56 protein-coding genes, 1 tRNA gene and 2 pseudogenes (2 of these 59 only partly in view) are annotated in these 56,725 nt (G+C 60.3%); 25 read left to right on the forward strand and 34 right to left on the reverse strand.

The features are described 5' to 3' along the window. The 3 genes from NVV72_04670 to NVV72_04680 form a co-directional block, all read right to left on the reverse strand. A protein-coding gene (locus tag NVV72_04670; protein MCR6658656.1) for a response regulator transcription factor crosses the window boundary here: on the reverse strand, positions 1 to 571 show its 5' portion. Its footprint begins 131 nt before the window's first position; only the first 571 of its 702 coding nucleotides appear in the window; its start codon is at positions 569 to 571; the stop codon falls past the left edge of the window. A 447-nt stretch (positions 572 to 1,018) separates the two neighbouring features. Further along, on the reverse strand, positions 1,019 to 1,327 hold the full coding sequence (locus tag NVV72_04675; GenBank protein ID MCR6658657.1) for a hypothetical protein: 309 nt from the start codon (positions 1,325 to 1,327) through the stop codon (positions 1,019 to 1,021). Positions 1,328 to 1,391: 64 nt separating this feature from the next. Beyond that, positions 1,392 to 3,353 (reverse strand): DUF2075 domain-containing protein, encoded by a 1,962-nt coding sequence (locus NVV72_04680; protein ID MCR6658658.1) that lies wholly within the window; start codon positions 3,351 to 3,353, stop codon positions 1,392 to 1,394. 108 nt (positions 3,354 to 3,461) lie between these two features. On the opposite strand from NVV72_04680, the gene NVV72_04685 reads away from it, so the two are divergent. After that, entirely contained in the window at positions 3,462 to 4,352 is an 891-nt protein-coding gene (locus NVV72_04685; GenBank protein ID MCR6658659.1) for a hypothetical protein, read from the forward strand. Here the strand turns inward: NVV72_04685 and NVV72_04690 are convergent. Continuing rightward, entirely contained in the window at positions 4,336 to 5,034 is a 699-nt protein-coding gene (locus NVV72_04690; protein ID MCR6658660.1) for an alpha/beta hydrolase, read from the reverse strand. The genes NVV72_04685 and NVV72_04690 overlap by 17 nt on opposite strands. Positions 5,035 to 5,200: 166 nt before the next feature. On the opposite strand from NVV72_04690, the gene fliI reads away from it, so the two are divergent. The 3 genes from fliI (at position 5,201) to NVV72_04705 (ending at position 8,064) form a co-directional block, all read left to right on the forward strand. Next, positions 5,201 to 6,532 carry a flagellar protein export ATPase FliI gene (gene fliI / locus NVV72_04695; protein MCR6658661.1) on the forward strand — a complete coding sequence of 444 codons (1,332 nt, stop codon included), beginning with the start codon at positions 5,201 to 5,203 and terminating at the stop codon, positions 6,530 to 6,532. A gap of 62 nt (positions 6,533 to 6,594) precedes the next feature. Then, the gene (locus NVV72_04700; protein MCR6658662.1) at positions 6,595 to 7,008 is read left to right on the forward strand and encodes a flagellar export protein FliJ; all 414 of its coding nucleotides are present in this window, start codon (positions 6,595 to 6,597) and stop codon (positions 7,006 to 7,008) included. A gap of 3 nt (positions 7,009 to 7,011) precedes the next feature. Continuing rightward, on the forward strand, positions 7,012 to 8,064 hold the full coding sequence (locus NVV72_04705) for an endo-1,4-beta-xylanase (GenBank protein MCR6658663.1): 1,053 nt from the start codon (positions 7,012 to 7,014) through the stop codon (positions 8,062 to 8,064). A gap of 188 nt (positions 8,065 to 8,252) precedes the next feature. Here NVV72_04705 and NVV72_04710 read toward each other — a convergent pair whose 3' ends face one another. The 15 genes and pseudogenes from NVV72_04710 to NVV72_04780 form a co-directional block, all read right to left on the reverse strand. Further along, on the reverse strand, positions 8,253 to 8,762 hold the full coding sequence (locus NVV72_04710; GenBank protein ID MCR6658664.1) for a DUF4282 domain-containing protein: 510 nt from the start codon (positions 8,760 to 8,762) through the stop codon (positions 8,253 to 8,255). A gap of 86 nt (positions 8,763 to 8,848) precedes the next feature. Further along, positions 8,849 to 9,322, reverse strand: a complete 474-nt coding sequence (locus NVV72_04715; protein MCR6658665.1) for a DUF4262 domain-containing protein — start codon at positions 9,320 to 9,322, stop codon at positions 8,849 to 8,851. A gap of 8 nt (positions 9,323 to 9,330) precedes the next feature. Continuing rightward, entirely contained in the window at positions 9,331 to 9,834 is a 504-nt protein-coding gene (locus NVV72_04720; protein MCR6658666.1) for a DUF4262 domain-containing protein, read from the reverse strand. Continuing rightward, complete coding sequence (locus NVV72_04725; protein MCR6658667.1) at positions 9,834 to 9,974, reverse strand: hypothetical protein; 141 nt, start codon at positions 9,972 to 9,974, stop codon at positions 9,834 to 9,836. The genes NVV72_04720 and NVV72_04725 overlap by 1 nt, the downstream gene beginning before the upstream one ends. A gap of 3 nt (positions 9,975 to 9,977) precedes the next feature. Continuing rightward, positions 9,978 to 10,430 carry a hypothetical protein gene (locus NVV72_04730; GenBank protein MCR6658668.1) on the reverse strand — a complete coding sequence of 151 codons (453 nt, stop codon included), beginning with the start codon at positions 10,428 to 10,430 and terminating at the stop codon, positions 9,978 to 9,980. Between the two features lie 58 nt (positions 10,431 to 10,488). After that, a pseudogene (flhA, locus tag NVV72_04735) lies at positions 10,489 to 12,505 on the reverse strand (flagellar biosynthesis protein FlhA). A gap of 210 nt (positions 12,506 to 12,715) precedes the next feature. Then, positions 12,716 to 14,182, reverse strand: a complete 1,467-nt coding sequence (locus tag NVV72_04740; GenBank protein MCR6658669.1) for an AAA family ATPase — start codon at positions 14,180 to 14,182, stop codon at positions 12,716 to 12,718. Positions 14,183 to 14,418: 236 nt separating this feature from the next. After that, the gene (locus NVV72_04745; protein ID MCR6658670.1) at positions 14,419 to 15,789 is read right to left on the reverse strand and encodes a sigma-54 dependent transcriptional regulator; all 1,371 of its coding nucleotides are present in this window, start codon (positions 15,787 to 15,789) and stop codon (positions 14,419 to 14,421) included. Then, positions 15,786 to 16,115 carry a flagellar motor switch protein FliN gene (gene fliN / locus NVV72_04750; GenBank protein ID MCR6658671.1) on the reverse strand — a complete coding sequence of 110 codons (330 nt, stop codon included), beginning with the start codon at positions 16,113 to 16,115 and terminating at the stop codon, positions 15,786 to 15,788. The genes NVV72_04745 and fliN overlap by 4 nt, the downstream gene beginning before the upstream one ends. 10 nt (positions 16,116 to 16,125) lie before the next feature. Next, entirely contained in the window at positions 16,126 to 16,371 is a 246-nt protein-coding gene (locus NVV72_04755) for a hypothetical protein (GenBank protein MCR6658672.1), read from the reverse strand. Further along, positions 16,343 to 16,765 (reverse strand): hypothetical protein, encoded by a 423-nt coding sequence (locus tag NVV72_04760; protein MCR6658673.1) that lies wholly within the window; start codon positions 16,763 to 16,765, stop codon positions 16,343 to 16,345. Before NVV72_04760 ends, NVV72_04755 begins: the two co-directional genes overlap by 29 nt. A gap of 96 nt (positions 16,766 to 16,861) precedes the next feature. Further along, entirely contained in the window at positions 16,862 to 17,893 is a 1,032-nt protein-coding gene (gene fliG / locus NVV72_04765) for a flagellar motor switch protein FliG (protein MCR6658674.1), read from the reverse strand. Between the two features lie 3 nt (positions 17,894 to 17,896). Next, positions 17,897 to 19,573, reverse strand: coding sequence for a flagellar M-ring protein FliF (gene fliF, locus NVV72_04770; protein ID MCR6658675.1), 1,677 nt, complete (start codon positions 19,571 to 19,573; stop codon positions 17,897 to 17,899). A gap of 260 nt (positions 19,574 to 19,833) precedes the next feature. Further along, positions 19,834 to 20,133: a hypothetical protein gene (locus NVV72_04775; protein ID MCR6658676.1), complete on the reverse strand. Its 300-nt coding sequence runs from the start codon at positions 20,131 to 20,133 to the stop codon at positions 19,834 to 19,836. After that, positions 20,133 to 20,570 carry a hypothetical protein gene (locus tag NVV72_04780; protein MCR6658677.1) on the reverse strand — a complete coding sequence of 146 codons (438 nt, stop codon included), beginning with the start codon at positions 20,568 to 20,570 and terminating at the stop codon, positions 20,133 to 20,135. Before NVV72_04780 ends, NVV72_04775 begins: the two co-directional genes overlap by 1 nt. Before the next feature lie 168 nt (positions 20,571 to 20,738). On the opposite strand from NVV72_04780, the gene NVV72_04785 reads away from it, so the two are divergent. Both NVV72_04785 and NVV72_04790 read left to right on the forward strand, forming a co-directional pair. Further along, positions 20,739 to 21,638 carry an AraC family transcriptional regulator gene (locus tag NVV72_04785; GenBank protein MCR6658678.1) on the forward strand — a complete coding sequence of 300 codons (900 nt, stop codon included), beginning with the start codon at positions 20,739 to 20,741 and terminating at the stop codon, positions 21,636 to 21,638. A gap of 119 nt (positions 21,639 to 21,757) precedes the next feature. Beyond that, the gene (locus NVV72_04790) at positions 21,758 to 22,861 is read left to right on the forward strand and encodes an acyltransferase (GenBank protein MCR6658679.1); all 1,104 of its coding nucleotides are present in this window, start codon (positions 21,758 to 21,760) and stop codon (positions 22,859 to 22,861) included. Positions 22,862 to 22,863: 2 nt separating this feature from the next. Here NVV72_04790 and NVV72_04795 read toward each other — a convergent pair whose 3' ends face one another. Further along, on the reverse strand, positions 22,864 to 23,496 hold the full coding sequence (locus NVV72_04795) for a hypothetical protein (protein ID MCR6658680.1): 633 nt from the start codon (positions 23,494 to 23,496) through the stop codon (positions 22,864 to 22,866). A gap of 317 nt (positions 23,497 to 23,813) precedes the next feature. Between NVV72_04795 and NVV72_04800 the strand changes: the two genes are divergently transcribed. After that, complete coding sequence (locus tag NVV72_04800; protein ID MCR6658681.1) at positions 23,814 to 24,842, forward strand: aspartate-semialdehyde dehydrogenase; 1,029 nt, start codon at positions 23,814 to 23,816, stop codon at positions 24,840 to 24,842. 64 nt (positions 24,843 to 24,906) lie between these two features. Here NVV72_04800 and NVV72_04805 read toward each other — a convergent pair. The 4 genes and pseudogenes from NVV72_04805 to NVV72_04820 form a co-directional block, all read right to left on the reverse strand. Then, positions 24,907 to 25,189, reverse strand: a pseudogene (locus NVV72_04805) (DUF1153 domain-containing protein). A gap of 235 nt (positions 25,190 to 25,424) precedes the next feature. Next, on the reverse strand, positions 25,425 to 26,921 hold the full coding sequence (locus tag NVV72_04810) for a flagellar hook-basal body complex protein (GenBank protein ID MCR6658682.1): 1,497 nt from the start codon (positions 26,919 to 26,921) through the stop codon (positions 25,425 to 25,427). A gap of 40 nt (positions 26,922 to 26,961) precedes the next feature. Beyond that, on the reverse strand, positions 26,962 to 27,627 hold the full coding sequence (locus tag NVV72_04815; protein ID MCR6658683.1) for a flagellar hook assembly protein FlgD: 666 nt from the start codon (positions 27,625 to 27,627) through the stop codon (positions 26,962 to 26,964). 9 nt (positions 27,628 to 27,636) lie between these two features. After that, complete coding sequence (locus NVV72_04820; GenBank protein MCR6658684.1) at positions 27,637 to 29,811, reverse strand: flagellar hook-length control protein FliK; 2,175 nt, start codon at positions 29,809 to 29,811, stop codon at positions 27,637 to 27,639. Between the two features lie 511 nt (positions 29,812 to 30,322). On the opposite strand from NVV72_04820, the gene flgK reads away from it, so the two are divergent. Genes flgK through NVV72_04835 form a run of 3 tightly spaced genes read left to right on the forward strand, consistent with a single transcriptional unit; the run spans position 30,323 to position 33,424 of the window. Continuing rightward, a complete protein-coding gene (gene flgK / locus NVV72_04825; GenBank protein ID MCR6658685.1) occupies positions 30,323 to 32,488 on the forward strand; it encodes a flagellar hook-associated protein FlgK in 2,166 nt (721 codons plus the stop codon). A gap of 10 nt (positions 32,489 to 32,498) precedes the next feature. Further along, entirely contained in the window at positions 32,499 to 32,693 is a 195-nt protein-coding gene (locus NVV72_04830; GenBank protein MCR6658686.1) for a hypothetical protein, read from the forward strand. Beyond that, positions 32,690 to 33,424, forward strand: coding sequence for a flagellin (locus NVV72_04835; protein MCR6658687.1), 735 nt, complete (start codon positions 32,690 to 32,692; stop codon positions 33,422 to 33,424). Before NVV72_04830 ends, NVV72_04835 begins: the two co-directional genes overlap by 4 nt. Here the strand turns inward: NVV72_04835 and arsC are convergent. The 4 genes from arsC to NVV72_04855 are packed head-to-tail and all read right to left on the reverse strand — an operon-like array spanning position 33,408 to position 35,350. Then, on the reverse strand, positions 33,408 to 33,839 hold the full coding sequence (gene arsC / locus NVV72_04840) for an arsenate reductase (glutaredoxin) (protein ID MCR6658688.1): 432 nt from the start codon (positions 33,837 to 33,839) through the stop codon (positions 33,408 to 33,410). The genes NVV72_04835 and arsC overlap by 17 nt on opposite strands. Next, on the reverse strand, positions 33,836 to 34,510 hold the full coding sequence (locus tag NVV72_04845) for an aquaporin family protein (protein ID MCR6658689.1): 675 nt from the start codon (positions 34,508 to 34,510) through the stop codon (positions 33,836 to 33,838). Before NVV72_04845 ends, arsC begins: the two co-directional genes overlap by 4 nt. Then, positions 34,510 to 35,010: an arsenate reductase ArsC gene (locus NVV72_04850; GenBank protein ID MCR6658690.1), complete on the reverse strand. Its 501-nt coding sequence runs from the start codon at positions 35,008 to 35,010 to the stop codon at positions 34,510 to 34,512. The genes NVV72_04845 and NVV72_04850 overlap by 1 nt, the downstream gene beginning before the upstream one ends. Before the next feature lie 7 nt (positions 35,011 to 35,017). After that, complete coding sequence (locus NVV72_04855) at positions 35,018 to 35,350, reverse strand: helix-turn-helix domain-containing protein (GenBank protein MCR6658691.1); 333 nt, start codon at positions 35,348 to 35,350, stop codon at positions 35,018 to 35,020. A gap of 228 nt (positions 35,351 to 35,578) precedes the next feature. Between NVV72_04855 and NVV72_04860 the strand changes: the two genes are divergently transcribed. The 3 genes from NVV72_04860 (at position 35,579) to NVV72_04870 (ending at position 39,227) form a co-directional block, all read left to right on the forward strand. Then, positions 35,579 to 36,418, forward strand: a complete 840-nt coding sequence (locus tag NVV72_04860; GenBank protein ID MCR6658692.1) for a hypothetical protein — start codon at positions 35,579 to 35,581, stop codon at positions 36,416 to 36,418. 699 nt (positions 36,419 to 37,117) lie between these two features. Continuing rightward, the gene (gene mnmA / locus NVV72_04865) at positions 37,118 to 38,299 is read left to right on the forward strand and encodes a tRNA 2-thiouridine(34) synthase MnmA (GenBank protein ID MCR6658693.1); all 1,182 of its coding nucleotides are present in this window, start codon (positions 37,118 to 37,120) and stop codon (positions 38,297 to 38,299) included. A 154-nt stretch (positions 38,300 to 38,453) separates the two neighbouring features. Beyond that, a complete protein-coding gene (locus tag NVV72_04870; GenBank protein ID MCR6658694.1) occupies positions 38,454 to 39,227 on the forward strand; it encodes a hypothetical protein in 774 nt (257 codons plus the stop codon). A gap of 10 nt (positions 39,228 to 39,237) precedes the next feature. On the opposite strand, the gene NVV72_04875 is transcribed toward NVV72_04870, so the two are convergent. After that, positions 39,238 to 40,023 carry an ATP-binding cassette domain-containing protein gene (locus tag NVV72_04875; protein ID MCR6658695.1) on the reverse strand — a complete coding sequence of 262 codons (786 nt, stop codon included), beginning with the start codon at positions 40,021 to 40,023 and terminating at the stop codon, positions 39,238 to 39,240. Between the two features lie 154 nt (positions 40,024 to 40,177). On the opposite strand from NVV72_04875, the gene NVV72_04880 reads away from it, so the two are divergent. Further along, positions 40,178 to 42,235, forward strand: a complete 2,058-nt coding sequence (locus tag NVV72_04880; protein MCR6658696.1) for a TonB-dependent receptor — start codon at positions 40,178 to 40,180, stop codon at positions 42,233 to 42,235. 68 nt (positions 42,236 to 42,303) lie between these two features. On the opposite strand, the gene NVV72_04885 is transcribed toward NVV72_04880, so the two are convergent. Continuing rightward, positions 42,304 to 42,380: transfer RNA gene (locus tag NVV72_04885), tRNA-Met, on the reverse strand. Positions 42,381 to 42,461: 81 nt separating this feature from the next. Then, positions 42,462 to 43,496, reverse strand: coding sequence for a glycosyltransferase (locus tag NVV72_04890; GenBank protein ID MCR6658697.1), 1,035 nt, complete (start codon positions 43,494 to 43,496; stop codon positions 42,462 to 42,464). 216 nt (positions 43,497 to 43,712) lie between these two features. On the opposite strand from NVV72_04890, the gene NVV72_04895 reads away from it, so the two are divergent. Genes NVV72_04895 through NVV72_04910 form a run of 4 tightly spaced genes read left to right on the forward strand, consistent with a single transcriptional unit; the run spans position 43,713 to position 46,005 of the window. After that, the gene (locus NVV72_04895; GenBank protein ID MCR6658698.1) at positions 43,713 to 44,231 is read left to right on the forward strand and encodes an Lrp/AsnC family transcriptional regulator; all 519 of its coding nucleotides are present in this window, start codon (positions 43,713 to 43,715) and stop codon (positions 44,229 to 44,231) included. A gap of 29 nt (positions 44,232 to 44,260) precedes the next feature. Further along, positions 44,261 to 44,707: a hypothetical protein gene (locus NVV72_04900; GenBank protein ID MCR6658699.1), complete on the forward strand. Its 447-nt coding sequence runs from the start codon at positions 44,261 to 44,263 to the stop codon at positions 44,705 to 44,707. 22 nt (positions 44,708 to 44,729) lie between these two features. Next, positions 44,730 to 45,893 carry a tetratricopeptide repeat protein gene (locus NVV72_04905; GenBank protein MCR6658700.1) on the forward strand — a complete coding sequence of 388 codons (1,164 nt, stop codon included), beginning with the start codon at positions 44,730 to 44,732 and terminating at the stop codon, positions 45,891 to 45,893. Then, positions 45,883 to 46,005, forward strand: coding sequence for a hypothetical protein (locus tag NVV72_04910; GenBank protein ID MCR6658701.1), 123 nt, complete (start codon positions 45,883 to 45,885; stop codon positions 46,003 to 46,005). Before NVV72_04905 ends, NVV72_04910 begins: the two co-directional genes overlap by 11 nt. A gap of 33 nt (positions 46,006 to 46,038) precedes the next feature. On the opposite strand, the gene NVV72_04915 is transcribed toward NVV72_04910, so the two are convergent. Continuing rightward, positions 46,039 to 47,343 (reverse strand): alpha/beta hydrolase, encoded by a 1,305-nt coding sequence (locus NVV72_04915; protein ID MCR6658702.1) that lies wholly within the window; start codon positions 47,341 to 47,343, stop codon positions 46,039 to 46,041. A 35-nt stretch (positions 47,344 to 47,378) separates the two neighbouring features. Continuing rightward, complete coding sequence (locus NVV72_04920) at positions 47,379 to 48,749, reverse strand: amidohydrolase family protein (protein ID MCR6658703.1); 1,371 nt, start codon at positions 48,747 to 48,749, stop codon at positions 47,379 to 47,381. Between the two features lie 395 nt (positions 48,750 to 49,144). Here NVV72_04920 and NVV72_04925 point away from each other — a divergent pair, with 395 nt between their 5' ends. The 7 genes from NVV72_04925 to NVV72_04955 all read left to right on the forward strand — a co-directional run bounded on the left by NVV72_04925 (position 49,145) and on the right by NVV72_04955 (position 56,629). Next, positions 49,145 to 50,773, forward strand: coding sequence for an ATP-binding cassette domain-containing protein (locus NVV72_04925; protein ID MCR6658704.1), 1,629 nt, complete (start codon positions 49,145 to 49,147; stop codon positions 50,771 to 50,773). A 105-nt stretch (positions 50,774 to 50,878) separates the two neighbouring features. Further along, complete coding sequence (locus NVV72_04930; protein ID MCR6658705.1) at positions 50,879 to 53,272, forward strand: glycoside hydrolase family 95 protein; 2,394 nt, start codon at positions 50,879 to 50,881, stop codon at positions 53,270 to 53,272. Between the two features lie 416 nt (positions 53,273 to 53,688). Continuing rightward, positions 53,689 to 54,207 carry a hypothetical protein gene (locus tag NVV72_04935; GenBank protein MCR6658706.1) on the forward strand — a complete coding sequence of 173 codons (519 nt, stop codon included), beginning with the start codon at positions 53,689 to 53,691 and terminating at the stop codon, positions 54,205 to 54,207. Positions 54,208 to 54,403: 196 nt separating this feature from the next. Further along, positions 54,404 to 54,907 carry a helix-turn-helix transcriptional regulator gene (locus NVV72_04940; GenBank protein ID MCR6658707.1) on the forward strand — a complete coding sequence of 168 codons (504 nt, stop codon included), beginning with the start codon at positions 54,404 to 54,406 and terminating at the stop codon, positions 54,905 to 54,907. 137 nt (positions 54,908 to 55,044) lie between these two features. Continuing rightward, positions 55,045 to 55,566 carry a hypothetical protein gene (locus NVV72_04945; GenBank protein MCR6658708.1) on the forward strand — a complete coding sequence of 174 codons (522 nt, stop codon included), beginning with the start codon at positions 55,045 to 55,047 and terminating at the stop codon, positions 55,564 to 55,566. After that, a complete protein-coding gene (locus NVV72_04950) occupies positions 55,566 to 55,799 on the forward strand; it encodes a helix-turn-helix transcriptional regulator (GenBank protein MCR6658709.1) in 234 nt (77 codons plus the stop codon). The genes NVV72_04945 and NVV72_04950 overlap by 1 nt, the downstream gene beginning before the upstream one ends. Positions 55,800 to 55,801: 2 nt before the next feature. Beyond that, positions 55,802 to 56,629, forward strand: a complete 828-nt coding sequence (locus tag NVV72_04955) for an endonuclease/exonuclease/phosphatase family protein (GenBank protein MCR6658710.1) — start codon at positions 55,802 to 55,804, stop codon at positions 56,627 to 56,629. 38 nt (positions 56,630 to 56,667) lie between these two features. Here the strand turns inward: NVV72_04955 and NVV72_04960 are convergent, their stop codons facing one another. After that, positions 56,668 to 56,725 carry the end of a DUF883 C-terminal domain-containing protein gene (locus NVV72_04960; GenBank protein ID MCR6658711.1) on the reverse strand. 245 nt of this gene lie beyond the right edge of the window, so 58 of the gene's 303 nt are visible here — the last part of the coding sequence; its start codon lies off the right edge, out of view; its stop codon occupies positions 56,668 to 56,670.

Consider the following 56,725-nt stretch of genomic DNA (forward strand, 5'->3'; position numbering starts at 1 on the left):
CAATGATCTTCAGTTCGGGCTCGTCCATGCCGCCATAGAGGTGGTTGAGGAACATTTCCTTGGTGAGCGTCGTGCCCTTGCGCAGGGACAGCAACTCCAGCATTTCGTATTCCTTGCCGGTCAGGTGGACGCGGTTGCCGGAGACTTCAACGGTCTTGGCATCCAGGTTGACGACGATGTCGCCGGTGCGGATGACCGACTGGGCGTGGCCCTTGGAACGACGGACAACGGCGTGGATACGCGCGATCAGTTCGTCCTTGTGGAACGGCTTGGTCATGTAGTCGTCGGCGCCGGAACCCGTGGTCTTGACCTTGGTATCGATTTCCGAGGTGCCGGAAAGGATCATGATCGGCGTGTTGATCTTGCCGACGCGCAACTGGCGCAGCACTTCCGGGCCGGACATGTCTGGCAGGCTGAGATCGAGCAGGATCAGATCGTAATCATAGATCTTGCCGAGGTCGATGCCCTCTTCGCCGAGGTCGGTGGTATAGACGTTAAAGCCTTCCGACTTGAGCATCAGTTCGATGCTCTGAGCGGTCGCGCTGTCGTCTTCAATAAGTAGTACGCGCATATAAGCCCCTCCCGGCTCGTGGGTAACGAAAGCGGCACCCGCGACATGCGAATACCCGTTAACCTTCATGCTAAACAGGAAATCCCTTAAGATTCGTTAAGCTTAACAACTCGGGTTAGAAAACTCAGATTCAAGGGGTAAGGTGATTTGCGAATCGGGGGCAAGAGTCGGGAGTCAACGATTCTCTTTATGCACAGGATTTTTACCGGCATTTTCTCCGGGTGAGTCATTTGAATCACACAGTGAGAAAGGAAGTTTTGGCCAAAGGCCAAAACTTATGGAATCGAGACTAGATGTTTCGATTCCCCTGACGAACGCCCGAAGCCTTGCGAAGGGCAAATTGTTTCAGCAGGTAGCGGAAACAAATAAAGGCCCTAAACAACGCAAAAATCCTTAGCGCGCCGCCATTGCCAGCGCGCCCTCAAAACCAGCTCTTATGAAACCTGATTACGCTTCCTCGACCATATGGTGGAGGATATCGACATAGCGCAGGTCGTTCTTTTCCGAGGCCAGCGCCGCTTTCACCAGCTTGTGGCGGGCTTCCTTGGGCTCCAGGGTGCCGATATCCACCCGCTCGACGATACGCATCAGGTGAGCATTCAGATCGGCGGCGTCATGGTGGGAGGCGCCCTCGAAAAAGCGCGTCAGGGCCTCGCACGCCTGGCTGCGGTCCAGAACGCCGGACCGGAACATCTCAAGCACGCGGCCGATATTGATATCGAGCGCCTGCTGCGCCGCATCTTTCATAAAGAACATAGGAGCACTCCTGTTGGTCCCCCGCCTTCTCTGTAATGTAACACAACCGCGTTACACGGACTGATCAACTATTCGGGAGCTGCTTCAACCCGCAGCTTTCCAGATAGTCCCAGGTCTCATCATAAAACCGCTTTGGCCGGGTGGGATCGGCGTCATCGCCCTGGGGCACGAAGATCACCATGCCCTGGCGCGCGCGGGTCAGCAACACGCGGTAGGCGTTCTTCAGATAGAGCCGGCGGAAACCGTCATTGATCTTCTGCCACTTCGTGCCCTTGAAATTCCATGCCTGCCACTGGCCATCTATGTAGCGCCAGTCGGCATCCCAGCAAACACCGGTGAAGTCCAGTTCCAGCCCCTGCACGTCAAACTCGCTGGCGACCTCTTCCAGATAGAAGGACGAGCGCACATCCGACCGATCATTGAGGAACCAGTTGGCGGGATCGATCGCGGCCTTGATATGGATGCCTTCCGGTCGCAGACGCTGGGCACCGGACGAGGCCACCAGGCCATAACGTTCGGACCCGCGAGCGGTGTCGCGCAGCCACGCCTTGGCGGCCGCCAGATCGCGCGTCAGATGGATGGGGTAGTTTTCGAGCCGCGCATGGGCAATCCGCGCGGCCTCGGCATCACCATTAAGCAGGTGGGAAATGAAGTCCGACAGGGTTTCGGCGCGAAAGGAGCGCATCGAAACGCCTAAGTGCAGGTCATCATGCAGATGCACCTGCTCGCTTGCGATAAAGGCTTTGGCGTCGTTATTCAGATCGTAATCCGGCTGAACAATCTGCGCCGAGGCATGGACCTGCCAGTGCGGAAAACGGTCACGAATGGCCGCCATCCATTCGGAAAGCCCCGCCTCGCCGGTATTGATCTCCTGGCCGCCGCCCACCAGGCAGATGACCGTACACCAGTCATCGTGGCGATCCATGACGCTCAGCAGGAATTCCGGCTCGGACATGTCGAAATCAGGAATATTGCGCTTGGCCTGCATGAATTTCGACGCCTGCGCCTTCGTCCAGGCGCGCTGGGCCTCGTCGAACACCACCACATGATCGGAAGGCGGTAATGCGCTTCGGGTCGCATACTCGTCCCGAAATTCATGGATATTCTGGATAAACGCTTTCACCTTGCTTTCCGCAAACTTGACGGACACTTTTTCGCGCGCCGCCTGATCCCGCGCCAGGGCGGTCTGCAATACGGCGATAAGCGGCCCGTTGCCGGTCAGATAGGTCGTGTGCTCGGTCCTGTCCTCGCTGCGTTTGGTGGCAATATCCAGGCCGGCCAGGGTCTTGCCGGCGCCGGGTACGCCGGTGACAAAGCAGATGGCCTTGTGCTGAAAGGCTTTGGCTTCTGAAATGACTTGAGAGATCGCGGCCTCTGTCCGGGTGAGATTAACGGCATCGGCATCACGCCGGGTGATATCCTCGACATTGTGATTGGCATACAGCGCCTGCGCCGCCTGAATGATTGTCGGGGTCGGCCGATAGCCGCAGGCCGCCCATTCATCGACATTCAAATCGTTATGGATATGCTGCGCGCTTTTCATGCGGATAATGTCGGCCAGATCGATAACACTTGCCAGAACCGGGCGCGCCACCTGACCGAATGACAGTTCCAGTTGCACAGGATGTGCGCTGTTGGCCTTTGTCGGCACCAGGATGGGCACGATCGACAGGTCATGACTGCCGGCGTGGAAGTTCTTGAGATCAAGCGCATAGTCTTCGACCTGCTCAATCGCCTGAGGCGAAAACGCGTTGCTGCCGACCTTGAACTCAATGACGAAGATACAGTCACCAATGACCACGACGACATCGGCGCGCTTGCCCATGCGCGGAATGGCGAACTCAAAATAAATCGTGAAGGCAACAATCGCGTTCAGCGCATTGCGCATGATCAGTATCTGCTGCTGCCAGGCGCGTTTCTGGTTGTCTTCCAGGTCGAAGCTGTGTCGGAGCGCCAAGGCTCCGATAATATGTTCTTCGCTGTCGCTGAAGAATTTCGACCGGTCCGCGGTATAATAGGCGCGCATGGTTCCCCCTGCGCCGGTTAGACCAGGTGCAAACTGCGCGGTCAAGTTTCCCTTGCCAAATGACGGTCGCCCGCCAATATCTTACCCTAACAAAAACAGGGACAGGCGATGGAAACAACAGCAATACTCAATGGCTTTATCCGCCGTGATCTGGTGATCGACGGCCCGGTGCTGATCCGCGTCAATGGCCCGGCCGATGGTCCCATGCCTTGGGAAGCTGCGCCGCCGATTGCGATCCATGACGCCCGCGCCCTGCAAACCGGTGACCTGCCCGTAGATGCGTTTCTGGCCGCCAATGGCTTCGCGCTAACCGATCATGTCTCGCAGGTGGCGGACTGGGATTCCGGCGCATCGCAAGACCAGGAAAAGAACGATATCCTGCGTGTCTATATGCCGGAAATCGAAGCCCTGATCCGTGATCGCCTGTTGCCCGGCCGCAGGCTCGAAATCCGCCAGGGGCCTTATCTGGTGCGGCGCGGCCCCGGCAGCAATCCTTATGCGCAAGGTGTCCATCAGGATCACGGCCTGACGCCGGATGATTATATGGAAAGCCTCGAAGCCTTTTCGACGCCGGAATATGCGCAAAGCTGGCGGGCACGCTACGATCAGCCGGATGTCGCCGGCTACATGGTGCTCAATTTCTGGCGCACCGTCTATATGGACCAGCCCCTGCGTCACATGCCGCTGGCCATCTGCCATCCGGCCTCGGTGGCGCCGGATGATCTCGTGCCCGCCGCCCTGGTCGATTTCGCGCCTTCCGGCAAGAACACCAACCAGCTTTCGCTGCGCTATAATCCCGAACACCGCTGGCATTACTATCCGGACATGACGACTGGCGAGGTTCTGGTGTTCAAGATTTTCGAGCATTTCAAGGAGGCACCGGAGGCCGGACTTAAGACCGTCTTCCACACCGCTTTTGCCCACCCGGAAACACCGGCTGATGCCCCGGAACGGCAAAGCTGCGAACACCGGGTCGGGGTGTTTATCCTGAAAGACTGAGCCACTCGATCAGCGCGCGATTGACCGCTTCCGGCTGTTCGAGCGTCGATATGTGACCGCAGTCCGGCACGATAACGAGACGCGCACCAGGAATGGCGGCGGCCATTTCTTCGGCGCGATCGGGCGGGGTCAGCGGGTCTTTGTCGCCGACGAGGACGAGGGTGGGAATGGCAATCCCCGGCAGGTCCGGCCGCGAATCCAAGCGCGCGATAATGGCCGCCTGCTGGCGCGCCATGCCGTCAATCCCCACCACCAGCCCCATGCGGGTCTGGACATCGCGCAGATGTGCATTCCGCCGATGCGACGGATGCACCAGGGTCGTGAACATCTGCGCCAGGATGGTCCTGAAACTGGCCTTTTGGCTGAGGGCGATCAGCGCCCGGCGCTGGGTGGTCTGTTCCGGCGTATCGGGCCGCGCCGTGGTATCGAGCAGGGCCAGCCTGGTCACCCGTTCCGGCGCCTGGCGCAGGATTTCGAAGCAGATATAGCCACCCATCGAAATACCGGCCAGGGCGAAGCGCGGCGGCGCATCGGCCAGGATATGGGCGGCAATTTCCGGGAGGGTCTCGCCTTCGAGCGTCGAGGCCACGGTGACGGGTCCACAGGGCCAGAGCGCGGCTATCTGCGGCGCGAAGATTTCCGCCGTACACAGCAGACCGGGAACAAGAAGGATGGGGGTCATAGGCTGATCATGTGAGGAGCAGAATAAGAAAGCAAGATACCCCACCACCAACGCGCTCCGCGCGTCGGTCCCCCTCCCCATCAAAGATGGGGAGGTACAAGAAATAAAGCCTCTTACAAACTGCCTGTTAACCTTTCTTAAGCTCTCATTTACCATAATCGCCGCCATGCAAGATCTGGTCGAAGTGGTGAAAAATATCGATCCCCTGCGCATTTTCGGGCGCGTGGCGGTGGTCAACGGATTGCTGATCGAGGCGCGGGGCGGCCTCAGCTACATGCAGGTCGGCGCCCGCTGCGAAATCATCCGCCGGCATGATACCCCGCTGCCGGTCGAGGTTGTCGGTTTCCGCGAGGACCGCGCCCTGATGATGCCCTTCGGACCGGTCGAAGGCGTCACCCCCGGCGCCGAAATCCGCATCTCTTCCGAAGGTGCCAAGGTTTACCCCACCACCGCCTGGCTGGGCCGTATTGTCGACAGTTTCGGTAACGCCATCGACGAACATGGTCCCCTGCCGCAGGGCCCGGAAGGCTATCTCTTGAAGGCCGCCCCGCCAGCGGCGCACAAGCGCGCGCGCGTGGGCGAACGCCTCAATCTCGGCGTCCGCGCCATGGATGTCTTCACCACCTGCTGCCGCGGCCAGCGCCTGGGCGTCTTCGCCGGTTCCGGGGTCGGCAAGTCGGTGCTGCTCTCCATGCTGGCGCGCGAGGCGACCTGTGATGCCGTCGTCGTTGGGCTGATCGGCGAACGTGGCCGCGAAGTGCGTGAATTTATTGAAGAAACCCTGGGGCCAGAGGGGCTGAAGCGCGCCATCGTCGTGGTCGCCACCTCGGACGAGCCCGCCCTGAAACGCCGCCAGGCCGCCTATATGACGCTGGCCTTATCGGAGTTCCTGCGCGACCAGGGGCTGGAAGTGCTGTGCCTGATGGACTCGGTCACCCGCTTTGCCATGGCCCAGCGCGAAATCGGCCTGGCCACCGGCGAACCGCCGACGACCAAGGGCTATACCCCCACCTGTTTCGCCGAACTGCCCAAGCTGCTGGAACGCGCCGGCCCCGGCCCCATGCTTGATGACGGCACCCAGACGGGTCCGATCACCGGACTGTTCACTGTGCTGGTGGATGGCGACGACCACAATGAGCCGATCGCCGATGCCGTGCGCGGTATCCTGGACGGGCACATCGTCATGAGCCGGACCATTGCCGAACGCGGCCGTTTTCCCGCCATCGACGTGCTGAAATCGATCAGCCGGACCATGCCGGAATGCCAGTCGATCCCCGAACGCGAGGTGGTGCGGCAGGCGCGCAAGGTGATGTCCGCCTACTCGAATATGGAAGAACTGATCCGCATTGGCGCCTATCGTTCCGGCGCCGATCCCGATGTCGATCGGGCGATTATTCTTAACCCTGATATCGAACAATTTCTGCGTCAGGATAAGGATGATTACACACCTCTTGACGAGTCCTTTACCCTTTTGGCCGACATTCTTAGCAAGGGTTAACTTTTTGACCCGATACCGGTAGCCGCGCTGCCGGTAAAGCCAGTCAGTGCAAGGGGAATATCATGACCAAATGGGCCAAATCATTAATTCGTTTGTCCACTTTCGAGGTCGAAACCCTGCAAAAACGACTGGCCGAGGTGGTTACCCGCCGCACACACGCCGAAATGAAGCTGGCCACGCTCGATGCCGAATTCGAGCTGGAATGCGTGCGCGCCGCCGAAGACCCCATGCTGGCCCACAGCCTGACCGCCTACAAGCGCGGCTTCCAGTTCCGCCGCGATGCCGCCGCAACCGAACTCGACCTGATCACCCAGGAAGAAGACGGCGTGCGTGATTCGCTGGGCCTGGCGTTTGAAGACCTGAAGAAGTTCGAGCACGTCGCCGAAATCACCCATCTGAAGCGCGTCGCCAATGACAAGCGCGCCGAAAACGCCATGCTGGATGAGGTTTCGCTGCGCTTGAGCCGCCAGGCTTAATCTGTGAACCGGCGCGGCCTTCTGAGCGGACTGGCCGCGGCCGCGACAGCGTTTGGCCAAATTCCGGCGGTGGCGCAAACCTATGGCGCCGTCCCGCCGCTCAAATCCGTCACGCCATATCCGCTGGGCGTTTCCGCCAGCTACCGCAAGCTGTCCGATTCGGCCTGGACGAAGCTGGCCGCCACGCACTTTTCCCGTCTGACGCCCGAGTGGGAAATGAAGATGGAATATCTGCTGCGGGCGGACGGCAGCCTGCAATTTGACCGTGCCGACGCCCTGGCCGGCTTTGCACGCCGCAATGGCATGGGCCTGCACGGCCACGCCCTGATCTGGTATGCGCAGGACGGCGATTATTTCCAGAAACTGAAGGCGAAACCCGATGCCTTTCTGCTCGCCTATACCCGCTACATCCAGAACGTGATCGGCCATTTCACCGGCTTCATCAGGGGCTGGGATGTAGTCAATGAGCCGGTGTGGAATGATGGCCGGGGCCTAAGGCCCTGCCTGTGGCGGGAGGTGCTGGGCGATGACTATATCGGCTTGGCGCTGGAAGCGGCGCATCAGGCGGACCCTTCCGCCATCCTCTTCCTCAATGATTACAATCTCGAACTGACGCCGAAGAAACGCATCACTTTCTTGAAGCTGTGCGAAAAGCTGCTGAAAGAGGGCGCGCCATTATCCGGCATCGGCACCCAGACCCATATCGATTCCGGCATAGAACCGGGCCTGATCAAGGCAGCGATCCGCGATATCGCCTCGCTGGGCCTGATGGTGCATGTATCCGAGGTCGATATTTCCCTGCGCGAAGATCATCCGGTCACTCTCGCCGCCCCGCGCATCCATCAGGTAAGGGTGCTGAGCGAACTGCTGGACGCCTATCATGACGTGCCGGAGCGCCAGCGCTATGGCCTGACCCTGTGGGCTTTGCGCGATTCCGATTCGTGGCTGAATACGCCGCAGGGCGGCAAGGGGCTGCTGCCGGATGAGCCGGTGCTGTTCGATGGTCTCGGCCGGCCGAAGCCCTTGGCCCAGGCGTTTGTCAGCGCGATGAAGTGAGGCTAAGAGATGATCCTCCCCTGCGAAGCGGGGGAGGCGGCGCGGCTTGTCCGCGACGGAGGGGGCACTCCCCCTCACACCGCATAGCCCCCTCCGTCAGCAACACCAGCCCTGCGGGCTTTGCCCGCATGACTTGGGCGCTGACACCTCCCCCGCTTCGCCAAGAGGCTCGCAAGGGAGGATAAAGGTTACAAATCCTTGCGCTCGAAGCGCGGGCGAAAGAACGGGTCTTCGAGGATATTATCCTTCGAACCATTTTGGGCCGCGGGTTCGGCCACGGCCGCCACATCCGGCGCCGCCACGGGTTCCGGAGCCACAGGCGCCGCAGGCGCCACAAAGTTCTGGGGCGTCAGCTTTTCCTGGAACTGGCGCAGGTAACGCAGGTCTTCGGCGATATTCATCACCGCCATATAGAGTTCGCACACCGACCGCCAGGCCAGCACGGCGATCATGAAACCGAGGAAACCGACCACCAGCAGGCCGAACGACAGCAGCCAGCCCATGATCGAGGCGTCCTTGATGCCGGTGCCGACCATGATGCCCGCCCAGCCGAGCGCGCCGATAAACAAAAGGCCCAGTCCGCACCAGTAGACGATGTGGATGATCGGCCGCGTCAGCAACTGGTCAAACGTGAACAGGTTGAGCCAGATATCCCTGGGGCGCGTGGTGCCGAAAACCTGTCTGATGGTACGCTGCATTATGCCGAATTCCCCGCAAAGACGAATTTGTCTTCCGTCGCATTGTTAACGTCGTTTACGGCGAAATTGTCAAGACTTGTGATTGGTTAACCGCGGGCTGCCCATTTGCGGCCGGAGAGATCGGGCTGCGTTTCCGCCGGATCGAAACCCGGCTGCCAGGGCAGCAGGCCCCTGGAATCCGGCACCACCATTTGCAGGGCCTTGAACGTATAATCACCCCAGAACCAGACGCTCCAGCCGAGATAGCGGTCATACCAGCGCCGCTCGATGGGCTGGAAAAAGACCGGGCAATCCTCGAAAAAGCCGTCATAGGGCTTGCCGGGCCGCAGTTTTACCCCGGCGGCAATCTGGCGATAGGCTTCGGCCAGCAGGTCGCGCGCCACATGCGGGACTTGCGCGCACACCACGATCTCCGGCGCTTTCAGGCTCCAGCCCAAACCGGTGGTATAGGCGTGATGATCGTCCGGCGCATAGGACCAGCCGTGCAGGCGAATGGTGGCCAGCACATCGCGCGCGCCGGGCGGCAGATTGGGTTCGTGGCGTTCAAAGGCGTTGGGCATCAGGCTTATCAGTTCAGGATTTTTCCGCCCCAATGCCCTGCCGATAAATCCGGCTGAAGGTCAAGCAGATTTGGATTGAAGTTTGCTTCCCAGGGAAACTTGCCCAGTTTGTCCGGCCAGATCAATTGCCAGCAATCGAACTCATCCCCGGCGTAAAACCAGCGGCTCCATCCCAGATGATTATGGTATTGTGACTTGTCGACGACCTGAAAACAAATTTCAAATCCTTCCAGAAAATCGGCGTAGGGCTGGCCCGTTTCATAGCGTTTACCCGCCTTCAGATCGCGGTAGAAATTCCATAAAAGGCCGTGCGCCACCTGATCTCGCAAGCCAAAAACAATGATTTCTGGCACGCCGAGATTGACTTGAAAACCTGTCGTGAAATTGAATCCCGGCATCTCTTCGCTCGCCAGAATATGCGTGTTGAACCAGCCATGCTCGCGGATGGTGCTGACGAACTTTCGTTCGCTTTCATCCAGCTTACTCTCTTCGGCATCCAACGCAGACAGCATTACACCTGCTCCACCATCTTGAGCTTTACGTTCTGGTGGCTACCCGGCGCATAGGACCAGCCGTGCAGACGGATGGTGGCCAGCACATCGCGCGCACCAGGCGGCAGGTTAGGTTCGTGGCGGTCAAAGGCGTTGGGCATGGTTTAGAAGTGTATGACGTTGATCAACTTTTCCATATTGGCATCAAGCAATTCGGGACATCTAAAGAACAGACGAGCAATTGCATATTTTTTACCGGCAACACGGATATTATAAATACCATTTGAAATTGCTTTTATTTCAGTAATGCTTGAAATCGGAAAAGTCACCGCTTTCCATCGCCATAGAGTGATGTTGCCGTCACTCACCTGAATGGCAGGCGTGTTTGTGAACGCCATAATCAATAGCCGTAGAGTGACCAGGATTAGCCACACCCCGCCAATGACCAAAAGCACCCTTAAAGGAAATGCCCAAGGCTGAAACATCCATCTGTAGTAGGTATGGTCATCGACGGTGCTGAAAACAACACTCGCAACACCGCATATCCATAAGATTAGACATCCGACGAGCTTCCATCTGGAAAGATATCCGGTAAATTCGATATTCTCTGGAGTCATTGGCCATTTCAAAGTGTGTCCGTCACACTCATAACTCAGCTCTTGTAAGCGGTAAAGTTTACACCTGCCCGACCGTTTTGAGCTTCACCTTCGGGTGGATTTCGTTCTGGCTCATCACCACCGTATTGGCCCGGAAGCGTTCGATGATCGAGCGCACGAACGGCCGGATGGTGGGCGAGGTCAGGAGCACCGCCACCTCGCCGTTCATCGAGACACGTTCGAAGGTATCGCGCACGCCGCGGATGAAATCCTGCAAATGCGACGGCGCCATGGTCAGTTGCCGGTCCTCGCCCTGCCCCACCAGCGACGAAGCAAAGGCGTTTTCCCAGTCCGGCGAGAGGGTAACGATCGGCAGGCTGCCATCGTCCGAGCGATTGGCCCAGCACAGTTGCCGCGCCAGGCGCGACCGCACATGTTCGACCATCTGGGTGATCGACTTGGTGTGCGAGGCCGCCTCGCCCAACGCTTCGAGAATGGCCGGCAGGTCGCGGATCGACACGCGTTCCTTGAGCAGCGCCTGCAATACGCGTTGCAGCGTAGCGGTCGAAACCACCTGCGGGATCAGGTCGTCCACCAGCTTCTTTTCATCCGAAGGCAGGTCGCGCAGCAGCTTGGTCAGTTCCGAATAGCTGAGCAGATCGGCCATATTGTCCTTGAGGATTTCCGTCAGGTGGGTGGTGATGACGGTGGCCGGATCGACGATGGTGTAGCCGAGGAAGGTGGCTTCCTCGCGCAGGGCGTTATCGATCCAGGTGGCGGGCAGGCCAAAGGCCGGTTCCTTCATGTGCTCGCCGGGCAGTTCGACCTGGCGGCCGGTCGGGTCCATGGCCATCAGCGAACCGATGCGCACCTCGCCGGAACCGGCTTCCATTTCCTTGATGCGCACGCAATAGCCCTGAGACGGCAGGCGCATATTATCGAGGATGCGCACCGAAGGCATGATGAAGCCGTATTCCTGCGCCAGGGTGCGGCGCAGGGCCTTGATCTGGTCGGTCAGCTTGCGGCCGTCGAGATCGTTGATCAGGCCGAGCAGGCCCAGTGCCCAGCTCGATCTTGACATCGTCTATGGCCAGCGCCGCCGAGATCGGTTCTTCCTCAGGCGGCATGTTGGCGGCATTGATGGCATCGAGTTGCGCCTGGCTGGGCGGCGGCGGCTGGCGGCCGATGCGCCAGGCCAGGGCGCCGGTGGCCAGAGAAATGGCGCCGAAGAACACGATCGGCATTCCGGGGATCAGCCCCATGACGCCGGAAGCCGCCGAGACGACGCCCAGCGCCACGGGGTTCCTGGCCAGTTGCAGCACGATGGCCTTGTCGGCCGAGCCATCGACGCCGGCTTTCGAGACGAGGAAACCGGCGGCAATCGAAATGATCAGGGCCGGAATTTGCGTCACCAGGCCGTCGCCGATGGTCAGCAGCATGTAGGTTTTCGCGGCTTCACCGGCATCCATCTGGTGCTGGAAAATGCCGATCAGGATGCCGCCGACGATATTGACGACCGTGATGACAATGCCGGCCACGGCGTCGCCGCGCACGAACTTCGAGGCACCGTCCATGGCGCCGAAGAAGCCCGATTCCTGCTCGACCTCCTTGCGGCGGATCTTGGCCTCTTCCTGGTCGATCAGGCCGGAGGAGAGGTCGGCATCGATGGCCATCTGCTTGCCGGGCATCGAATCGAGGGTGAAGCGCGCCGCCACTTCGGCGATACGGCCCGAACCCTTGGTGATGACGACGAAATTGACCAGCACCAGGATGGCGAAGAGGATCGCCCCGATGATGAAATTGCCCTGGGTCATCAACATGCCGAAGGCGTGGATGACGGCACCGGCCGCTTCCGAACCATCCTGGCCATGGGTCAGGATAATGCGCATGGAGGTGATGTTGAGCGCCAGCCGGAACAGGGTCGTCACCAGCAGCACGGTCGGGAAGGATGAGAATTCCAGCGGCTTCTTGATGAAGAGGCCGGTCATCAGGATCAGGATGGCCGAGGTGATGGAGAGCGACAGCAGAATGTCGAGCACCCAGCTCGGCATGGGCACGATCAGGATCACGATGATCGAGATCACGCCGACGGCCATGATGACCTCGCCGCGCTTCAGCCAGCCGCCGATTTCGGAAGGCTTGAAGGGAATGGGGACGGGTGAGGCGACGGCCACGCGGTTCTCCGGGATACAAAACTTATCCGGCGGCCGGACTAGGCAAAAATTACCCGATCCGTGGTGAACGAATGGTTAATTTGCGTTAAAAGAGTCCCGCTCGATAGGACACCCTGTTAAAGAATAAAGCGGTTAGGAATAATCCGAAAGGCGATCTTCAACATACTGCTTAATTCGCAAATAATCGTTTTGCTTCAAGCACTTCTTAACCCATTCCGCACACATGGCGTGCCACAGAACATTGCCACCAATCATTAGGCGCTTTGCCGCCTCACCAATCCAATCATGATGATTGGTTAGAGTTAGGCTATTGTCACACGCATCAGATACGATGGATGTGTCCCGCATCAGCAATACCCATAAGTCACCCCACCTTTTTTCAGACAAATCTTCAAAGACGACTCTTTCTGGTGCATCTCCACCCGGCAACACACAACACCCTCTACCTTCTGCACAATCCCCATCAAGGAAGACACCTACTGGCCGTGGGAAACGCTTACCTTCAACCATTTGGCCGAGTTGATATCCCACAGATGCTGCCCCATACGTAGTGACCAATAATCTTGAGCAAAGATCACGGTCCCTTTGTGACAACATTTCAACTACGAGTGTTTTTGCTGCGTCATCTTCAACGTATATCTCGCATTCTGGGTGCTGCACATCATCCATATGACTTAGAGCAAACTCAGGGCTAACACCTATCATCGCCTGCCTTACCCCGTCCTGTTCAAATATTTGAAGGCGTGCTTCTTTGGGAAGTTCCTCAAGAATATACGGTGAATGAGTTGTTAGAATAATTTGTAACTCCCGTTCTCGGCAAACTGTAGCCAAGTCTCGAACTAAACGACGTTGCGCCCTTGGATGTAGCGATGACTCAATTTCATCGATAAGTATCAGTCCGTATTTGGGGAGATCAGCTTGAAGTAATTCAGCAATAGTTGTCTCGCCTTGCCCCTGATGATAACCGGAATATGAGGAATTTGTTCTCTTTAAAACAGGTATCGGCCGTTCAAGATCAACATTTGAGAGTGACATTTTAGCTTGATCATATTTATGACCCAAAATATTTGACAACCGGCTTAATCTTGCATCGTCAAAGCTCTCAAATGATGCCTCTATGTGGGGACTCTTGGCTATCTTTGCGTATCCAGTTCTACCGCCAATTGGAACAATTCTGCTCAGGTCCAAGAATTGGACAGGCCGTATCGGGCGCTCAGAGTTACCCTTCCATCGCTCTGTGTGCTTTCGTATGCTTCCTTCCTTCACATCCTTTCCTTCAGTATAACCGAAGCGAACAGACGCGTTAGTAATCTCATCCCAAAAAGTCTTTGGAAAAAAATCAGAAGCGTATTTCGTGCCTTTTTGCTTCACCGAACCAGTACTTTGTTGCCGCTGGTAAGATGCGGCACACGCCTGGATAATCGTGGATTTACCAGACCCATTTTCTCCCGAAATCGCCATGATAGGGAATGGGAAGCGAAGACGCTGACCTTGCCAACCGCGGATGTTATCAATTTCGACCCAATCAAGACGTTTGGGCCACGCGGTTTCATTTTGCCAGGCACGTTCCAGCCTGCGAACTTCTCTACTAAGCGCCATCGGAACTTCTCCGCTCGACCAATCGAGCGATTACAATACATATCGCCTGAAAAAAGTCAATTTTCCGCGCGATTTTCATGAAAATCGCGCGCACGCTAATTTGAAAGAGGTCGCCCGTGCGGTTCCACAGGAGGTGGCTTTTCCAAATTGAGGGGGGAAGCCCCCTCCGTCAGCGACACCAGCCCTAAAGGGCTTCGCGCTGCCACCTCCCCCGCTTCGCAGGGGAGGAGAGGTGTTTAAGCCGCGCTGGACCCCGATTGCGGGGCCGGGACGCTGAGGCCCGCTGCCGTATATTCGTTCAGCTTGTTGCGCAAAGTGCGGATGGAAATGCCGAGGATATTGGCGGCATGGGTCCGGTTGCCCAGGCAGTGCGACAGGGTATCGAGGATCAGCTTCTGTTCGACCTGGGCGACCGTCGAGCCGACAAAGGTGCGCGCGGCGCTTTGGGCGGCCTCGGCGGCGCGATTGACATAATCCATGCCGATCGGCGCCACCGGATTGAGCGGCTGGCCATCCGGCAAGCGGATGGCTTCGGCGTCGATTTCCGCGCCGGTCGAGAGCAGCACGGCGCGGTGCATGGCGTTTTCCAGCTCGCGCACATTGCCCGGCCACGGATGGGCCTGGAGCCGGCGTTTGGCCTCAAGCGAGATCGGCTTCAAAGGAATGGCATTGGCTTCGGAGTACTTCTTGGCGAAGTGTTCAGACAGCGCCAGAATGTCGGCCGGGCGTTCTCTCAACGGAGGAAGTGCCAGGTTGATGACGTTCAGGCGGTAGAGCAGATCCTCGCGGAAGGTGCCCTCTTTCACCGCCTGAGCCAGGTTGCGGTTGGAGGTCGCCAGCACGCGGATATTGACCGGCACCGGCTTGGCGCCGCCGACGCGATCAATGACGCGCTCCTGAAGCGCCCGCAGCAGCTTTGCCTGCAAACGCGTGTCCATTTCGGAGATTTCGTCGAGCAGCAGGGTGCCGCCGTCGGCCTCTTCGAACTTGCCGATGCGGCGGGCCATGGCGCCGGTAAAGGCGCCCTTCTCGTGGCCGAACAGTTCGGATTCCAGCAGGTTATCCGGAATGGCGGCGCAGTTGACCGAGATAAACGGCCGCGTCGCGCGCTTGCTCTTTTCATGCAGGTAGCGCGCCATCACTTCCTTACCGACGCCGCTTTCACCGGTAATCAGGATGGAGGCGTCGGACCCCGCCACCTGGTCGGCCAGTTTCAGCACAGCCTGCATGGAGGGATCGACCGTCACCAGCGGACGCGCATCGTCGGAAACCGCCGCCAGCACCGCCGCGATCAGTTCGGCATCGGGCGGCAAGGGGATGAATTCTTTTGCACCCTGGCTAATGGCGAAGGCGGCCTTGCGCGGGTCCGGATTGACGCCGCAGGCGACGACCGTGACGAAGATATGCTCGCGCTCATTGGCCTCGATCAGCGACTTGATATCAAGCTCGTAATCGACCATCAGCAGGTCCGCGCCCTGGCCTTTCAGCAGGGCGGCGGTGGCCTGGGTCGGCGTTTCGACATGCGCCACCTTGGCGCCGGTTTCCATGGCCATCTTGACCGCGACGGAGAGCTGGCCGCTCAGCTTGCCTACAACTAACAGTCTCATTGACCCGAATCCTCGCTCTTGATGATTTCCGTCATGGTCACACCCAGACGATCATCGACCACCACCACTTCGCCACGCGCGACCAGGCGGTTATTTACATAAATATCAATGGCTTCCCCGACCTTGCGATCGAGTTCCAGAACGCTGCCCTGCCCCAGCCGCAGAAGCTGGGAAACAGACATGTAGCTCTTGCCCAGCACGGCCGAGATATTGACCGGCACATCGAAGACCGGCGCCAGGTCGGCCGCCGACTTGTCGCCCTCGTCTTCCGGCCCCGGTCCGGGGATGCCGGTATCTTCAAAATCTTCCAGACCCAGATCGGCCATGACTTACTCCTTACTCATGGGTGCGGCTTTGGTGATATGCCTCGGCTTCGAGGGCTTCGTTCAGGGCGTGTTCGAGCGCCTCGAACACGGATTGCGGGTTATATTCGGCGCGGCCATCGCTCCACACCACCTCGAAGCCGCCTTTCGGCAGGGTCGGGTTGTCGCGGAACTGCACGGTGCCGGTGAAACCCGCCAGCATGACGGCCTCCTCGGCAGCGGCCTTGAGTTCATCGCTCGGATTGCTGGCGAAGAGCACCAGTGCGCGTGGCCGGCTCGATCTCCTGGCTCAGCGCATCGAGCGCGGCGGTCAGCGGCGCTTCGGGGAAACGCTCCAGCGCCTCGGCGGCGATTTTCTGCGCACAGACGAGCGCCAGGCGCACGGCGGCTTCCTTGTGGGCGTGGATGGCGTCGGTCAGGCCGCCCAAACCTTGCTGCGCGGCATCGGCCAGAGCCTGCAAAGCGGCGGACTGAGCCATCTGCGCGCGGGCCAGGGCCGAGTTTTCACCGGCGGCCTGAGCGGATTTGCGGATGTCCTCGACCTCTTCAGGCGTATAGAACTTCTTCTCGCGCGGCGGCGGGGCAGAGACGATGTGGCCGCCATCACCGAAGACGGTGCCGAATTCGAAACGCTTGTGAACGGGCTGGGTCATGATAAACACAAGCTCCTCTTAACAGGGCGCGACTGCGCCCCGGCGACGTTTCGCCGCCCCCGCGGAGCGTTGAGCGAAGCGAAAACAGCGTGAGCGCTAGTATATAAGCTCATCATCGCCTCCCTGACCGGCCAGCATGATTTCGCCCTTGGCGGCGAGATCCTTGGCAACCTGCACCATGGCCATCTGCGCGGCGTCGACATCCTTGAGGCGCACCGGCCCCATCGATTCCATGTCGTCGCGCATGATCTTGGCGGCGCGTTCCGACATGTTGGACATGAACATATCGCGCAAGCTGTCCGACGAGCCCTTGAGCGCCAGGGCCAGTTGATCCTTCTCCACCGCGCGCAACAGGGTCTGCACGCCGCCCGGATCGAGCTTGGAAAGGTCTTCGAAGACGAACATCAGCGCCCGGATGCGTTCGGCGGATTCGCGGTTGCGTTCTTCCAGGGCGGCCACGAAACGGCTCTCGGTCTGGCGGTCGAAATTGTTGAAAATCTCGGCCATCAGTTCATGCGAGTCGCGCTTGCTCGTCCGCGCCAGGTTGGACATGAATTCGATGCGCAGGGTCTGCTCGATCTTGTCGAGAATTTCGCGCTGCACCGGCTCCATGCGCAGCATCCGCTGCACGCATTCGAGCGCGAAATCCTCCGGCAGGGAAGAGAGCACGCGCGCGGCGTGATCGGCCTTGATCTTGGAGAGAACGACGGCGACGGTCTGCGGATATTCGTTCTTCAGATAGTTGGCCAGCACCGCCTCATTGACGTTGCCGAGCTTGTCCCACATGGTCCGGCCGGCCGGACCGCGGATTTCCTCCATCAGCGCCTCGACCTTGTCGGGCGGCAGGAAATTGGTCAGCAGGCGCTGGGTCTGCTCATACGACCCCATGATGGTGCCCGAATTGCTCATGCCGGAAACGAATTCGACCAGCAGATCCTCGACCACGTTCGATGTCACCGTGCCGAGCGACGACATGGCCTGGGAGATTTCCTTGATCTCTTCCTCATCGAGCGACTGCCACAGCGAGACATGCTCTTCGCCGAGCGCCAGCAGCACCACGGCCGCCTTTTCCACGCCGGAAAGCTTCCTGGGATCGTCAATGATATTCTTGCGTGCGCCGAGAGCCATCCCTTATCCCTCGTGCAGCCAGGAGCGCAGGATCGACACCGATTCTTCCGGATGGCGATCGACGAATTCCGACACCTTCTTGACCGAGGAGGCCCGCACCTGGCCTTCGATGCGCGCGATATCGATGCCCGATGCCTCGTTCACCGAAGGCACCATGCCGCCGCCGCTGATCTGCGGGAAACCGCCGTCGGTCGGACCGCCGAGGCCGGGCGCGCCGCCCGCGCCGGCGCCGGCCGGGGCCATGCCGGCCGGCAGTTGCCCATCCGGACCGGCCACCAGATAGTTGGTCGGTGCCGTGGTGATGTATTTGAGGAGCGGGCGCGCCACCAGGAACAGGGTCAGCAGGGCGACGACGAACAACACGGCCACTTCCAGGGCGCGCATGATGTCGTTCTTATCGAAATCGAACATTGACGCCTTGCCGCCGGTGCCGCCATTGACATCGACATCGCCGTGGCTGAAGCGGATATTGGCCACCTGAACCTGGTCGCCGCGCGTCTGGTCATAGCCGATGGCGGCCTTCACCAGGGTATCGATCTTCTGCATGTCTTCCGCCGAGCGCGCGGCATAGGCCGGCGGGGCCTTGCCATCCTTGGAAGGGGTCAGGGTGCCATCGACGACGACGGCAACGGCCAGCTTTTTGATCTCGCCGGGGGCCGTGACGGATGTCGTCTTGGTAGTCGAGATTTCGTAATTGGTGGTTTCCGATGTCTGGCCGCTCTGCTGGGTGGCGGTGGAGGTGCCCGGCTGCTGCGCCCCGCCGGGAATATTGGCCGAAGCCGTCACCGCACCATTGCTGTTCGGGTCGGTCGTGCTGTCCTTCGATTCGGAAGTAGTGGTCGAGCGGACGACCTGGCCATCGGGGTTATAATCGACCTTTTCCTGGGTGGTGGCGGTCTGGTCGAGATCGGCGGTGACGGTAACCCGCGCCGCGCCCGGCCCGACCACGCCCTCGACGATATCGGTGATACGCTTGCGCAGCTTGTCTTCCACCTCGTCGCGGTGCGCCGCGCCCGGGCCATTGGCCGATTCATCGCCGCCCGCCGCCAGCAGGTGATTGCGGTCATCGACGATGGTGACATCCGATGGTTTCAGGTTAGGGACGGCCGAGGCCACGAGATTGCGGATGGCGCCGACCTGTTCGGCATTGGGATTGCTGCCCGAAAGACCGAGCACGACAGTGGCCTTGGCCTGTTCCTGCGTTTCACTGAACAGTTCGCGCTTGGGCATGACCAGGTGAACGCGCGTCGAGGAGACGCCTTTCAATGTATTGATGGTGCGCGACAGTTCGCCTTCGAGCGCGCGCTGGTTATCGAGGTTCTGCACGAACTCGGTCTGGCCGAGCGTGGGGGCATTGTCGAAGATTTCATAGCCGACCGAGGCAGCGGTGGGCAGGCCCTTTGAGGCCAGCATCATGCGCGCCGTGGCCACCTTGTCGCGGTCGACCATGATGACGGAGCCATCGCCCTTGGCGGTATATTTGATCCCGGCCTGGTCGAGATTCTGCGTGATTTCGCCGGCTTCCTTGAGGTCGAGGTTCGAATAGAGCAGGGCCTGCGGCTGGGCGCTGACATGCAGGACGATGGCCGCCAGCACCGCGGCCACGCCGGCGGCGGCGCCCAGAATGGCCGTCAGCCGGCCGATACCGAACTTCTGTAAACCAGCAAAAAATGAGTCCACGCGCCAGACGCCCCATTACCAAACAGGCGGACAAACGCGTTCCCGACGCACCGACCACCGAACCAGGCAATAATTTCCCAGTGCGGGGTTAATTAGGCATTAATTTTTGATGGGGATTTTATGAATTTAATCAGCCCTGTGCGCGAAAAGGCTTATTCCGCAAGGCGCTTTGCTTTTCAAAACCGAATTAACTTTTTAACACGGGCACAGGCGCGGGGCGAGTGGCGGCCGTTCAAATTCACGTTATTGGCGAAGCGGCCTTACGCAACCGTGTGCCGGACCGGCGAAACACTCCACGAAACCGTCGCCTGGTCGATCAGCGCATGGACAGGTGAGTCGGCCAGTTCCGTCATCACGCCGCTGGCGGCCGCTTCGCCCGCCGCCACCGACGCCCAGATCAGTATGTCGAGGATGACGCCATCGCTGCGTTCGCAGATGCGCCGTGAACGGAAGCCGGGCTGCCGCCTGAGCCAGGCATCAACCCCGGCATTGGCGGCGATGAATTCGGCGCAGGTGCCGCGGGCCAGCCGGAAGCTGGTGATCTCAATGGCTTCGCTCATCACAGGCTCTCCGCAGTCATGACACCCGACAGGCCGCAGAAGGTCAATGCGTTCCGGATCAGGTCCGGCGATGCCTGCGCCTCCAACATCAGCAGCGCGCCGTCAAATTTCAGCAGGCCGAGGCAAGCCTTGATATCGGCATCGGCTTGCGTACACACAATCAGGTCCAACGCGCCTTCGAGCGCGCGGTGCGTCACCGGATCCAGCGTGGCGAAATAATGATCGGCGCCCATCCATAACCTATCGGTGGCCGATATGACCGGCGCCAGCACGCTGACCTCGGCGCCGGTGGCGCGGGCGATGCGGATGGCCATATGGGCCAGGCCATCCGTGCCATAGATGGCGACGCACTTGCCGGCCCCGGTCTGGCGGTGACGCAGGAGCGAATGGAAGACGTGAGGTCGGGCGGCCGCGCCGCAGGCGGTTAGGGAAGCCATGTCGTATTTCCGATGTTTGGTGATGGCCCAACATGCACCGGTCAGCGGTTGCGGTGGTATAGCAATCCTGCAAGCCTTATGCACAATCCTGCAAAAGGCGCGCATTCACCATTCCCTGCGGGCGCGGCTCTGCTATGGTCAGGGCTTCACAGAATACATGGTTTTCGCATGAGCCTGCCCTTTACGCCCTATCGTGAGCTTGCCGCGCTCATTGCCCGTTACGCCACGGCCGATGGCGAGATCATGACGCCCATAGACGGCCTGTTCCTTGGCCGCCGTTCCGGCCCGTCTGCGCCGATCCATAAGGGCCAGCACGCCTGTTTCGCCCTGGTGGCGCAGGGCGCCAAGAGCGTGACGGTCGGTTCGGAAACCCATCATTACAGCGTCGGTTCGTGCATCGTGATCTCGCTCGACCTGCCGGTGATTTCCTGCGTCACCGAGGCCAGTCCGGAGGTGCCGCAACTCGGCATGGGGATGCTGATCAATGGCGACCGCCTGCGCGAGGTCATCGCCCGCCTTCCTGTGCCTCATCCGACCTTCACCACCGCGCCGGTGCGCGGCGTCGGTGTCAATCAGGCGGCGCCTGAACTGCTCGATGCCGTCATCCGCCTGCTGCGGCTGCTCGATACGCCGGCAGATATCCCCGCCATGGCGCCGCTGATCGAGCAGGAAATCCTTTATCGCCTGCTGACCGGCCCGGATGGCCCGCGCCTGCTGAATATCGCGCGCGCCGATACGCCAGGCAACTGCATCGCCCGCGCTGTCGCCTGGCTGCGCGAACATTTTGCCCGCCCCCTGCGCATCGAAGACCTGGCCGGTGACTGCGGCATGAGCGTCTCCTCGCTGCACCACCATTTCAAGGCAGTGACGGCGCTGACGCCCGTGCAGTATCAGAAACAATTGCGCCTGCACGAGGCCCGGCGGCTGATGCTGGTGGAGGCTTGCGACGCCGGCACGGCCGGCCATCGCGTCGGATACCTGAGCCCTTCCCAGTTCAGCCGCGAATATAGCCGGCTCTACGGCTGCCCGCCGGCCCGCGATATCGAGACTCTGCGCGTGCGGGCCTAACCTACTGTTCTAACGGCCTCACTGCCTGTTGATAGCGCTCCCAAAACCCGTTATCGAGAGAGAAAGCCTGCGGCGGATTTTCCAATCCAGACTGAAAGGCGCCTATACAGTGAGGACAGATGACCACCGCCATATCGCCCGACACCACCGTCACCGGAAAAGCGCACTATGAGGTGCTTGATGGCCTGCGCGGCAGCGCCGCTGTTCTGGTCGTGCTGTTCCACATCATGGGCATGACGGTTTCCTGGGCCGATACCGGGCAATTGCTGCACCATGCCGCGCTTGCCGTCGATTTCTTCTTTGTCCTGTCCGGCTTCGTTGTCGCCTACGCCTATGATGACCGCTGGAAGACCATGTCGACCGGGCAGTTCATCCTGATCCGGCTGGTGCGCCTGCATCCGCTGGTGCTGCTGGGGGCGGTTCTGGGCCTGCTCAGTTTCGTCTTCGATCCCTTCGCCACCAACCAGAAGGCCATTCCGCTGGCCACCGTTTTGGTTGATTTCGCCCTGATCTGCCTGATGCTGCCGCACGCGCCCCTGCCCAACCGCTGGACGGATACCCACAGCCTGAACAGCCCTGCCTGGTCGCTCTTGCAGGAATATATCGGCAACCTGGTCTATGCCCTGGTGCTGCGCCGCCTCGGCACCAAAACACTGGGCCTGCTCGTCGTTCTAGCCGGTGCGCTGCTGGCCTGGTGCGCCTGGGACAAGAACACGCTCGATCTCGGCTCCTACTGGGAGACCCTGTGGCAGGGCACGGCGCGCATGGCCTTCTCCTTCATGATGGGCCTGTGGCTCTATCGCGTCCGCGATCGCTTTCCGAAGATCCGTCTCGGCTGGATCGCCGCGACGATCGTGCTCGTAGCCGTCTTCGCCATACCGCTGATGCCCAAAGAGTGGCCACACGCCAACGGTATCTACGAAGTTTCGATGGTGATCGTGGTCTTCCCGCTGCTGATCCTGTGCGGCGCCCATTCGCAGATCCCCGCACTGGAAATGGCGCTGTGCAAGTTCGCCGGGCGCATTTCCTACCCGATCTATATCCTGCACTACCCCTTCCTGCTGATCTATATGAACTTCGTCACCTTCACCAAACCGGACCTGCAAACCGCGCACATCGCCGGCGCGGCGGCCTTTGTGATCGTGGTCACCTTCGCCTGGTTGGCGGTGAAATTCTACGACGAGCCGATCCGCAAATGGCTGAAGCCCCTGACGCGGAAGTAAATTCAGTGAGCTGCGAAATCACCCGCGCGTGGATGATTTCGCAGCCACGTTTCCGCCAACTCGCGCTGCTCAGCGATTGCAGCGAGTACACAAACTCCCCAATCTGCATCTTCATATCCCCGACACAATGCCTCTGCCGCGGCTAAGTCGAGGAGGTCAATACGCGGATCGTGAATGTAAAACGCCGGCAATTCGTGCTGATTGTAGCTGACGGCACCAATAATCCACTCGCACAGTTGCGCGCGCGCCTTTTGGCATTCCGGGTCAAGTTCGAGCGCGCGCTGCAAATGATCCGCCGGAACATCACAGCGCAAAAGACCAAGCCAAAGATACGCCCCAGCCTGCGAGGGATCGTACGCCTTCCATTCCTTCAGCGTAGGAATTAAGAGACGCATAGTTAAGGGCTGCACCAAGGCATCCACGGGCATGTTCTCAAGCAGCCAAATTGTGAAACGAAGCCGCTCAGCGAAAGGCCACAAAAGGGCCTCATCGATAAATTCTGTAAGAGTGACAAGTGCTCTTTTACGAATGCCCTTACCGTGCTGCTCAAGGTAATCAGCAAATCTGCACCAGAGCGCCTCTAATCTGGCTTGATCTGCAAGTGCAGACATCTTGTTCAGGTCATTTTCCCACATGCTTGAAACGGTCCCGCCGTGCTTAAGAGACACTGCCTCAATCATGACAACCGATGCAATAGAAACGACTCATTTGAGTCCTTTATCAATATCATAAGCGCCTTTACGCGCCCGGCTTTTCCCTCTATAAGCGCCGCCATGTCCATGATGACCACCACAAAACCGACAATGACACCGACCCGTATGCGGGGCGGTCCTGTCGTGCTGGCGGTTTAACAGCAGACACTGGACTTTAGCCCCGCGAAAGCGCGGGGCGGTCTGTATTCCACACACCCAAACCTCGCGTTTCCGCCTTATTTTTCAAGGAGACGTGACTTATGAATTCCCAACCTAACATCGGTATTGTCGGCGCCAGCGGCCTGGTCGGCAGCATGATGCTGGCCCTGCTGGCAGAGCGCAATTTCCCCCTCGCCAGCTTGCGCCTGTTTGCCTCGGCACGTTCGGCCGGCAAGCGCGTGGCCTTCAAGGGCCAGGAGATCGTCATCGAGGACGCCGCGACGGCAGACTTTAGCGGGCTCGACATCGTCTTCTTCTCGGCGGGCGGCTCGACCTCAAAGGCTTTGGCGCCGAAGGTGGCCGCGGCCGGCGCTATCGTCATCGACAATTCCTCGGCCCGGCGCAGCGATCCCGACGTGCCGCTGGTCGTTTCCGAGGTCAATCCCGAAGCCCTGCGCCATATCCCGAAGGGCATCGTCGCCAACCCGAACTGCACCACCATGGCCGCCATGCCGGTGCTGAAGCCCCTGCATGACGCCGCCGGGTTGATCCGCCTCGTTGCCAGCACCTATCAGGCCGTCTCCGGCGGCGGCATCGAGGGCATCGAAATCCTGCGCGACCAGATTTTGACCGCCGGCAAGGATATCGAAAAGCTGGCGCATGATGGTTCGTCTGTCGATATGGGCGAGATCCTCAAGTGGGCCATGCCGATCGGCTTCAATGTCGTGCCGCTCAACTATGTGCTGGGCGAGGACGGCTATACCGAGGAAGAGCTGAAACTGCGCGACGAGAGCCGCAAGATCCTGGGCCTCCCCGACCTCAAGGTGGCCGCCACCTGCGTGCGCGTGCCGGTGTTTACCGGCCATTCGCTGTCGATCAATGTCGAGTTCGAGCGCCCCCTCTCCCCCGAAGCGGCGCTGGAATTGCTGCGCGAGGCGCCGGGCGTGGAAATCGCCGATGTACCAAACCCGCTGGCCGTTACCGGCCGCGATCCGGTCCAGGTCGGCCGCATCCGCCGCGACGCTTCAGCCGATAATGGCCTGGTGCTGTTCGTGGCCGGCGACAACCTGCGCAAGGGTGCCGCGCTCAACGCTGTGCAAATCGCCGAAGTCCTGCTGAAGCAGAGGTGACGCAAACGACAACAGCCACACCCGTCGCCGGGTGTGGCTGTCAAATCTCGTATACTAGCAAGAGCTAGCGGTAGCTCTGGATGCGCGTGGTGCGCAGGCCGGCCATGCCATGGGTCTCGATGGCCTTTTTGCCAACCCAGGAACTCTTCCGAGGTAATGTTGTAGCGCTCGCACGCCTCGTCGAAGGTCAGGAGACCGCCGCGCACGGCCGCCACCACCTCCGCCTTGCGGCGGATCACCCAGCGTTCCGTGCCGGCGGGCGGCAGGTCGTTGAGCGTCAGTTTTGCCCCGGTAGGACCAATCACGTATTTTTCGCCTTTGTTATCGCGGCGTTGCTCTTGAAGCATGGCGTTTTGCCTTTGTTACCATCACATGAGAGCATCCTACATGACCTCCTTAAATATCCGCTTAATTGCCATGGTAAATATGACGTAAAATTTGCGGTAAGGTATCGTTAATACTCTGTTTAGTATGTGTTAAGGCTTCACTTTCAAGATTAACGCGTATTAATCGTTTTTATACATATAAGTATAGAGTGAAAAAGAGCAGTTAAAATTTCAATAACCGCCCTTTTCAGTTCATTTAGCGCTTGATGCTCAGCAGTTCCTGAAGCATGTCATCGGCCGTGGTGACGATCTTCGAGGCGGCCGAATAGGCGCGCTGGGTGGTGATCAGGCCGGTGAATTCCTGCGCGATATCAACGGTCGAGGCTTCCAGGGTATCGGCATCGATACTGCCGGCACCATTGGTGCTCGGCACCTTCAGCGAATAGGCGCCGGAGTCGGTCGAGACCTTGTAGGCATTGCCGCTGACCCCTGTCAGGCCGTTGGGATTGAGGAAGGTGGCCAGGGCGATCTGGGCCAGGGTCTTGGTGTGGCCATTGTTATAGATGGCCGTCACCAGACCGTCCTTGCCGATCTCGACATTGGACAGAGAACCGAATTCCGTGCCGTCGGCCGTGATCGACTTGGTCGTGGTGTCGCTGGCGACCTGGGTAATGGTGCTGAGCCCCGAGGTGCCGAAACCCATATCGATGGACTGGCCGGCGGCCCCGACATTGGAATTCCAGTAGGCGCCATCCGCCGGCGGGGCGGCGGCATCCGCCGACGCGCCAATGGCAAAGCCGCCGTTCAGGATGGCCGGCAGGGTGCCGCCATAATCCGCCGGATCGGTGGACAGGGCGCCATTGGCATCGAAATAGAGTGATCCGATGTCGATCTGGTGCAGGCCGTTGTCCGCGCCGCCGACCGAGCTGGTGACATCGGGGGACGAGACTTCATAGTACCATTGCGTCTTGCCGGTCGTGGAATCGATATTCCCCTTCAGCAGGGAGATGGTGATCGTATGCTCCTGGCCCAGCGAATCCGAGATGCTGGCCGAGATGGTGGCGTCCGGCTTGGTGCCGGTATTCGAGGTCGAACTGTAGGTCGACATGGCCGTGGTGGCATCAAGCGTATTGTTGGTGATGGCGTCGGCATAGGTGCCGGTGCCGAACGTCGTCGAATCATTGGGATCAGGATTGACCGCCGTCGACACCGTGGTCTTCGAATTCAGGTTGGCGGTAAAGTTGACGTTCGTCGTGGCGGCCGGCTTGTTGGCCAGGTCACTGACATTGATCGGCGCCAGCAGGTTGGCATCGGTGGCCGAGGTGGTGATGGTGCCGGTGGAATCGGCCGGCCAGCCCTGCAGATAGAAGCCGCCGGAATTGACCAGGTTGCCCTCCGTATCGGTCGAGAACGTGCCGTCGCGCGTAAACAGCAGGGAACTGGAGGAACTCACCGTGCCGGCCTGATCGGAGACGACGAAGAAGCCCTGACCGTTGACGCCCAGGCTGTAACCGGAGGTGTCGCTGTTCAGTTCACCCTGGGTGGTATTGGTCTGGCGATTGACCGAGACCACGCCGCCCGACGTGTAGGAATGCTTGTTGCTGGTGCCGCTGACCAGGTCGGTAAAGCTCGTGGTGACGCGCTTGTATCCGGTCGTGTTCGAGTTGGCGATGTTGTTCGAGATGGTGGCAAGGGCCGTGGCGTTCGCGGCGAGCGCGGTAACCCCGGATTGCATGGCGCTGTTGATACTCATGTGTGGAACTCCCGGAAAACGGTGTGAAGCAGGGTTAAAATCAGGAAACGCTGGTGATGCTGTCGAGCGAAACGGATGAATTGCCGATCTTGAGGACGGTGCTGCCGTTCTCTGTCTGGGCGGAAGTGACGATGCCGGTCAGGCCGGCCGAGGCATCGACGGCGCCGGACGCATCGGCGGCGGAGACGCTGAGCGTGTACTTGCCGGCGCCGACCGCATTGCCGGAACTGTCCTTGCCGTCCCAGGCGAAGCTGTGCGTACCGGCGGTCAGATCATCGGCGGAATCGGACCAGACGGTCTTGCCGTCGGCGTCTTTGATCGTCAGGGTGGCGGCCGTGGCCGTGGACCCGAGCGTATAGTTCGAGGTGGCCGAACCGCCATCGGTCAGGGTGGCGGTCGGCTCGTCGCTGCCGATGGTCTTGCCGATATAATTGACCGCCGAAGTCATGGAACCGGAGGCGCCGGAGGCATTGGCGATCGTCTCCAGATAGCCATTGGATTTGATCTGCTGTTCGACCGAGGAATACTGCACCAACTGGTTGGTCCACTCGGTGGTATCCATCGGCGACAGCGGGTCCTGGTTCTTCACCTGCGCGGTCAGGAGGTTGAGGAAGGTGGTGTAGTCGGTGCTGAACTTCGAGGAATCCGCCGCGGTATTCGAGGTGGGATTGCTGGCGGCATTGGTGTTGGCGACGCTGGTGACCATGGGTGCTTCCTAGACGCTGAGATCGAGCGCGAGACGCGACGGGGATTGACGGTAATTCAGGCGGGCGGCGGCCAGATCGACCGCGCCATTGAGGGCATCGAGTTCGGCATCGGCCTGGTCGGCCGCCGCCTGGTTGCGCGCCATCTGGGCCAGATGCTGGCTGTTCGGACGGTTCTGGCCCTGCTGGCTATCGGCCTGGGTAAAGGTGTTTTGTTGCTGTGGCGAACCGCCGGAAGAGGAACCACCGAAAGCGGAGTCATCAGCGCTGCGGGCACTGGCATTGACCGTATGCGCCTGGGCCTGAACCACCGCATCGGTCTTCTGGCGCGCCGAGAAGCTCAAGGCGTCATCGGAGAGTTGCAGGCCGGTATCGCGCAGTTGCTGGCGCAGCTCGGCTTCATGGGCGCTGAAGGTGGCGGCGGTGACGTCGGAATCGAAGGTCATGTGCGCCGTCATCCGGCCGTCGCGGCCGATGCTGAGCGCCACGTCGACCTTGCCGAGATCGGCCGGGTGCAGTTCCATGGTGAATTTCGTCGCGCCCTCGGCGTGGCGGCGGTTGATCTGCACGCTCAGGGCATTGAGATTATCGACGGCGGTCTGCGACATCAGGCTTGTGGCCGGCGCCTGTGGCGTGGCGGCAGGCGTGTAGCCGGTCGTGTCCGTCGTCTGCGCGTTGCTGACCAGTGAAAAGCCGGACGTTCCGGCGGCGGGCGGCAGGCTGGTGGGCTCGCTGACGTTTTCAGGTTTGTTTTCAGGCGGCACACTGACGGACTTGCGGGTTGTCGCCTGGACCTGGCTTTGAACCTGGGCGGCCTGGGCCTGAGATGCCTGAACCTGAGGCGCCTGAATATGGGCGACCTGAACCGGCGCAGAGCGAATTTGCGCCGTCTGCGCCGGTGCGGCGTCGTTTGTGGCTACAGGGGCAGGCGTTTCAGTGCGCGCAGCCGGATTGGCGGTCGCAGAGACGGGGGCGCCTACCGATGGGGCGATGGCCGCAGGCGCCTGTGCCTTTGCGGCGGGCGCGGCGGTTTGCGGCGGCACCGTTATCAGAGCGGCAAATTTCGGTTGGGCGGCAGCCTCTGCACTATTGTCTGTTGCATCGGCATCAGCGGCATCGGCCTGATTTTGCGGCGCAGGCGGTTGTGGGGCGACTGGCGCAGCTTGTCCCTTGGGTGCCGGTGTGGCCCTTTTATCACTGGCCTTGTCATCGCTGATCGTGCCGTCATTGGCCGCGAGAACCGGCTGACCGGCCGGAGGCGCAGCCGGCACGGTCGGCGCGATCATGGCGGGTGCGACAACAGCGACGCTGACCATATCCGGCGCGGCAGCGGGCTTTTCGGCGGGCTCAGCCGTCGTCGTGTCCGCCTCTTTACTTTTCACCGTCGGGGTTTTGGCAGGTTTCGCCTCGGCCGTTTTTACGCTCGGCGTCGTGACGACCGGGGCTTCGATCTGAACAGGCGTCGCGTCGGCCAGCATGGCGGCCTTCGGCGTCGGCGCCTGAGGAGCGACGGCTTGCGGTTCGGCTTGCGGGGGCACGACGATCGCCTGAGCCACCTGGACCTGAGCCACCTCGGCCTGAGGTGCCTCGGCTTGTGTCACCACCGCAACGGGCGCTTCGATTGCCCGTGCTTCAGCGTGTTGTATCGGCTTTGGTGTCGCTGGCTGGGCGTCTGGCAAGGCCGGCGCGGCTTCGGCCGTGACAGCCGGGGCCGGAACCTGAGCCAAAACCGTGTCCAGAATTTGGGACTGAACCGTTTGCGTCATACCCTGAGGCCCGGCAGCCGCCGCAACTGCCGGCGTGGCGGCCTGGGCCGCTTCCACCGTCGGGGCCTGTACCTGCAACAGGGTCGCGGCGGCCGGCAGGGCCGGGACATTGCCGATCGCCGCCACGGGTATCCCGGCGGGATTGCCGGCGGGATTGACGGTGGATGGCATAGCCACCGGCGGCAAGGTGTTTTGTTGCGCGGGGGTCGCGCCATCCCCGGCCGGCGTCACCTTCAGGGCCGCCAGGAGGCTGGCGAAATCACCGGCGGCGGTGGCGGCTGCAAGGCCCGTTGCGCTGCCCGTCGCGTTGCCCGGCGCATTTCCGGCCAGGCTTCCCGTTTGCGACGCAGCCGTATCCCCGCCGGTGGATACACCGGTCGCCGCCATCGGCAGGAAGGGGAAATCGAACAGCGCAGGCATTCGGGTATCCGCGAGAACATCCGGAACGGCCGGTCGCGTCTTGCGGCTGGCGGTCGGGGCGAAGTCAACGCATTTTGCGCATCTGATCCGAAAAGCCCATGCAAACGCCGGGCCAGTCATTAACCAACTGATTTAACTAAAATTATGCCCTTTTCAGCACCCCCAAAAGGGTGACCTTTGCCGGGGCCTGAGGTCAAATTTGCCTAGAGCGGCGGCGTTTTTCGCCGGGCGCCGGGCCTGCATCAGGCGACATCACCGATGCCTCCCCGGCCAGCGTAACGCGCGGGCGTGCGACGTGATGACCCCGCGCGCGGGCGCGTACCTTGACGACAGGCCACGCTGGCACAGGACTTGAAACTGTTAACGCAGACAACCGCCACCTTCGCCCCCAACGAAATGCTAAGTTTATGAAAACAAAATGTTTTTTAAAATTGAGCCATAACAGCCCCCGGTCATTTTTGCCGGGTCAGGTGCAGGGTTTGCCTATGAACGCCCGCCGGGAGGCCGCCGCATGTCACTAGGTTCGATCATGAACATCGGCGTTTCGGGGCTGATGACGGCGCAGGACCAACTGCACGTCGTCTCCGACAATATCGCCAATCTCAACACGCCGGGCTATATCCGCAAGGTATCGCACCAGACCAGCGTGGTTACCGCCGGCGTCGGCATGGGTGTGCAGTCGGGCCAGGTCACCCTGGCCGCCGACAAATTCCTCCAGGCGGCGACCCTGAAGGCGAGTTCTATCTCGGCCCAGTCCGACACGTCGTATGAACTGCTCGACCAGATGCAGGCGCAGTTTGGCGATATCACCGACACCAATAACCTGTTCGGCCAGGCCAGTTCGGTCCTTTCCTCGATGGCCCAGCTTGGCGAGGACCCGACCTCCAGCGCCAGCCGTCAGGAAGCGATCAGCTATGTGTCGGGCTTCCTGTCCGAAGCCGGCCGGATTTCGACCAAGATCCAGACCATCCGCGGCGACGCCGATACCCGCATCGCCAGCGCCGTTACCTCGGTCAATGACCTGCTGGTCAGCATCCGCGATCTTAACGGCTCGATTTCGGGCGCCGCCGTTTCCGGCACCGATACCACCGGCGCCCAGACCACGCAGATGAGCTATATCGACCAGTTGTCGAAGCTGGTCGATGTCCGCGTCACCCAGGAAGCCAACGGTGGCGTTACCCTGCGCACGCAGTCCGGCACGGTGCTGGTCTCCGGAGCCAGCGCCGCCACCCCGGCCTATACGCCAGCCACCAGCGTCGACGCCTCCACCAGCTTCGGCCCGATTACCCTCACCGGCGTCAATAACGAAACCCGCGACTTCGCCGACAGCCCGGGCTCAGGCGAGATCAAGGGCCTGCTCGACATCCGAGACAAGACCTCGGTAGCGATCAACGACCAGCTCAACGAGTATGTCACCCAGTTCAGCAACCAGCTCAATGCCGCGCACAATGCCTCCAGCGCCGTGCCGGCGCCCACTTCGCTCACCGGCAAGAATACCAGCCTGACCGAGGAAGAAGCCATAACTGGCTTCCAGGGCGAGACCAATATCGTCACGCTCGATTCATCGGGCAATATCACGCACAAGATGACCCTGACCTTCGATACCGACGGCAGCGGCAACGGCAGCTACCTGATGGATGGCGTGGCCGGCACCTTCTCGGCGTCCAGCTTCGTCAGCGATATCAATACCGGCCTGGGCGGGGCGGCGACGCTCGACTTCACCAACGGCAAGATGAGCCTGACCTCCGGCGGCACGGATGGCGTGGCCGTCGTCGATTCCCCGGCGAACACAGCCACCAGCACAGTGCCTTCCAACAAGCTGGGCCAGGGCTTTTCGCAGTTCTTCGGCCTCAATGACCTGGTCACCTCGGACGTACCGACCAATTTCAAGACCGGCCTGACCGGCAGCAGCGCCCACGGCTTCACGGCGGGCGATACGATCAGCTTCGTCATAAAGTCGGCCACCGGCGCCACCGTCGCCAACGTCCAGTATGCCATCCCCGCCGGCGCCACCACCATGACTGACCTGGTCACCGGCGCGGGCGGCCTGAATGACACCACCACCGGGCTTGGCCGTTACGGCACTTTCGCGCTCGATGGCAACGGCCAGCTCACCTTTACCGGCTTCGGCAATCCTGCCAATACGCTCGGCGTCACCAGCGACACCACCTCACGCAACGGCACGGGCGCTTCCTTCACCCAGTTCTTCGGCCTGGCCGACAGCGCGGGCAATGCGGCGAACCATCTCACTGTCGCCACGCGCATCGAAAACAATGTCGCCAATCTCTCCCTGGCTCAGGTCAATCTGAACGCCGCCACCGGCGTCAGCGCCCTGGCCGGCGGCGATGGCGCGGGCGGCCTGGCCATGGCGGCCATCGGCACCCAGGCCACCAGCTTCAACGCGGCCGGACTGAATGCCGGCGGCACCTCGACCCTTGAGCGTTACGGCTCCGATCTGGCCGGCCAGGTCGGCAATCTGGCCGCCACTGCCAAGACCACCAAGGAAAGCAATGCCTCCCTGCTCGATGAGGCGACCTCGCGCCGCTCCAGCCAGGAAGGCGTCAATCTCGATGAGGAACTCATCCATCTCACCACGTACCAGCAGGCATACAGCGCCGCCGGCCGCCTCGTCCAGGCCGCCAAGGACATGTATGATGTGCTGCTGAATATGATGTAAGGCCGAAAACATGCGTATTTCGACATCCGAATCCTGGTCCAACGCCCTCAATAACCTCATGAGCGCACAGACCCGCCAGCAGACCGCCAATGACCAGGTCGCCACCCAGAAGGTGGCCACCGACCTGGGGGCTATGGCCGCACCTCGGAGATCATCGCCTCGTATCAGTCATCCCTGTCGCGCACCAATGCCTATCTCGACGTGACCCAGACCGTGGCCGACCGCCTGAACAGCCAGGACCTGGCCATTACCACGACGAGCGATGCCGTCTCTTCCGCCAAGGATTCGATCATGAGTTCGCTGGCCAATGGCACCGGCACCACACTGATGCTGGACATGCAGGGCAGTTTCTCGGCGGCGCTCTCCGGGCTGAACTACCGCCACAACGGCCAGTATCTCTTTAACGGCGGCAATGACAATGCCGCCCCCGTCTCGATCACCAGCATGTCGCAACTGGCCGGCGTCACCTCGTCCGACGATGTCTTCACCAACGGCACGGTCAAGAAAAGCTCGCAGATCGACGCCGGCACCACCATCCAGACCGGTATGCTGGCCTCGGACCTGGGCAGCAAGCTGATGAGCCTCTACAAGGAGGTGCAGGACTATAATGACGACCCGACGACCGGCCCCTTTGGCGACCAGCTCACCGACGCACAGAAGGACTTCCTGACCACCAAGTCGCAGGAATTCGGCAAGCTTTACGATGACATGCTGCAACAGGGCGCGCTGAACGGCACCATGCAGAAGCGGGTCGAAAACACGCAGACCTCATTGCAGGGACAGGCGGATTCGCTGTCGCAACTTGTGGACAAGCGGACCTCGGTCGATATGGCCGAAGCCTATTCCAACCTGCAACAGGCGCAGGTGGCGGTCCAGGCGTCGGCGCAGGTGCTGGCCAACCTCAATTCGACCAGCCTGCTCAACCTGCTGAAATAACCCGTTTTCCGTCGGCATCGATCATAAGCTGTCCGTCTTCCTTGGCGAAGGGGCCGCGCGGATAGCGATCGATCAGGTCGAGCACGATCTCGGACGGACGGCACAGCTTCACACCGCGATCGGTGACGACGAAAGGCCGGTTGACCAGGACCGGCGTTTCCAGCATGGCGGCGAGCATCGTCTCGTCACTGACGCCCTCTTCCAGCAGGCCCATTTCTTTGGCCGGCGACTTGGTTTCACGCAGCGCCTGACGCGGCGTCAGGTTCGCGGCGGTCAGCAGGGTCAGAAGCAATTCGCGCGTCCAGCCGGTTTTCAGGTATTCGACGACCTCCGGCTGGTAGCCCGCCGCTTCCAGCACGGCCAGCACATTGCGCGAGGTGCCGCAGTCAGGATTGTGAAAAATGATCGGGGTCATGCGGATATCTCGTGTGAGGGTTTCAAAAACCAGGTGCAGACAGCCAAGGCCAGCAGGGCGCCGACGATCTGGGCCAGAATGAAAGCGGGCGCGTCTGCCGGGCGGATGCCGGCGAAGGTGTCGCTGAGGCTGCGCGCCAGGGTGACGGCCGGATTGGCAAATGAAGTCGAGGCGGTGAACCAGTAGGCGCCGGTGATGTAAAGCCCGACGGCGACCGGCACGAAATCGCGGCGCGCCTGGTGCGTGGCGAAAATGGTCAGGATCAGGCCAAACGTGGCCACCGCTTCCGACAGGGCCTGTGCAGGTCCGGACCGGACCTTCTGCGATATCTGAACAATCGCCTCGCCGAACATGGCGTGCGCCAGCCAGACCCCGGCAATGGCGCCGATGATCTGCACGACGACATAGGCGATAGCCGGCAAGGCTTTTATCTCGCGCCGCAGGGCGATGATCAAGGTCACCGCCGGATTGAAGTGCGCACCGGATATCGGCCCCAGCATGGTGATCAGCACCACCAGCATGGCGCCGGTGGCCAGGGTATTGCCGAGCAGGGCAACGGCGTCATTGCCGGCCGCCAGTCGCTGCGCCATGATTCCGGAGCCGACTACCGTGGCGAGCAGCAAAAGGGTTCCGATGAATTCAGCAAACAGCCGGCGGTTCAGGCTCGGCATCAGTGGGCGTCCTTGCCGATATTGGACAGCTTCGTTTGCAGGGACAATTTGTCGAGACTTTGAATGGGCAGGTTGATGAAGGCCCAAATGCGGTTGCGCAGCACGCGATAGGCGTCCGCAAAGGCCAGGGCGATTTCAGCCTCCGAACCCGTGGCCGCCGCCGGATCGGGCAGGCCCCAGTGCACGGTCATCGGCTGGCCGGGCCAGACGGGACAGACCTCGCCGGCAGCATTGTCACAAACCGTGATGATGAAATCGAGCGCGGGCGCATCCGGCCCTGCAAATTCGTCCCAGCTCTTCGAGCGGGCAAAGTCGGTCGGCATTCCGAGACTTGTCAGATAGGCCAGGGCATGGGGGTTCACCTCGCCACGCGGCATGGAGCCGGCCGAAAAGGCTTTGAAACGGCCAGCCCCCAACTGGTTCAGGATCGCTTCCGCCAGAATCGACCGCGCCGAATTGCCGGTGCAGATAAACAGCACAGTATAGATTTTATCAGTCATTTTTTCCTCAGCACAGGCAGGCCACTTTATCGATCACGGGCTGGCAAAGCTCCTTGCGACCGCCGCAGCAGTCTTCGAGCAGGAAGGCCAGCAGACCTTTCACGCCCTCCATATCGGCGAAATAGCGGATGGCCCGACCTTGGCGCGAATGACGGATCAGGCCGGCCTGGGTAAGGATCGCCAGATTGGCCGACATGGTATTTTGCCGCACGCCGAGCGCTTCGCCGATTTCGCCGGCCAGTCGGCCTTCCGGCCCCGCCTGGATCAGCAGGCGAAACACATCCAGCCGGGTGTCCTGGCCGAGCGCGGAAAAGGCAGTGAGGGCGTGCAATTTATCCATAAATCAAGATTACATGATATATTGATTTATTCAAGGCCAATTTTGCGACCGCACAATAACTCTGTTTTTATTGTGCTTTCGGGGTAGACCTTCGCTCAGTGCCGGCTATTTTAGTCATCTGCGGTTCATCCGCAGCCGTTATGACGGGGGGAGCCGCGTGGCGTGTGTGCCGCGCATCCATGAAGGGCCTTTACTGGTTAAGGCTCGTTTCTGGGAGGCATTTGCCCCATGATCAGCCTGTTGGCCAGCCTGCTTATTTCCGCCGAAGCGGCAACGATTCCGGATATAAATGCCCTTACAGGCTTCGATACCGCCGTCTGTGAAGGTGAAGGCGACGCCCGGCAACTGCCCCGGCAAAAGGCCATTGCCCAGCTTCTGGCGCGCTACCCGATTGTGGTCGATGTCGCTGATTTCAGCGGCCCGCAAACACCCCTGGCCCAGCGCGTGGCCAATGCCTGTCCGGATGACGCCTGCGCCGAAAACGAAAACAGCTACACCAAACTGAACGCCGCCGTCGCTTCCGTACTCGATGCCCGCGAAAACAGCCAGTTACGCCTGGAGTGGACCGGTGACGGCCCGGAACCCGCCGGCCGCCCGGAGCGGATCGCCGCCTTTTTCGACCTGTCGCGCCCGACCTACACCCTCACCTGCCTGACCTCCGCGCCCCTGCCGCCCGCCGCGCCGGTCGTGGCCACCGCACCACACGACAAAACACCGGAAACCGGTCTGCGCGCCGCCATATCGCAATGGCGCATCGCCTCGACCGTCAACGAGACCGAGAAGGACGACTATACCCAGCGCGACCCGGCTCGCCTGACCTATACCGACAATGCCGCCGACGCCGCGCCGGTCATTTCCGCCAAGGGCACCATCGCCGCACCGGCCATCGTCACCTGGGGGATCAGGCCGTGGCCACGAAGGGCTTCGGCGACATCCGCCCCTTCACCAGTTATGAGCGCATCTCCAATGTCGATGTCGCAAGCGAGGTCAATAATCTCGATCTCGGCCTGCGCGGCCATTTCCGTTTCGCCCGTAATGACGGCAAGGAAGCCTATATCGGCGGCCTGACGGCAGCCTACGAGACCGACGACCGGCTGGAATCAGCCCTCACCCGGTTCGAAGCCTCGCTCACCCTGCCGGTCAAGACCTGGCTGGACGAAAGCCTCCCGGCCTTGAGTTCCGCCGGAAACAACGCCCAGTGCCTTATCTGCCAGACCACCAGCATGACCCTGGTGACGGACTATGTCGATGTCAGCGATCCCGGCGCCAAGGCAGCCCTCATCGACCTGCCGCAATATGCCCGCGCCGGCTTTGACGCCCAGTGGGATGTCCGCCTCAATCGCGGGCCTGACAAGCCCAGCTTTGGCTTCAACCTGCAATACAATCGCCGTCAGGATCTGAGCAACCAGGGCGCCACGGCTGACCGCCTGATCTCGCGCGCCGCCTATTACCCCACGCCGCAGAGCCACTATGTCTTCGGCCTGGAATATGACAAGGGCAAGGACCTGACCTCGCTGACCGGTATCGACCGCTGGATGTTCACCTGGGGCTACAGGCAGTAGGGCTTATCTCCTCCCCTGATTTATCGGGGGAGGTGGCGCCGCGAAGTCGGCGACGGAGGGGGCAGAAGGACAGTTAAGGAGGCCCCCTCCGTCAGCGACACCGGCTCTGCGAGCCTCGCGCTGACACCTCCCCCCGCTGTGCAGGGGAGGAAAAGTAAGTCCCATACCCTAGCAATTTACTCGGTTTTGTCCTATTTACGCGCGCATGACCGTCTGCGCCATCCCCCTTATCCAATCGGCTGATCTCGATGCCGCCATCGCCGCCACCCGTCTGAGTGTGGGCCTGCCGGAGGGCGCGCGCGTGGTCGCCGCCATGTCCGGCGGGGTCGATTCCACCGTGGTCGCCGCCCTGCTGCACCAGGCCGGCTATGAGGTCATCGGCGTCACACTCCAGCTTTACGATCACGGCGCAGCCCTGAAAAAGACGGGCGCCTGCTGCGCGGGCCAGGATATCCATGACGCCCGCATGGCAGCGGAAAAGATCGGCATTCCGCACTATGTGCTCGATTACGAAAGCCGGTTTCGGGATTCCGTGATCGAGGAATTCGCCGACAGCTACCTGCGCGGCGAAACCCCGGTGCCGTGCATCCGCTGCAATCAATCGGTCAAGTTCCACGACCTGCTCGATGTCGCCCGCGATCTGGGCGCCCTTGCCATGGCCACCGGCCACTATGTCGAACGCTCTGTAGACGGACAATTGCGCCGCGCCGCCGATACTTCGCGCGACCAAAGCTATTTCCTCTTCGCCACCAAGCGCGAACAGCTCGACTTTCTGCGCTTTCCGCTGGCTGGCATCCCCAAGCCGCAGGTGCGCGATATTGCGCAGCAATTAGGTCTCAAGATCGCTCACAAGCCGGACAGCCAGGACATCTGTTTCGTGCCGGAAGGCAAGTACACCACCCTGATCAACAAACTGCGCCCGCAAGGCATGGAAAAGGGCGATATCCGTCATATCGACGGCCGCGTGCTGGGCCAGCATGACGGCATCACCGGCTACACCATCGGCCAGCGCCGGGGGTTGAATATCGCGGTCGGTGAGCCCCTGTTCGTCACTCGCATCGATCCGGACGAAAAGGCGATCATTGTCGGCCCGCGCGAGGCCCTGCTGACCCGCGCCCTGACGCTTAAGGAAACCAACTGGCTGGGCGACGAGGCCGACCTTATGGCGGCCGCCACGGCGCAAAAGCCGGTGCTGGCCCGCGTGCGCTCCACCCGCCCGCCGGTGCCGGCGCGCCTGGTCGCCGAAGATGGCCGCATAGAAGTCGAATTCGATGGCGCCGAAGAAGGCGTAGCCCCCGGCCAGGCGTGCGTGCTTTACGATCCCGCCGATGACGGCCGCGTATTGGGCGGTGGGTTTATATCGAGCACCCGCGCGGCGATGGCATAAGCGCCGCCTCGCTTTTTTGCATTTGCCCTTTCGCATGGCTCAAGGGTGGGCGGCGGATTTATCGCCTCCACACGCGCTGCAATGGCGTCATAATACCGGTTGCACCGATAGACCCAACAATATATCGTATATGAAATATTGTTGGGAGGTCTCCATGAAGCCCTTGGTTCGCGTCGCCCTGTTCCTGTCTTGCGCGCCGTTCACGGCTCATGCTCAAATCGCCCCTGATTTGACCACTCCAGGCACAGCACCCATCAGCGCCGAAGCGCCGGAAACCGTCATCACCGTCACCGAAAGCGCCAACCTGCGCTTCCTGGCCGACCAGAAGGGCTATGACGGCCATTCCGCGGCCAATTATCTGTTCGTCGTGCCGGCCAAAACCAATATCCTCGGCAAACAAGGCGGCGGCCCCGGCATCGATACCGGCAAATGGCCGGAAGGCGTGTCGCTTGTCCTGCTCATTCGCGGCAATGTCTATGGCGGCGGCGGCAATGGCGGCGATGGCGGTGACACCCCGATGATGCGTGACGGCACCCGTGGTGGTGACGCCATCTATGTCCAGGCGCCAATCGGCATTGCCATAGCTAAAGGCGGCTCGGTCAAGGCTGGCGGTGGTGGCGGCGCAGGCGCGGATGGCATCGGTTCGGGCGGCGGCGGCGGTTTCCCCAATGGCAAGGGCGGTGAAGGCGGCAGCGCGCTGCAAGGCGATGGCGGCACCCTCGTGGCCGGTAACCGCGGCTATTACGGCACGCCCGGCGGCGGCGGCAAGGGCGGCCAGCGCGGCGCTCCGGGGGGCGATGGCGGCAATGCCGGACAGCCAGGACAATCACTCAATCGCGTGGGCGGCGGCGAAGGCTTCGCCATCCGCACGAATGATTTCCCCGTTATGCTTGATAATAAGGGCGACCTGCGCGGCCAGATTGGCTAGACGCCCCCGGCTAGGCGATGTCGGCGCTGTACCAGTCGCCGCGCGCGGTAACCTCGACCGGCATCCCGAACAGGTCCGTCAGGTGGGCGCTGTCAAGCAGTTCGGCCTTGCCGCCTTCGTGCAGAACCTTGCCGTCGCGCAGCAGGACGATATGGCCGATCTCCGGCAGGATTTCCTCGATATGATGGGTGACCATGATCAGGGTGGTATTGGCGGCCAGCCGGCGCAGGGATTCGAGGAATATCCGCCGCGAGGCCGGATCGAGCCCAGCGCACGGCTCATCGAGCAGCAGCGCTTTCGGCCTGTGAACCAGCGCCCGCGCGATCAGCACACGCCTGGCCTCGCCGGTCGAAAGGGTCGACATGTCGCGGCCGATCAGATGATCGGCGCCGGCCTGGACGAGCGCTTCCCGGCTACGCACCCGCATCTCATCGCTGACGGCGTGCTGCTTCCACAGGCCGCGCGCCGCGAAGAAGCCGGAGACGACGCAATCGAAGACCTCCAGCGGCGGATGGGCGTCGAAATCGAGTTGCATGGAAGACGACACGATCCCCATCAGGCTGCGCAGCTCGGTGACGTTCCAGCGCTCATGGCCAAACAGCGACACATGGCCACCTGCCAGCGGATAAAGCTGGCGCGTGATCAGCTTGACGAGGGTGGACTTGCCGGAGCCGTTCGGTCCCAGTATGGCGGTATGCTGGCCGACCTTAAGCGTCAAGCTGAAGCCATCGAGCAGATAACGTTTGCCGCGCACCACCGAGGCGTCGCGTATGGTAAGCAGGGACAGGTCGGACATGGGCGGTTACTTACAGGGTCTTTGATCGAAATACCATCGCGGACACCACAATCTGCTGTGCAGGCCCGCTTGATTTCGGGCGGGATTTACTTTCATCTGCCAGTGGAGCCATGCTCAGGGGGCGGACATAAGCCGGAAACATATTTCCATATACATGCTGATCGGCCTCCTGAGCATGGCGGCTACAGCCGCCTGCGCGCAGGACAGTCAGCCGCCCGCCACCGATGAAGCCACAACGCAAGTCATCGTCAAGGGCGAGAAACGCAAAGCAACGGACCGCGACGTTTATGAGGTCGACAAGGATGTCCAGGCCGCTGACGGCACAGTGGCCGACGCCCTGAACAAGGTGCCCGGCGTGGCGGTTGATCCCGCAGGCAACATTACCCTGCGCGGCCGACATGTCGAAATCTATGTCGACGGCCATCCGTCGCTCATCCTGACTGGTGATAATCGCAGCGCGGCGCTCAGGGCCATGCCATCGCGATATATTTCCTCGATCGAGGTAATATCCACGCCGGGCGCCCAGTTCGGTTCGCAAGGTTCCGGCGGCATCATCAATCTGGTAACGAGTCATGGCCTGCCCGACAGTTGGTCCGGCACAACCGGCATAAGGACTATATCGACGGGCGGAATCGATTCAAACGCCTTTCTCAACTGGCATACCGGCAAGCTGACGGCCAGCGGTTTTCTTTACTATAACCACACTGTGTCAGATACGGCGTCCAGCCAGAGCCTGAGCCCGTTTGATACCACAGGCCTGCCGCTTCAAACCACCGACAGCCAAGGCGTTTCCCATTCTGTCACGGGCGGCCCCAATGCCTCCGGTAATTTCGAATATGAGATTGGCCCCGATGACCGGCTGCGCGGCCAGGCCAGCTTCATGCAGATGAGGCTCCGCTCCGGCGGTGTGACACGCTACACGGTATATAATGCCAGCGGCCTGGAAAATCCGTATACGGACGAAAATACCGGGCAGATGAATATGGACAGCGGCACTCTGGGCCTCGGCTGGACCCATTACGGAAAAAAGCCGGACGAGACCCTCAGGATCGATGGCATTCTCTCCCGCCGGGGCAGCGATTTCAGCTTTCAGGACCAGTATTCGGGGGGCCAGCAGAGCTTTAATGCGGTGCAAAACCGAAGCGAAACCCGTACGGCGGATTTCACCCTCGATTACAACACGACCGTGGGCGACGACCAGTTGTCCGCCGGTCTGCAGCTGACCCAGGCGCACGAGACCACCCGCAACTCCGGCACAATGGCGGCGTTCGACAGCGCGTTCGACTACAGACAGACCCTGTCCGCCGCCTATCTCACCTGGCAGAAGGAGTTCGGTGACAAATGGACGGTGCTCGCAGGCCTGCGTTCCGAAACGCTTGAACTCGACACCAACCTGATCAGCTCGGACACCACCGGACATGTCACCGATACCCGCCTGAATCCCAGCTTTTTCGCTACCTATGTCATGTCGCCGAAAGCCCGGTGGCGGTTCAGCTATGCTCACCGCCTGCAAAGACCTCAGCCGCGCGACCTCAACCCTTACGTCGCCTATATCAACGCCACGCACCTGAGCTCAGGCAATCCGCACCTGCGTCCACAGGAAACCGGCGCCTGGGAGGCGACCTATGAATATACCGACAAAGGCACCAGCTATACGGTTCGCGGCTTCTATAACCGCGACGAACATCTCATCACCGCCGCGAGCATAGCCGAAACCGACAGCGCCGGCAACGCGATCATCAGGACCATGGCGGTGAATTCCGGCACGGCGACGGCCATTGGCATAGCAATGAACGGCAACCGCCGCCTGTCGTCGAAACTGTACCTGAACGCGGATATCACGCTCCAGACCATGCGGGTGCCGGATTTCGGCCGGTCCGGCTCACAGTCCCTGACCGCAATCAACGGCAGTTTCGGCTTCGGCTACACCCTCTCCACCAAGGACAATATCAACTTTAGCTTCAATAGTATCGGCAAACGCCTGACCGGCCAGGGCTACATGTCGTCCTTTGCCTACGATAACCTGTCCTGGAGCCACAGCCTCACACAGAAAGTGCAATTGAGCGTCTATCTGAGCAATATACTGCGCATGAACAAGACGTTTTTCGTCACCGACTCGAATGTCCTGCGTAGCCGCTCCGTGACAAGCCCGCAAAGCCCGACGCTGTCCATATCGCTGAGCCGCAGTTTTGGTGGGTTTTCCAAGCCATAAAAATCAGAATTGACTGAGGTGCCTTGCCACTGCGCTACCGCGTTACAGGGTCAGGGGCGTAACGGCCCTGGTGGTTGGAGGCGGGATCGAACCGCCGACCTGTGGGTTATGAATCCACCGCTCTAACCATCTGAGCTACCCAACCGTACCAGTGTCCGTATGAGAGCGGATGGCTCACGCTCCCGGAGGGAGGGCCTATAGCCAATATGTCTGCGGCATTCAAGGGCTAGATTATGTGTTTCTGTGCAATTTGTTCGAGCGTCTTCACCAGGCGCGCCTGGCCGGCTTCCAGGCTGAACTGCGACAGGGCATGGCTTTGCGCGGCGCGGGCCTTTTCGAGCGTGGTTTTCCAGTCGGAAAGCGCCAGGGCGATGGCCGCCGCCAACCCTTCCGGGTCTTCCGCCGCGCACAATTGCCCCAGCGCGCCATGCTGTAAAATCTCCTTCGGCCCGTCGATATCGGTGGCCACCACCGGCACGCCCGCCGCCATGCTTTCGGCCACCACCAGGCCGAATGGCTCGACGCGCGACGGCAGGACGAACAGGTCCAGGCCATGCAGGTAATCCGCCGGCTCTTCGATCCAGCCGGCGAAATGGACGCGATCTGAGACACCTTCATCGATGATCAGGCGCGTCAGGCGCGGCATTTCCGGCCCGTCGCCGGCGATTTTCAGCACCGCCGCCACGCCCCGCGCCTTCAGCAGGGCCATGGCGCGCACCATGACATCTATGCCCTTGTTGACATGCAGGCGGCCGAGTGTCCCCAGCACCGGCGTGCCCGCCGGCGCCGGCTTGACCGGGCGTTCGTGCAGCGGGCCGAAATTGGCGACCGTGAACAGGGGCATATCCGGATGCGCCGCCGCCACGCTGTCATGCACCGAATCGGACACGCAAATGGCGGCGCGCAGGCGGCTGAGCTGGCCCTTGTGACGGAAATTATGCACCACCTGAACCGTCTTTTCCGCCGTGCCGAGAAAGGGCAGGAGCGCAATGCCGGTGGCGCGGTTGCCGTGAGTCAGCACGATATCCGGCCGGAAGTCGCGGGCGATGCGGCGCAAGGCCAGCGCGGCAAACGGATCGTGATTGACCAGGGCATTGACCGACCGGAAGCGCTCCGGCGGCAAATGATGCGCCAGCACGCCATCGCTGTGGCCGAGGCTCAAGACATCAATACCGGCGGCCGTCATCGCCTCGTGGTAGCGCAGGGACATGGTTTCGACGCCACCGCGCACCTGGGCCAGCATGATATTGAGGACGCGCATGGAGGACTTATCCGGAGGCAGACGAAAATGTAGGCGGTATCGTACATATATTCGGCGGAATTACAGCCCTTTGCCGCCAATTTCGTTCATGGATGTCCATTAGCCGCAGTTTTGTTTCATTTGTCGCCTCTTCGCGCGTTTTTGGGTAGAAATTTCCGCTGTTTATGCCCAGTAATAGAGGACTGCCGTGCATTGCCGCGTTTTTGGGGGTAAATTTTGTCCGATCTGATCGATGAACTCGACGCACGTATCCTGGAACTGATCCAGGAAGACGCCTCGCTTTCGGTGGCCGACCTGGCGGAGCGTGTCGGCCTGTCGCCTTCGCCTTGCTGGCGCCGCATCAAGCGGCTGGAAGACCTGGGCGTGGTTCGCAAGCGCGTGACGGTGCTCGATGCCGAAAAGCTGGGCCTCAGTTTCGAGGTCTATATCTCGGTCAAGCTGGCCCTGCCCTCGCGCGCCAATCTGGAAGCCTTCGAGGCGCGGCTGGAAAACTGGCCGGAAGTCGTCAGTTGCCAGACCGTCACCGGCCACGAGGACTATATGCTGCGGGTGATGACGCGCGACATGCACGCCTATGACGACTTCCTGCGCGACAAGCTGCTGGCCTCGGATCTGGTCTCCGGCGTCGAAAGCCGGATCATCATGCGCAGCGTCCGCCAGACCACGGCTGTGCCGATCAGCCTGGTGGTCGACATGACGAAGGCTGCGCCGTTGTCTAAAGCTACCGAAAAGTAGCAATATCGCACATCAAAAAGAGGGGGCATATGCAGAAAACCGTTAAAACCTTGACGCAGACTCCGGCATCCTTACTGTTTCTGACGGCCAGCATCCTTGTCCTTTTATACAAGTATGCCGGCAATGCCTTTGGTGTTGAGGTGATTTTAAAACAGGGGCTTGGTCCCATCGCCACAGGACTGGTGGCAGCGGCCCTTGCCTGCATGAAACGGCATACATTCATAACTCCGGTTGCAGATAAAGCATTTGACACCAGGTTTCTGATTATCGAATGCCTGCGGTATGCCTTGTTAGGCATCACAATGCTGGCTCTGTGCATCCTGATATTTGCTCCAAAATTCCACATGCTCAGCATCGAAACAGTGGCGCGGAGTTCTGCGCTTACAGTCATCATTGGTTTTATGATCGCATTTGCATTAGGCATGAAGCGCACGATGCTGCTCAAAAAATACGCACAGGCTTCGCCTAAATCCTAAGGCCTGCGAGGAAATCATTCATATGCGCTTTTCGATTCCAATCGCTTTAGCCTCCCTGCTGCTCTCTGTTTCGGCCGCATCCGCCCAGGCCCAGACGGTTGACCCCGCCTCCGATCTCGGCCAATTCCGCACCCTTCGCGGCGACGGCATGACCGCGTTCGACAAGGGCGACACTGCCACCGCTCTGGACGATTTCGACAAGGCCCAGGCCATCCTGCCGGATTCGCCCTCCATTCCGCTGCTGCGCGCCCAGGTCTTCCTGGCGCAGAAGCGCAAGCCGGAGGCCAGGGCTGCCCTGCTCGATTACCTGAAACGCGGCAACCTGCTCGATCTCGCCAAAAACAGCGATTTCAACGCCATATGGGACGCTGACCTCGAAAACCAGCTTCAGCTCAACCAGACGCCGGTAGGCGACATGGAGGGGCTGACCGCGCTCAAGGGTTTCAATATCGTCGAAGGGCTGGCCTATCTGCCGGACCAGCAGCAGCTTTACCTGACCAGCCTTCATGACGGCAAGGTCATCGCCCTGTCGCCCGAAGGGGCGCGCGATGTCATCAATTTCCGGCCGGGCGTCGCCGCCTATGGTCTGGGCCTGCGCGACGGCACGCTTTACGCCGCCACGGTCCACAGCCGCCTGACCGAGGGCTATGATGCGGCCAAGCCGATCAATTCCAAGATCGTCGCCTTCAGCGCCGCCGATGGCAAGGTGCTGAGAGCGGTCAGCGATCCGGCAAAGAAGGACCGCGAATTCGGCCACCTGCTGCTGGGCCGTGACGATCTCTATGTCACCGATACCGTGCATGGCGAGGTGCTGCGCCTGACCGGCTATGGCGATACGCTGGAAACCCTGATCCCCGAAGGCTATATGGACAGTCCGCAGGGCCTGGCCGAAAACGCCGACGCCACGGCCCTGATGGTGACGGATTTCACCTCCGGTCTTTACCGCGTCGACCTGACCACCGGCGCCATGGCGCGCCTGCTGCCGCCGGCGGATGGCAACCTGCTGGGCATCACCTCGCTCAGCCGCTATGGCAATGACCTGATCGCCGTGCAGAACGGCCTGAAGCCCAACCGCATCCTGCGCCTGCATATGTCCGCCGACTGGAACCGAGGTGGACTCGGTCGAACTCCTGCTGCGGTCGCCGAAGCTGCTTTCCCAGCCGACCCAAGGCACGGTGGCGGGTGACGAGTTCGTCTTCGTCGCCGACAGCCAGTGGAGCAATCTCGACGATCAGGGCAATGCGAAATCCGATGCCCCCGCCCCGGCTGTGATCGGCGTGATCAAGCTGAAGCCGTGAAGACAACCTAGGCGGAAGGGGGATTATGTCTTATCAAGGCTTCGGATTGAGGATCGTATAGGATCGCCCATACTGACGGCCCGTTGTCCTCAGAATCCAATCGCCCGTAAGCTTGAAATAACCATCGGTAACGCGCATATTTACACGACTTCCATCCGGCTTTTCAATGAATTCGTACATGCCGTGATCCGTTTCCGGGAATATATATACATCGAAAGGCTTTCCCCGTTTTTTGAAGTCGCCTAATGAAGCGACCGTCTGATCAATTGGCGCCTCACGATCTTTCCCGGCGATAGCCCACAGCAACGGTACGTCCAGCCGGTTCAGAACGGAAGCGGCGTCATAATCCCAGATAATTTCCAGGTTATCGAACAAGGCCCGGCCTACGCGGCGCAGATCGCTCTCGCTCATCCGCAACATGTCGCCGCTGTATTCCCCCTGAATCCGGCCTGCCCACTGTTTAACGCCGACCTCTTTTCGCAGCGCCTCCAGATCTTCGAAGCCCGATGTAAAATGAGAGGAAACAATCCGTGCGGTGGCTATGGAAAGCCGCCTGATCTGTTCCTTTTCGTGACTGGTCAAGCCGAACGCCTCTGCCTCCAAAAGCATCTGGTCACGATCCTCATCAATCGGGGAGACGACCAATCCAAATCCAACAGCAACAAAATCGACCTTCGACCGTGTCGCGGCCAGCGGCGCCACCCAGCCGCCCTGACTTTGCCCCCAATATCCAGCTCGATCAAAACGCCCGCGCATCATGGCCTGGGCCTGGGCCATCGCGGCGGCCGCGTCATCGGCAAGCAGCTCGAAATTCTGCGTATAAAAGCCGCCGGACTGTCCGGTGCCCCTTTTGTCATATGTGAAGACGGCGATGCCTCGTGCCGCGAGCAGGTAGGCGCGATTATTGTCGACCGCCGCTTCGGTTTCCGATCCCTGAACCATTACGACCAGGGGCATTACAGATGGCGCCCCCTGTCCTAGCGGTTCAAGCAGTTCGCCGACAAGCGTGGCTCCCGGCACCTGGATGTCTTTGCGCGTCCGCTTAAACTCGCGTCTGTCAAGGCGGATATGGCCAGCATTCTCGGTCGTTAGCAAAACGTATCCATCGCCACAGACAACGGCACTTGTGCCCGATAGCGTGCTGCCGTACCTGCCATCCAGCGTCAGATATCCCAGGCCGGGAGAGGGTATAAAATCCTTCGGCTGGAGCACGACGATATCCTGATCCGCTGCACCATAGGCGCCGGCCTCACATCCGGACTCTGCGGACCAGGCCCTGGACGTCATTGCCAGCGCAAGCCATGCGACCGTAAGTATGTATTTAAACAGGTAGCGCAAAATCTAATCCCCTCTGCGTTCATAACGGCGGCTGATCAGTTTTCCGCCGCATCCTTCGCCGCCCTGGCCAGCCGCATCCGCAGATCTTCGGCCGAATGCCATTTCCCGTGGGTGAAAACGCCCTGCACATCTTCCGCATTATGGATATCGGTCAATGGATTGGCGCCGAGCAATATAAAATCCGCGCGTTTGCCGACTTCTATCGTGCCGGCCTCATCGAATTCACCCAGATACCTGGCAGAATTTACCGTTGCCGCCTGCAGCGTCTGAAAAGGTGTCAATCCGGCTTTTACCAGGAGTTCCATTTCCTGATGTTGCGCAAAGCCGGGCGTCAGCGCCCCGAAGGCATCGGAACCGATCAGCAGGGGGACGCCGGCCTCGTGAAGCTCTTTGATCAGGGTGAGCAGGATATCGATATTATGATCGAAATGATCCTTCAAGCTGGACGGATCACCCACGGATTTCAGAAAGGTTGAGAAAACGGGCACCAATCCGGAGCGATATTCATTTTTATCCTTGTCCAGGCTTTCGCGGCGCATCGATTCCGGCAGGTATTTCAAACGCGGATCGTGAGCCAGTTCGGCGAAGGAATCATCTGAGACATAGGTCGGGATCATGGCATAGATGATAAGCGTAGGATCCCAGTATACGCCGGAACCGGCGATGTCCTTCACGATTTCGGCGCGATATTCATGGTCTTCGAGATGAGAAATATTGTGATAATAGGCCGTCAGGTAGTTATTGATGTTGCCGTTTTCCTCGACGCCAAATTTGGCTTCCTGCCCAAAGCTTGAATCGCGTGAGATATAGAGGAGTTCCTCGATATGCTCGACGCAATCCATGCGCAATGTCTGCGCCAGCGGCATCATGTGCTGGCCGTGCCCCCTGATGCGGAATCCTCTTTGCCGTGCGCCCGTGATCAGGGCGTCATAAATGTCGGGCGGCAGGTCGCCATGAATCTTGATGGCGTCATAATGGCGCTCGCCATTTTCCTGAAGGATGGCATCCACGTCCTTCACTGACTTGAACATGTAGCTTTCAAGCTGTGGGCCGCTCACCAGATAACGGGGGCCTTCCATTGTGCCAGCCTCTATGCTTGCGCGCAGAGCCAGATGATCAATTTTACCGTTCCCGTCGGCTGTGCCCATATTGAATACAGTTGTGACACCGGAGGCCAGGTTCAGGTCAAAAAAATCCTGAGGCGGCATTCGCAGGTGAACATGCATATCCGACAGGCCGGGCATCAGGAACTGGCCGTGGCCATCTATATGTCTGGCATCGGGATAAAGGTCTGACTGCCCCCCCTTAACAATTGCGATTATCTTGCCGCCGCCCACAACCACCGACATGTCTGCCTGGGCAATGTCCCTGGTCATGGGAATGACGGTAACATGGTCAAAAACCAAATCCGCCTCCACTTTGTCCGTCGCCTGTGCAGCGCCTGGGAGAATGCCGATTGCCAGAAAAAAAAATGGTAATACTTAGTCTTTGAAACATGTATATCTTCTCCCCCATGTAATACCCGCTCATCAGCCATGTAGTATTATTGGAAACATTATTTTTATATTGCTCGAAGTTATGCTCACCTCCAGCACCAGTCAAATTAACCTTTGTCCATGCTTTGAGACATGCCCCCGCTAAATTTTGACGTAGCGTTGCGATGCCAGACTTATGCAGAAGGCAATGCATAATGGCGGGCGTGATCGCCCTGCAAACTCTGGACGAACGGGCGGTGTCCCTGTAGAGGGCTGCCCGATGCCGCGCACATCGCTGACGGCCGTGCCCCATATCTGAGTAAGTAATGATCCGTCTCGACAATATCAGCAAGCAGAACGGCCACCAGATCCTGTTCATCGATGCCTCCATGGGCATTCAGAAAGGCGAGAAGGTCGGGCTGGTCGGGCCGAATGGCGCGGGCAAGACCACGCTTTTCCGCATGATCACTGGCCAGGAACAGCCGGATGACGGGCTGGTCGGCATCGATCCCGGCCTGACGATCGGCTATTTCAGCCAGGAGGTCGGCGAGATGTCGGGCCAGAGCGCCGTGGCCGCCGTGATGGATGGCGTTGGTCCGGTCAGTGCGCTGGCCGCCGAGATGGCGCAACTGGAAGCCGCCATGGCCGATCCGGATCAGGCGGATGGGTTTGACGCCATTATCGAGCGCTATGGCGACGTGCAGGCGCGTTTCGAGGAACTGGACGGTTACTCAGTGGAAGCGCGGGCACGCGAGGTGCTGGCGGGCCTGAGTTTCAGTCAGGAGCGCATGGATGGCGATGTCGGGCTTCTTTCCGGCGGCTGGAAGATGCGCGTGGCCCTGGCCCGCATCCTGCTGATGCGCCCGGATGGGATGCTGCTCGACGAACCCTCCAACCACCTCGATCTCGAAAGCCTGATCTGGCTGGAAAGCTTCCTCAAGAATTACGACGGCGCCCTGCTGATGACCTCGCACGACCGTGCCTTCATGAACCGCATCATCGGCAAGGTGGTGGAAATCGATGGCGGCTCGCTCATCACCTATTCCGGCGATCTCGATTTCTACGAACAACAGCGCGCCCTCACCGAAGCCCAGCGCCAGGCGCAATATGAGCGCCAGCAGGCCATGCTGGCCAAGGAAATCAAGTTCATCGAGCGCTTCAAGGCGCGGGCCAGCCACGCCGCGCAGGTGCAGAGCCGGGTCAAGAAGCTCGACAAGATCGAGCGGGTCGAGGCGCCACGCCGCCGCCAGACTATCCAGTTTGAATTCCGCTCACCGCCGCGGTCGGGCGATGACGTTCTGAACCTGCGCAATGTCCACAAGAGCTATGGCAGCCAGTCGATCTATTCCGGGCTGAATTTCCTGGTGCGCCGCAAAGAGCGCTGGTGCGTGCTGGGCGCCAATGGCGCGGGCAAATCCACCCTGCTCAAGCTGGTGGCCGGCGACACGAAACCCGATCAGGGCTCGGTCGGTGTCGGGGCCAGCGTGAAAATGGGCTATTTCGCCCAACACTCCATGGACCTGCTGGACGGCGAGGAGACGATTTTCGAGTCGCTGGATGGCTCCTTCCCGCAGGCCGGCCAGGGGGCGCTGCGTACCCTGGCTGGCTGCTTCGGCTTCTCCGGCGATGATGTCGAAAAGCCCTGCCGAGTGCTCTCCGGCGGCGAAAAAGCACGCCTGGTCATGGCCAAGATGCTGTTCGATCCGCCCAACCTGCTGGTGCTCGACGAACCGACCAACCACCTCGACATGGCGACCAAGGAAATGCTGGTGGCGGCCCTGGCCGATTTCGAGGGCACCATGCTGTTCGTCTCGCATGACCGCCATTTCCTGGCGGCGCTGTCAAACCGCGTGCTGGAGCTGACACCGGAAGGCGTGCATCGCTATGAAGGCGGCTACAGCGAATATGTGGCGCGCACGGGCCAGGAAGCGCCCGGCCTGCATCCCGGCGGATAAGGGGAGCTGTCCGCATATGGACGAAGCCTTGACCAGATAATTTTACCTGTCAAATTGTTACCATATATGCAAATATGGCCGCAACAACAGGGATGAAGAACCGAAATGGGACAGACGCCGACCGACTCCGCGGGGCTGATCAGCCGCCGACACATGCTCACCGGTTCGCTGGCGCTCAGCCTCCTGCCGGCCCTGGCTCAGGCTCAGGCGCATGACAGCGGGTTTACAGGCTCCAGACCGACCAAACGCCTGTCCTTTCAAAAGCCGGCCACGCACATGATGGAGGCCCTGCCAGTCGGGAACGGGCGCATGGGCGCGATGGTCTATGGCGGCGTGGCAACCGAGCGTTTGCAACTCAACCATATCGAACTCTGGGCCGGTCGCGGCGTGGACGACAATCCGCGCGGCGTTCCGGATGTCCTGCCAGAGATCCGTCGCCTGTTATTTGCCGGCCAGAGAGCGGAGGCTGAAAAGCTGGCTCAGAGCCGGATGATGCCCCGGATGAATTTCGAGGACTACGGCTCCTATCAGATGCTGGGTAATCTGACGCTCGCATTTGATCATGGCGATGTGGCGACCGATTACGTGCGCTATCTGGATATGTCCGAAGCTATGGCCGTGACAGAATATGTTATCGATGGCGCCCATTATCGCCGCTCGGTGATCGCCTCCTTCCCCGACAAGGCCATTCTGATTCGCCTGGAAACAACGGCGAAAGCGGGACTCAACCTTACGCTCAACCTGTCGCGCACCCAGGATGCACAGGTGTCGCACCAGGGCGACCACCTACAGTTGGCCGGAAAACCCCAGCCATTTGGCGTGACCTTCGCGGCTTGCCTCACTTGTACGCTGGACGGCGGATCAATAGAGCCGATCGATGGTGGCTACCGGATTAAAGGCGCGCGGAGCGTCCTTATCCGCATTACGGGCGAGACGGACCTCTTCCAGCCCGATCCCGCCGGCCGGGCACGGGCGGCGATGACGGCCGCCAAAGCGAAAACCTGGAAACAGACCGTGTCCGGGCAGCGCGCGGACCACAAGGCGCTGTTTGACCGGATCGACCTGTCGCTGGCGCCGGCCGCCGACGCCGCAACGATCGATAATTCGCTTGTTGAATCCTATTTCAATTTCGGCCGCTACCTGTTCATTTCGTCCTGCCGGCCGGGCTCGCTGCCCCCCAACCTGCAGGGCCTGTGGTGCGATGGCTTTGCGCCCCCGTGGCAGTGCGACTATCACATCAACATAAATCTGCAGATGAATTTCTGGCCGGCCGAGGTCTGCGGTCTGGGAGACCTGCATCAAAGCCTGTTCGATTATGCCCGGCGGCTAAAGCCCTTCGGCGAAAGGACGGCCAAAACGGTCTATGACTGCAATGGCATGGTCGCACACTATACGACCAACCCCTGGGGTCACACGGCGCAGGACGGCAATACGCAATACGGCCTGTGGCCGGAAGGGCTGGCCTGGCTGTCGCTCCATTTCTGGGAACATTATCTCTTCACGCGTGACGATCAGTTCCTTGCCGATCAGGCTTACCCCTTCCTTCGCTCGGCCGCGGACTTCACCCTCGACTATCTGGTCGAGCATCCTGTAACCGGCAAACTGGTCACCGGCCCGACCGTTTCCCCGGAAAACGGATACCGCCTGCCTGACGGCACGGTGGCCTATGTCGACATGGGGCCGACCATGTCGCAATCCATGGCCTTCACGGTCCTGACCCATGCCTCACAGGCGGCTCAGGCCCTGTCGATCGACGTCGATTTCGTCGCACGCTGCCAGACGACCATAGCCCGGCTTGACCGCATGAAGATCGGCGCCGACGGACGCGTGCTGGAATGGAGCGAGCCACTGGCGGAAGGGGAGCCGGGACACCGCCATATTTCCCACCTGTTCGGACTTTACCCAGGGATCGAAATTGATCCGGCGCGCACACCGGACCTGGCGACGGCGGCCCGTAAGACGATCGAGGCGCGCTTGCAGCACGGCGGCGGCCAGACGGGCTGGAGCGCCGCCTGGCTCACCATGTATCGCGCCAGGCTGGGCGATGCCCCTGAAGCTCATGCCATGCTGCAAAAGCTGCTCACCGATTCCACCGCGCCAAATCTGTTCGATACCCACCCCGGCGATCCGGACCCGATATTCCAGATCGACGGTAATCTGGGCGCCACGGCGGCAATCCTGGAAATGCTGGTGCAAAGCCACACGGATGAACTGCGCCTGCTGCCGGCCCTGCCTGCGGCGTGGGCCAACGGACAGGTCAAAGGCGTCAGGTGTCGTGGCGGGGTGGCGCTTGATATGCAATGGCGCAACGGCCTCGTCACGTCGCTGACCTTGCGCCCAACCCGCGATCTGGCGGTGAAACTCGCACTGCCGAAGGGACAGGCGCTGCACGGTCCATCCGGCGTAAACACTGGTATCAGTACTGGGCATGGCGAAGCGATATCCCTGCGCGCCGGCCGAACCTATCACTTCCAGCCAGATACCACCCGGTTTCTCTGACGGTTAGCCTCCGTGGCGGCACTTCCCGGATCGGTGACCAAAACGTGATCCATTTACCGCTTGCCAATTCAAAAATGCGACTTATTCTCAATTGCAGAACTGGAGTTAGCCTGATGATGTTACTGAGTCTCGGACCGGACGCCCTGGTCGCCCTTTTGCGCACACATGACCGCCGGACCGCGCCCAACAATCGGTGTCTGTTCGCGGAAACCGTCACTGAGTCACCTCGGAAGTCCGGCCAGTCGTCCGCATTTCCTTCATTTTTACAATCGTCTAATTAGTTAACAAATTATTATTGTCATCCGACCGCCTCTGTGGCAAATCTGGCACCGGCCTTGCGTGACCCCCACGCAAAGGGTTTGAGACTGTACCGAAAACGGACAGCCGGCCCGCAGGCTTAAGGTGTGGAAATGCGTATGCGAACCGTTGTTTTGGGAACTCTTCTGGCCGGTCTGGCCGCCGGCGGCCTGATGATCGCCAGCTTGGCGAATGCCTCCACCCTGACACCCGATTTCAATAGTTTCAGCCGCTCCGGCCAGTCCATCGCGCGCAGCGGTGATTTCGACGGCGACGGCCGCACCGACGAGCTCTACATGGTCAGCGAAGCCGATACCGGCCGCGTCGCTATCCATGTCCGTCTGAATACAGTCAAAGGCGAGCAGGATATCCGCGTCACCAGCATCGACAGCGGCAACACCACGCCTAACCTGCATGTCGCCGCTGCCGGCGTCTATCAGGCCGATTGCGGCACCTACACCACCGATTGCGCCGCCACCGGCATCCGCACCACGCAGGACAGCCTGATTCTCGGCCTCGACGGCGACACCACCGTGCTTCTGCACTGGCAGGGCGATCATTTTGAAACCGATTTCATCAGAAATGACGAAGCCCGCATGGCGCGCGCCTTTTCCGCGCTCTACGCCCTCAATCACTGACCTCGGCAATAAATAAATACAAACAAGGAGATGGCCGGGCCGCCTTATTTATAAGGCGGTAAGATAAGCCTGCGCGCCATATTATCTTTGCATTATCTTTCATTCTCCACCTATTGTTAAAATTATTTTGCTTGGTTATGCGCCGCCGGCATGGCTAGAATGCTTCGCAATAACCGAAAAAGTAAGAGTTTCAGAGATGGGCCGATCCGCAGACTACAGCAAGCAGAGGTGCGCCATAGCGGCCAGCCTTGAAATCGTTGGCGAGCCCTGGACCTTGCTGATTATCCGGGATGCCTTTGACGGCCTGTGCCGGTTCGAGCAGTGGCAAGAGGCCCTGGGCCTGGCGCGCAATGTATTGGCCGCCCGGCTTAAGCATCTCGTCGCCCACGGCATCTTCGAGCAGCGCCTATACTGCGAGCGCCCGCGCCGCTATGAATATATCCTGACCCAGAAGGGCCGCGAACTGCGACCGATGATCGTCTTCATGAGCGACTGGGGCGCCCGCCATGTCTATGGTGAGGAAAAGCCGGTCACCGAGTTCATCCATGAAGCCTGCGGCCATTCGCTCAGCCCGGTGGCGCACTGCGCCCACTGCGAACAGCGCGTGCAGATGACCGACCTCCTGTCGCAGCAAAACCCCGACGCCAAGTCGATCGGCGAACTGAACCGCGCCCGCCTCGTCGCCGAAGAGATTGACTGAGCGCTTGAATTTCCAATGAGCCCGCCCGTTTGCCGAAATCGCGGCCAAGGGCTGACTGCGTCTGAAATTACGCATTGATTTTAAGTTTTATTTAAATTTATATATGCCAAAGATAAACAAATTGCATCGAGGGCAGAATGCTAAAACAAACGAGTAGTGTACTGAATATCGTCACCAGGCGCTCGTCGGATTTGTTTGCCTGGATTTTTAGAGCAATCGCTGCTCTGCCTGTCTTTTTAGTCATCATTACACTGATCTGGAACTGGCAGCCAGTTGTCTCACTCGTGTCGCAAATTTTCACCCGTCCGACAGATGTGTTCAAGACTCTCGCCTACGGCCTGCCGATGATCGGCTGGGCATTGTATGGTACGGCCTTGTGGATCGGTGCGACAATAATAGGCCGATTGCATAATCATAAAGCTGCATGGGAAAGCTCACTGACAATTTCGGGCGGATTGCTGGTGGTTGGTTCGTTATTCCAGCTTTTGTGGACCAGTCACACCCTGCATATGTGGATGTATTATTCAGGCCCCCTGCCTGCGCCTGCCAACAAAAACATACAGGCCCTGCTGCTTCTGATCGGCCTGATCGGTATCCTTATGGCGGCGGCCAGCCTGCGTATTCACCGTCTTAAATCCGAACTGGACGAAATCGTCTGATGCCCGTTCGCGTAACCCTCGATATCATGCTGGCTCGGCGCAAGCTTCGCGCCAAGGATCTGGCGGCGCGCATCGGCATTTCCGAAACCCAGATGTCGCTGTTGCGCACAGGAAAGGTCAAGGGCATGCGTTTTGATACGCTGTCAAAGATTTGCTTGATCCTGGAGTGCCAACCCGCCGATATTATGGAATATGATATCGACGATAATGACCTGACACAGGCGGAGGACTGAACATGCGCATATTAAGTCTGGCGGCCGCATTGATGCTGCTGGCCGCGCCGGCACACACCGAAACCGTGCGGCTGATGAGCTACAATATCCGCGTTGATGTCAGCGGCGACAATCCGCGCTGGGCCGAGCGCCGTGACCCGATGGCGAAACAGATCGCCTTCACCGCGCCGGATATTTTCGGCGTCCAGGAGGCGGCGCAAACCGCCGTAGCCGACCTCGCCGACCGCCTGCCCGGCTATGACCATTATGGCATCGGCCGCGACGATGGCGTCAACGGCGAGACCACCACGCTTTTCTATGACCACACGCGGTTTCTGCGCGTCGATGCCTCGACGCAGTGGTGCTCGAAAACGCCGGACGTGCCCGGCAAGGACGCCGACGCCGCCTATCCGCGCACCATTACCCGCCTGATCCTGCGCGACCGGCAAAGCGAGCGCCTGCTCGATGTCCGCAATACCCATTTCGACAATATAGGCGAGGTGGCGCGCGCAAACTGCGCCCGGCAGATCATGGCTATTCCACCCTATCCGGGCGCGATTGTGCTGATCATGGGCGACTTCAATACCGGCACGGACAGCGCGCCCTACCGCATCCTGACGGCGGAAGGCGGCCTGGACCTGAAGGATGCCCGCGTGGGCGCCGCCATCGATTTCGGCCCGCCGGGCACCTTCAACGGCTTTGATATCAAAAAGACCAATGGCGAGGCGATCGACCACATCTTTGTCGGTCGCGGCCTGGCCGTTTCACGCTTCGGCGTACTCACCGACAGCTTCGGTGGCCGGGTGATCTCGGATCACTTCCCGATCGTGGCGGATGTGGTTTTGCCATAAAAAAGCCCGCGCGGATTAAACCAGGCGGGCTTTGATGTTTAACGGCGGTCGCCGCGGATCAGCAGGGCGCCGAGAATAAACCCGACCCCCAGCGCA

It is taken from the genome of Asticcacaulis sp. (genome assembly GCA_024707255.1).
Classification (GTDB): Bacteria; Pseudomonadota; Alphaproteobacteria; order Caulobacterales; family Caulobacteraceae; genus Asticcacaulis.

Bases quoted from the DNA above. Each gene is read 5' to 3' on its own strand.
- NVV72_04675 (MCR6658657.1), bottom strand. From the start codon at position 1,327: ATGTTCTTTATGAAAGATGCGGCGCAGCAGGCGCTCGATATCAATATC.
- NVV72_04680 (MCR6658658.1), bottom strand. From the start codon at position 3,353: ATGCGCGCCTATTATACCGCGGACCGGTCGAAATTCTTCAGCGACAGC.
- NVV72_04685 (MCR6658659.1), top strand. From the start codon at position 3,462: ATGGAAACAACAGCAATACTCAATGGCTTTATCCGCCGTGATCTGGTG.
- NVV72_04690 (MCR6658660.1), bottom strand. From the start codon at position 5,034: ATGACCCCCATCCTTCTTGTTCCCGGTCTGCTGTGTACGGCGGAAATC.
- fliI (MCR6658661.1), top strand. From the start codon at position 5,201: ATGCAAGATCTGGTCGAAGTGGTGAAAAATATCGATCCCCTGCGCATT.
- NVV72_04700 (MCR6658662.1), top strand. From the start codon at position 6,595: ATGACCAAATGGGCCAAATCATTAATTCGTTTGTCCACTTTCGAGGTC.
- NVV72_04710 (MCR6658664.1), bottom strand. From the start codon at position 8,762: ATGCAGCGTACCATCAGACAGGTTTTCGGCACCACGCGCCCCAGGGAT.
- NVV72_04715 (MCR6658665.1), bottom strand. From the start codon at position 9,322: ATGCCCAACGCCTTTGAACGCCACGAACCCAATCTGCCGCCCGGCGCG.
- NVV72_04720 (MCR6658666.1), bottom strand. From the start codon at position 9,834: ATGCTGTCTGCGTTGGATGCCGAAGAGAGTAAGCTGGATGAAAGCGAA.
- NVV72_04725 (MCR6658667.1), bottom strand. From the start codon at position 9,974: ATGCCCAACGCCTTTGACCGCCACGAACCTAACCTGCCGCCTGGTGCG.
- NVV72_04730 (MCR6658668.1), bottom strand. From the start codon at position 10,430: ATGACTCCAGAGAATATCGAATTTACCGGATATCTTTCCAGATGGAAG.
- NVV72_04740 (MCR6658669.1), bottom strand. From the start codon at position 14,182: ATGGCGCTTAGTAGAGAAGTTCGCAGGCTGGAACGTGCCTGGCAAAAT.
- NVV72_04745 (MCR6658670.1), bottom strand. From the start codon at position 15,789: ATGAGACTGTTAGTTGTAGGCAAGCTGAGCGGCCAGCTCTCCGTCGCG.
- fliN (MCR6658671.1), bottom strand. From the start codon at position 16,115: ATGGCCGATCTGGGTCTGGAAGATTTTGAAGATACCGGCATCCCCGGA.
- NVV72_04760 (MCR6658673.1), bottom strand. From the start codon at position 16,765: ATGACCCAGCCCGTTCACAAGCGTTTCGAATTCGGCACCGTCTTCGGT.
- fliG (MCR6658674.1), bottom strand. From the start codon at position 17,893: ATGGCTCTCGGCGCACGCAAGAATATCATTGACGATCCCAGGAAGCTT.
- NVV72_04775 (MCR6658676.1), bottom strand. From the start codon at position 20,133: ATGAGCGAAGCCATTGAGATCACCAGCTTCCGGCTGGCCCGCGGCACC.
- NVV72_04780 (MCR6658677.1), bottom strand. From the start codon at position 20,570: ATGGCTTCCCTAACCGCCTGCGGCGCGGCCGCCCGACCTCACGTCTTC.
- NVV72_04785 (MCR6658678.1), top strand. From the start codon at position 20,739: ATGAGCCTGCCCTTTACGCCCTATCGTGAGCTTGCCGCGCTCATTGCC.
- NVV72_04790 (MCR6658679.1), top strand. From the start codon at position 21,758: ATGACCACCGCCATATCGCCCGACACCACCGTCACCGGAAAAGCGCAC.
- NVV72_04795 (MCR6658680.1), bottom strand. From the start codon at position 23,496: ATGTGGGAAAATGACCTGAACAAGATGTCTGCACTTGCAGATCAAGCC.
- NVV72_04800 (MCR6658681.1), top strand. From the start codon at position 23,814: ATGAATTCCCAACCTAACATCGGTATTGTCGGCGCCAGCGGCCTGGTC.
- NVV72_04810 (MCR6658682.1), bottom strand. From the start codon at position 26,921: ATGAGTATCAACAGCGCCATGCAATCCGGGGTTACCGCGCTCGCCGCG.
- NVV72_04815 (MCR6658683.1), bottom strand. From the start codon at position 27,627: ATGGTCACCAGCGTCGCCAACACCAATGCCGCCAGCAATCCCACCTCG.
- NVV72_04820 (MCR6658684.1), bottom strand. From the start codon at position 29,811: ATGCCTGCGCTGTTCGATTTCCCCTTCCTGCCGATGGCGGCGACCGGT.
- flgK (MCR6658685.1), top strand. From the start codon at position 30,323: ATGTCACTAGGTTCGATCATGAACATCGGCGTTTCGGGGCTGATGACG.
- NVV72_04830 (MCR6658686.1), top strand. From the start codon at position 32,499: ATGCGTATTTCGACATCCGAATCCTGGTCCAACGCCCTCAATAACCTC.
- arsC (MCR6658688.1), bottom strand. From the start codon at position 33,839: ATGACCCCGATCATTTTTCACAATCCTGACTGCGGCACCTCGCGCAAT.
- NVV72_04845 (MCR6658689.1), bottom strand. From the start codon at position 34,510: ATGCCGAGCCTGAACCGCCGGCTGTTTGCTGAATTCATCGGAACCCTT.
- NVV72_04850 (MCR6658690.1), bottom strand. From the start codon at position 35,010: ATGACTGATAAAATCTATACTGTGCTGTTTATCTGCACCGGCAATTCG.
- NVV72_04855 (MCR6658691.1), bottom strand. From the start codon at position 35,350: ATGGATAAATTGCACGCCCTCACTGCCTTTTCCGCGCTCGGCCAGGAC.
- NVV72_04860 (MCR6658692.1), top strand. From the start codon at position 35,579: ATGATCAGCCTGTTGGCCAGCCTGCTTATTTCCGCCGAAGCGGCAACG.
- mnmA (MCR6658693.1), top strand. From the start codon at position 37,118: ATGACCGTCTGCGCCATCCCCCTTATCCAATCGGCTGATCTCGATGCC.
- NVV72_04870 (MCR6658694.1), top strand. From the start codon at position 38,454: ATGAAGCCCTTGGTTCGCGTCGCCCTGTTCCTGTCTTGCGCGCCGTTC.
- NVV72_04875 (MCR6658695.1), bottom strand. From the start codon at position 40,023: ATGTCCGACCTGTCCCTGCTTACCATACGCGACGCCTCGGTGGTGCGC.
- NVV72_04880 (MCR6658696.1), top strand. From the start codon at position 40,178: ATGCTGATCGGCCTCCTGAGCATGGCGGCTACAGCCGCCTGCGCGCAG.
- NVV72_04890 (MCR6658697.1), bottom strand. From the start codon at position 43,496: ATGCGCGTCCTCAATATCATGCTGGCCCAGGTGCGCGGTGGCGTCGAA.
- NVV72_04900 (MCR6658699.1), top strand. From the start codon at position 44,261: ATGCAGAAAACCGTTAAAACCTTGACGCAGACTCCGGCATCCTTACTG.
- NVV72_04905 (MCR6658700.1), top strand. From the start codon at position 44,730: ATGCGCTTTTCGATTCCAATCGCTTTAGCCTCCCTGCTGCTCTCTGTT.
- NVV72_04925 (MCR6658704.1), top strand. From the start codon at position 49,145: ATGATCCGTCTCGACAATATCAGCAAGCAGAACGGCCACCAGATCCTG.
- NVV72_04930 (MCR6658705.1), top strand. From the start codon at position 50,879: ATGGGACAGACGCCGACCGACTCCGCGGGGCTGATCAGCCGCCGACAC.
- NVV72_04935 (MCR6658706.1), top strand. From the start codon at position 53,689: ATGCGAACCGTTGTTTTGGGAACTCTTCTGGCCGGTCTGGCCGCCGGC.
- NVV72_04940 (MCR6658707.1), top strand. From the start codon at position 54,404: ATGGGCCGATCCGCAGACTACAGCAAGCAGAGGTGCGCCATAGCGGCC.
- NVV72_04945 (MCR6658708.1), top strand. From the start codon at position 55,045: ATGCTAAAACAAACGAGTAGTGTACTGAATATCGTCACCAGGCGCTCG.
- NVV72_04950 (MCR6658709.1), top strand. From the start codon at position 55,566: ATGCCCGTTCGCGTAACCCTCGATATCATGCTGGCTCGGCGCAAGCTT.
- NVV72_04955 (MCR6658710.1), top strand. From the start codon at position 55,802: ATGCGCATATTAAGTCTGGCGGCCGCATTGATGCTGCTGGCCGCGCCG.